Origin of the sequence: Amycolatopsis tucumanensis (genome assembly GCF_021654135.1) — a bacterium.
Lineage (GTDB): Bacteria > Actinomycetota > Actinomycetes > Mycobacteriales > Pseudonocardiaceae > Amycolatopsis_E > Amycolatopsis_E tucumanensis.
Genome location: NZ_JAKGSD010000027.1, coordinates 54,415 through 111,549 on the forward strand (window position 1 = coordinate 54,415; position 57,135 = coordinate 111,549).

The 57,135-nt window shown below is 72.3% G+C and carries 53 protein-coding genes (2 of these 53 cut by a window edge); 30 read left to right on the forward strand and 23 right to left on the reverse strand.

What is annotated here, in order from left to right; translation table 11 throughout:
• The 3 genes from L2C96_RS24950 to L2C96_RS24960 form a co-directional block, all read left to right on the forward strand.
• On the forward strand, positions 1-707 hold the final stretch of the coding sequence (locus tag L2C96_RS24950) for a hydantoinase/oxoprolinase family protein (protein WP_020416136.1). The gene continues 1,414 nt to the left of window position 1, outside the view; the window shows 707 of its 2,121 coding nt (coding positions 1,415-2,121); its start codon lies beyond the left edge, outside the window; its stop codon occupies positions 705-707.
• Entirely contained in the window at positions 704-3,013 is a 2,310-nt protein-coding gene (locus tag L2C96_RS24955; RefSeq protein WP_237338015.1) for a hydantoinase B/oxoprolinase family protein, read from the forward strand. Before L2C96_RS24950 ends, L2C96_RS24955 begins: the two co-directional genes overlap by 4 nt.
• 250 nt (positions 3,014-3,263) lie before the next feature.
• A complete protein-coding gene (locus tag L2C96_RS24960) occupies positions 3,264-3,884 on the forward strand; it encodes a TetR/AcrR family transcriptional regulator (protein ID WP_237338016.1) in 621 nt (206 codons plus the stop codon).
• A gap of 317 nt (positions 3,885-4,201) precedes the next feature.
• On the opposite strand, the gene L2C96_RS24965 is transcribed toward L2C96_RS24960, so the two are convergent.
• Genes L2C96_RS24965 through L2C96_RS24980 form a run of 4 tightly spaced genes read right to left on the reverse strand, consistent with a single transcriptional unit; the run spans position 4,202 to position 7,422 of the window.
• Positions 4,202-4,621 (reverse strand): DUF5709 domain-containing protein, encoded by a 420-nt coding sequence (locus L2C96_RS24965; RefSeq protein WP_020416139.1) that lies wholly within the window; start codon positions 4,619-4,621, stop codon positions 4,202-4,204.
• Between the two features lie 58 nt (positions 4,622-4,679).
• Positions 4,680-5,705 carry an NAD(P)-dependent alcohol dehydrogenase gene (locus L2C96_RS24970; RefSeq protein WP_237338017.1) on the reverse strand — a complete coding sequence of 342 codons (1,026 nt, stop codon included), beginning with the start codon at positions 5,703-5,705 and terminating at the stop codon, positions 4,680-4,682.
• Positions 5,702-6,409: an iron-sulfur cluster assembly protein gene (locus L2C96_RS24975; protein WP_237338018.1), complete on the reverse strand. Its 708-nt coding sequence runs from the start codon at positions 6,407-6,409 to the stop codon at positions 5,702-5,704. The genes L2C96_RS24970 and L2C96_RS24975 overlap by 4 nt, the downstream gene beginning before the upstream one ends.
• Positions 6,409-7,422, reverse strand: coding sequence for an amidohydrolase family protein (locus L2C96_RS24980; RefSeq protein ID WP_237338019.1), 1,014 nt, complete (start codon positions 7,420-7,422; stop codon positions 6,409-6,411). Before L2C96_RS24980 ends, L2C96_RS24975 begins: the two co-directional genes overlap by 1 nt.
• 175 nt (positions 7,423-7,597) lie before the next feature.
• Between L2C96_RS24980 and L2C96_RS24985 the strand changes: the two genes are divergently transcribed.
• From L2C96_RS24985 to L2C96_RS25005, 5 genes are all read left to right on the forward strand, one after another.
• Positions 7,598-9,010, forward strand: a complete 1,413-nt coding sequence (locus L2C96_RS24985; RefSeq protein ID WP_237338020.1) for an AAA-type ATPase lid domain-containing protein — start codon at positions 7,598-7,600, stop codon at positions 9,008-9,010.
• Between the two features lie 15 nt (positions 9,011-9,025).
• The gene (locus L2C96_RS24990) at positions 9,026-9,535 is read left to right on the forward strand and encodes a DinB family protein (protein ID WP_020416144.1); all 510 of its coding nucleotides are present in this window, start codon (positions 9,026-9,028) and stop codon (positions 9,533-9,535) included.
• Positions 9,536-9,572: 37 nt separating this feature from the next.
• On the forward strand, positions 9,573-10,559 hold the full coding sequence (locus L2C96_RS24995) for a PHP domain-containing protein (RefSeq protein WP_237338021.1): 987 nt from the start codon (positions 9,573-9,575) through the stop codon (positions 10,557-10,559).
• Positions 10,560-10,647: 88 nt separating this feature from the next.
• Positions 10,648-11,304 carry a DUF5684 domain-containing protein gene (locus L2C96_RS25000; protein ID WP_237338022.1) on the forward strand — a complete coding sequence of 219 codons (657 nt, stop codon included), beginning with the start codon at positions 10,648-10,650 and terminating at the stop codon, positions 11,302-11,304.
• A gap of 793 nt (positions 11,305-12,097) precedes the next feature.
• Positions 12,098-12,964, forward strand: a complete 867-nt coding sequence (locus tag L2C96_RS25005; protein ID WP_237338023.1) for a DMT family transporter — start codon at positions 12,098-12,100, stop codon at positions 12,962-12,964.
• A 1-nt stretch (position 12,965) separates the two neighbouring features.
• On the opposite strand, the gene L2C96_RS25010 is transcribed toward L2C96_RS25005, so the two are convergent.
• From L2C96_RS25010 to L2C96_RS25020, 3 genes are all read right to left on the reverse strand, one after another.
• Entirely contained in the window at positions 12,966-13,412 is a 447-nt protein-coding gene (locus L2C96_RS25010) for a DoxX family protein (protein ID WP_237338024.1), read from the reverse strand.
• A 91-nt stretch (positions 13,413-13,503) separates the two neighbouring features.
• Positions 13,504-14,082, reverse strand: coding sequence for a hypothetical protein (locus L2C96_RS25015; protein ID WP_237338025.1), 579 nt, complete (start codon positions 14,080-14,082; stop codon positions 13,504-13,506).
• Between the two features lie 86 nt (positions 14,083-14,168).
• On the reverse strand, positions 14,169-14,681 hold the full coding sequence (locus L2C96_RS25020; RefSeq protein WP_237338026.1) for a hypothetical protein: 513 nt from the start codon (positions 14,679-14,681) through the stop codon (positions 14,169-14,171).
• Positions 14,682-14,788: 107 nt separating this feature from the next.
• Between L2C96_RS25020 and L2C96_RS25025 the strand changes: the two genes are divergently transcribed.
• From L2C96_RS25025 to L2C96_RS25050, 6 genes are all read left to right on the forward strand, one after another.
• Positions 14,789-15,580, forward strand: a complete 792-nt coding sequence (locus L2C96_RS25025) for an acyl-CoA thioesterase domain-containing protein (protein ID WP_237338027.1) — start codon at positions 14,789-14,791, stop codon at positions 15,578-15,580.
• 61 nt (positions 15,581-15,641) lie between these two features.
• On the forward strand, positions 15,642-15,830 hold the full coding sequence (locus L2C96_RS25030) for a hypothetical protein (protein WP_020416152.1): 189 nt from the start codon (positions 15,642-15,644) through the stop codon (positions 15,828-15,830).
• Between the two features lie 69 nt (positions 15,831-15,899).
• A complete protein-coding gene (locus L2C96_RS25035) occupies positions 15,900-16,493 on the forward strand; it encodes an isochorismatase family protein (protein ID WP_020416153.1) in 594 nt (197 codons plus the stop codon).
• Positions 16,494-16,500: 7 nt separating this feature from the next.
• Entirely contained in the window at positions 16,501-17,409 is a 909-nt protein-coding gene (locus L2C96_RS45175) for a GlxA family transcriptional regulator (RefSeq protein ID WP_237338028.1), read from the forward strand.
• 94 nt (positions 17,410-17,503) lie between these two features.
• Positions 17,504-18,775 carry a glycosyltransferase 87 family protein gene (locus L2C96_RS25045; RefSeq protein ID WP_237338029.1) on the forward strand — a complete coding sequence of 424 codons (1,272 nt, stop codon included), beginning with the start codon at positions 17,504-17,506 and terminating at the stop codon, positions 18,773-18,775.
• 4 nt (positions 18,776-18,779) lie between these two features.
• Positions 18,780-21,863: an acetyl-CoA carboxylase family protein gene (locus L2C96_RS25050; RefSeq protein ID WP_237338030.1), complete on the forward strand. Its 3,084-nt coding sequence runs from the start codon at positions 18,780-18,782 to the stop codon at positions 21,861-21,863.
• A 371-nt stretch (positions 21,864-22,234) separates the two neighbouring features.
• Here the strand turns inward: L2C96_RS25050 and L2C96_RS25055 are convergent, their stop codons facing one another.
• Positions 22,235-23,212, reverse strand: a complete 978-nt coding sequence (locus L2C96_RS25055; RefSeq protein WP_237338031.1) for an aldo/keto reductase — start codon at positions 23,210-23,212, stop codon at positions 22,235-22,237.
• 100 nt (positions 23,213-23,312) lie between these two features.
• Between L2C96_RS25055 and L2C96_RS25060 the strand changes: the two genes are divergently transcribed.
• From L2C96_RS25060 to L2C96_RS25090, 7 genes are all read left to right on the forward strand, one after another.
• Complete coding sequence (locus L2C96_RS25060) at positions 23,313-23,987, forward strand: DUF998 domain-containing protein (RefSeq protein WP_237338032.1); 675 nt, start codon at positions 23,313-23,315, stop codon at positions 23,985-23,987.
• Positions 23,988-24,061: 74 nt separating this feature from the next.
• Positions 24,062-24,823, forward strand: a complete 762-nt coding sequence (locus L2C96_RS25065) for a beta-ketoacyl-ACP reductase (protein ID WP_123685990.1) — start codon at positions 24,062-24,064, stop codon at positions 24,821-24,823.
• Between the two features lie 2 nt (positions 24,824-24,825).
• The gene (locus L2C96_RS25070; RefSeq protein WP_017982953.1) at positions 24,826-25,278 is read left to right on the forward strand and encodes a MaoC family dehydratase; all 453 of its coding nucleotides are present in this window, start codon (positions 24,826-24,828) and stop codon (positions 25,276-25,278) included.
• Positions 25,279-25,362: 84 nt separating this feature from the next.
• Positions 25,363-26,382 carry a phosphotransferase family protein gene (locus L2C96_RS25075; protein WP_237338033.1) on the forward strand — a complete coding sequence of 340 codons (1,020 nt, stop codon included), beginning with the start codon at positions 25,363-25,365 and terminating at the stop codon, positions 26,380-26,382.
• Positions 26,383-26,384: 2 nt separating this feature from the next.
• A complete protein-coding gene (locus tag L2C96_RS25080; protein ID WP_017982955.1) occupies positions 26,385-27,605 on the forward strand; it encodes an acyl-CoA dehydrogenase family protein in 1,221 nt (406 codons plus the stop codon).
• A complete protein-coding gene (locus tag L2C96_RS25085; RefSeq protein WP_237338034.1) occupies positions 27,602-28,789 on the forward strand; it encodes an acyl-CoA dehydrogenase family protein in 1,188 nt (395 codons plus the stop codon). Before L2C96_RS25080 ends, L2C96_RS25085 begins: the two co-directional genes overlap by 4 nt.
• A complete protein-coding gene (locus tag L2C96_RS25090; RefSeq protein ID WP_237338035.1) occupies positions 28,786-29,886 on the forward strand; it encodes an acyl-CoA dehydrogenase family protein in 1,101 nt (366 codons plus the stop codon). Before L2C96_RS25085 ends, L2C96_RS25090 begins: the two co-directional genes overlap by 4 nt.
• A 259-nt stretch (positions 29,887-30,145) precedes the next feature.
• On the opposite strand, the gene L2C96_RS25095 is transcribed toward L2C96_RS25090, so the two are convergent.
• The 3 genes from L2C96_RS25095 to L2C96_RS25105 form a co-directional block, all read right to left on the reverse strand.
• A complete protein-coding gene (locus tag L2C96_RS25095; protein WP_237338036.1) occupies positions 30,146-30,721 on the reverse strand; it encodes a TetR/AcrR family transcriptional regulator in 576 nt (191 codons plus the stop codon).
• A gap of 84 nt (positions 30,722-30,805) precedes the next feature.
• Positions 30,806-31,591, reverse strand: coding sequence for an SDR family NAD(P)-dependent oxidoreductase (locus L2C96_RS25100; protein ID WP_020416164.1), 786 nt, complete (start codon positions 31,589-31,591; stop codon positions 30,806-30,808).
• Positions 31,588-32,343 (reverse strand): SDR family oxidoreductase, encoded by a 756-nt coding sequence (locus L2C96_RS25105; protein WP_237338037.1) that lies wholly within the window; start codon positions 32,341-32,343, stop codon positions 31,588-31,590. Before L2C96_RS25105 ends, L2C96_RS25100 begins: the two co-directional genes overlap by 4 nt.
• Positions 32,344-32,453: 110 nt before the next feature.
• Here L2C96_RS25105 and L2C96_RS25110 point away from each other — a divergent pair, with 110 nt between their 5' ends.
• The 5 genes from L2C96_RS25110 to L2C96_RS25130 all read left to right on the forward strand — a co-directional run bounded on the left by L2C96_RS25110 (position 32,454) and on the right by L2C96_RS25130 (position 37,287).
• Positions 32,454-33,065 (forward strand): TetR/AcrR family transcriptional regulator, encoded by a 612-nt coding sequence (locus tag L2C96_RS25110; RefSeq protein ID WP_237338038.1) that lies wholly within the window; start codon positions 32,454-32,456, stop codon positions 33,063-33,065.
• An 87-nt stretch (positions 33,066-33,152) separates the two neighbouring features.
• Positions 33,153-34,262, forward strand: coding sequence for an epoxide hydrolase family protein (locus L2C96_RS25115; protein ID WP_237338039.1), 1,110 nt, complete (start codon positions 33,153-33,155; stop codon positions 34,260-34,262).
• 9 nt (positions 34,263-34,271) lie between these two features.
• Entirely contained in the window at positions 34,272-34,730 is a 459-nt protein-coding gene (locus L2C96_RS25120) for a nucleoside deaminase (RefSeq protein ID WP_017982963.1), read from the forward strand.
• Positions 34,731-34,739: 9 nt separating this feature from the next.
• Positions 34,740-35,699, forward strand: coding sequence for an isopenicillin N synthase family dioxygenase (locus L2C96_RS25125; protein ID WP_237338040.1), 960 nt, complete (start codon positions 34,740-34,742; stop codon positions 35,697-35,699).
• Between the two features lie 217 nt (positions 35,700-35,916).
• Positions 35,917-37,287: a purine-cytosine permease family protein gene (locus L2C96_RS25130; RefSeq protein WP_237338041.1), complete on the forward strand. Its 1,371-nt coding sequence runs from the start codon at positions 35,917-35,919 to the stop codon at positions 37,285-37,287.
• A gap of 1 nt (position 37,288) precedes the next feature.
• Here L2C96_RS25130 and L2C96_RS25135 read toward each other — a convergent pair whose 3' ends face one another.
• The 9 genes from L2C96_RS25135 to L2C96_RS25175 all read right to left on the reverse strand — a co-directional run bounded on the left by L2C96_RS25135 (position 37,289) and on the right by L2C96_RS25175 (position 47,260).
• Positions 37,289-37,777 carry a hypothetical protein gene (locus L2C96_RS25135; protein WP_237338042.1) on the reverse strand — a complete coding sequence of 163 codons (489 nt, stop codon included), beginning with the start codon at positions 37,775-37,777 and terminating at the stop codon, positions 37,289-37,291.
• 12 nt (positions 37,778-37,789) lie between these two features.
• Positions 37,790-38,014: a hypothetical protein gene (locus L2C96_RS25140; protein WP_017982967.1), complete on the reverse strand. Its 225-nt coding sequence runs from the start codon at positions 38,012-38,014 to the stop codon at positions 37,790-37,792.
• A gap of 127 nt (positions 38,015-38,141) precedes the next feature.
• Positions 38,142-38,756 (reverse strand): TetR/AcrR family transcriptional regulator, encoded by a 615-nt coding sequence (locus L2C96_RS25145; protein WP_020416171.1) that lies wholly within the window; start codon positions 38,754-38,756, stop codon positions 38,142-38,144.
• Between the two features lie 184 nt (positions 38,757-38,940).
• Positions 38,941-40,098 (reverse strand): acyl-CoA dehydrogenase family protein, encoded by a 1,158-nt coding sequence (locus L2C96_RS25150; RefSeq protein ID WP_020416172.1) that lies wholly within the window; start codon positions 40,096-40,098, stop codon positions 38,941-38,943.
• Positions 40,095-42,041 carry an acetyl/propionyl/methylcrotonyl-CoA carboxylase subunit alpha gene (locus L2C96_RS25155; RefSeq protein WP_237338043.1) on the reverse strand — a complete coding sequence of 649 codons (1,947 nt, stop codon included), beginning with the start codon at positions 42,039-42,041 and terminating at the stop codon, positions 40,095-40,097. The genes L2C96_RS25150 and L2C96_RS25155 overlap by 4 nt, the downstream gene beginning before the upstream one ends.
• Positions 42,042-42,046: 5 nt before the next feature.
• Entirely contained in the window at positions 42,047-43,645 is a 1,599-nt protein-coding gene (locus L2C96_RS25160; protein ID WP_208722438.1) for an acyl-CoA carboxylase subunit beta, read from the reverse strand.
• Entirely contained in the window at positions 43,642-44,790 is a 1,149-nt protein-coding gene (locus L2C96_RS25165; RefSeq protein WP_237338044.1) for an acyl-CoA dehydrogenase family protein, read from the reverse strand. The genes L2C96_RS25160 and L2C96_RS25165 overlap by 4 nt, the downstream gene beginning before the upstream one ends.
• The gene (locus L2C96_RS25170; protein WP_237338045.1) at positions 44,787-46,481 is read right to left on the reverse strand and encodes an acyclic terpene utilization AtuA family protein; all 1,695 of its coding nucleotides are present in this window, start codon (positions 46,479-46,481) and stop codon (positions 44,787-44,789) included. Before L2C96_RS25170 ends, L2C96_RS25165 begins: the two co-directional genes overlap by 4 nt.
• Complete coding sequence (locus L2C96_RS25175) at positions 46,478-47,260, reverse strand: TIGR03084 family metal-binding protein (RefSeq protein ID WP_020416177.1); 783 nt, start codon at positions 47,258-47,260, stop codon at positions 46,478-46,480. The genes L2C96_RS25170 and L2C96_RS25175 overlap by 4 nt, the downstream gene beginning before the upstream one ends.
• A gap of 277 nt (positions 47,261-47,537) precedes the next feature.
• Here L2C96_RS25175 and L2C96_RS25180 point away from each other — a divergent pair, with 277 nt between their 5' ends.
• From L2C96_RS25180 to L2C96_RS25190, 3 genes are all read left to right on the forward strand, one after another.
• Positions 47,538-50,336 carry a ribonucleoside-diphosphate reductase subunit alpha gene (locus L2C96_RS25180; RefSeq protein ID WP_237338046.1) on the forward strand — a complete coding sequence of 933 codons (2,799 nt, stop codon included), beginning with the start codon at positions 47,538-47,540 and terminating at the stop codon, positions 50,334-50,336.
• Positions 50,333-51,403, forward strand: coding sequence for a ribonucleotide-diphosphate reductase subunit beta (locus L2C96_RS25185; protein WP_237338047.1), 1,071 nt, complete (start codon positions 50,333-50,335; stop codon positions 51,401-51,403). Before L2C96_RS25180 ends, L2C96_RS25185 begins: the two co-directional genes overlap by 4 nt.
• An 85-nt stretch (positions 51,404-51,488) precedes the next feature.
• Complete coding sequence (locus L2C96_RS25190; RefSeq protein ID WP_237338048.1) at positions 51,489-52,934, forward strand: cytochrome P450; 1,446 nt, start codon at positions 51,489-51,491, stop codon at positions 52,932-52,934.
• A gap of 476 nt (positions 52,935-53,410) precedes the next feature.
• Here the strand turns inward: L2C96_RS25190 and L2C96_RS25195 are convergent, their stop codons facing one another.
• From L2C96_RS25195 to L2C96_RS25205, 3 genes are all read right to left on the reverse strand, one after another.
• Entirely contained in the window at positions 53,411-53,866 is a 456-nt protein-coding gene (locus L2C96_RS25195; RefSeq protein ID WP_237338049.1) for a peroxiredoxin, read from the reverse strand.
• Positions 53,863-55,689, reverse strand: a complete 1,827-nt coding sequence (locus L2C96_RS25200) for an EAL domain-containing protein (protein ID WP_237338050.1) — start codon at positions 55,687-55,689, stop codon at positions 53,863-53,865. The genes L2C96_RS25195 and L2C96_RS25200 overlap by 4 nt, the downstream gene beginning before the upstream one ends.
• Positions 55,690-56,416: 727 nt before the next feature.
• Positions 56,417-57,007 (reverse strand): GNAT family N-acetyltransferase, encoded by a 591-nt coding sequence (locus L2C96_RS25205; protein WP_237338051.1) that lies wholly within the window; start codon positions 57,005-57,007, stop codon positions 56,417-56,419.
• A gap of 60 nt (positions 57,008-57,067) precedes the next feature.
• Between L2C96_RS25205 and L2C96_RS25210 the strand changes: the two genes are divergently transcribed.
• Positions 57,068-57,135 carry the 5' end (the start) of a hypothetical protein gene (locus L2C96_RS25210; protein ID WP_237338052.1) on the forward strand. It continues 682 nt past the right edge of the window, so 68 of the gene's 750 nt are visible here — the first part of the coding sequence; its start codon is at positions 57,068-57,070; its stop codon lies off the right edge, out of view.

A 57,135-nucleotide genomic window follows, 5' to 3' on the forward strand; every position in this document is an offset into this window, starting at 1 on the left:
CCGAGGTCGGGGTCGACGAAGTGGTGGTCCCGCTGGGCCCGGTCGCCTCCGCGTTCTCCGCCTACGGCCTCGCGTCCTCGGACATCGCGCTCGCCGCCGAGCTGTCCGATCCCGCCGTCGTGCCGTTCGACCCGGAGCGGGCCGAACAGAACTTCCGGGACCTGGAAAAGCAGGTTCGCGAAGGGCTGGACCGCCAGGGGGTGCGGTTCGACACCGTCGAGGTCCACCGCGAGATCGACATGCGCTACTCCATGCAGCTCGCGGAGGTCACCACCCCGGTCGCGGCCGGACCGCTGGACATGGCCGCGATCGAGGAAGCCGCGGCGGCGTTCGAGGAGCGCTACGCCGCGCTCTACGGCAAGGACGCCGGGTTCCGGGAGGCCGGCATCCAGGCCATCACCTTCCGGGTCCGGGGAATCGGCGTGCTGCCGTTCTCGCCGGAGCTGCCCGCGATCCCCGCCGCCGCCTCACCGGACCCGGCCGGGGCGCGGGTGGGGCACCGCCCGGTCTGCCTTGACGCCGCCACCGGCTACGTGGACACGCCCGTCTACGACTACCGCGAACTGCGTGCCGGGCACCAGCTCGCCGGCCCCGCCATCGTCGAGGTCCCGACCACCACCGTCGTCGTGCCGGACGGCACCACCGGCACGGTGGACTCGCTCGGCAACCTGATCATCCGCCGCACCTCCGCCAGGAGCGCCTCATGAGCATGCCCATCCCCGGTTCCGAGGTCTTCGCGAGCCGCCCGGCCGACCCCGCCGAACTGCAGCGGTCGCTGCCCACCACCCTGCCCACGCACACCGTCACCCAGGAGCAGATCGACGCGCTCGACCCGCTCACCTACGAGGTCGTGCGCCACCGGCTCTGGTCGGTCACCGACGAGATGGGCGAGGCGCTCAAGCGCATGTCCGGCTCGCCGATCGTGACCGACGCCAACGACTTCGACTTCGCCATCTCCGACGAACTCGGCCAGGAAGTCCAGGTCGGCCTGTACAACACGATGCTCGTCGGCGCGGTCGACCTGGCCATCTACTGGACGCTGCGCAACCGCGCCACCAACCCCGGCATCGCCGAGGGCGACATGTTCCTCACCAACGACCCGTGGGTCGGCGGCGGGCTGCACCAGAACGACGTGATGGTGTACCAGCCCGTTTTCCACGACGGCAAGCTGTTCGCCTGGACCAGCGCGATCTGCCACGAACCGGACCTGGGCGGCGTCGGGCTCGGCTCCTTCTCCCCCGCCGCGCAGGACGTGTTCTCCGAATCCCTGCCCACCCCGCCGGTCAAGGTGGTGCGCGACTTCCAGTTGCAACGCGACGTCGCCGACCTGTGGGTCCGGCGCTCCCGGGTGCCCATGCTCGTCGCACTCGACCTGCGCGCCAAGGTCGGCGCCAACAACGTCGGCCGGGAACGGCTGCACGCGCTGATCGAGCAGTACGGCGCCGACACGGTCAAGGCCGTCATGAAGCGGATGATGGCCGACGCCGAGTCCCGGCTGCGCGGCAAGCTCGCCGCCCTGCCCGACGGCAGCTGGACCGCGACGGGCTACCAGGACCAGTCCCACGAGGGCGACCGCGGCCTGCACAAGATCACCGTGACCACCACCAAGACCGGCGATCACCTCACGTTCGACTTCACCGGCACCGACCCGCAGTCGGGCGTCGTGAACTGCACCTACGCCGGGATGCGCGGCGGCGTCATGCTCGCCCTCCTCCCCGTGCTGGCCGGCGACATCCCGTGGTCGGCAGGCGGGCTCATGCGCTGCTTCGACCTGATCACCGAGGAAGGCACGCTCAACAACGCGACCTACCCCGCCGCCGTCGGACGGGGCCCCATCGGCCCGGCCTGGCTCACCGGCAACCTCGTCGCCGAATGCCTGGCGCAGATGCTCGACCGCGACCTCGAACTCGGCAAGAACGTCCAGGCGACCTGTTGCGGCACCTGGGACACCGCGGTCATCGCGGGACTCGACGAGCGCGGCGAGCAACCCGCGCCGTTCCTCAACATCATCATGGAGCCGATGTCCGGCGGGTACGGCGCGCGGCCGCACGCCGACGGCATCGACACCGGCGGGCTCTTCTGCATCCCGATGGGCCGCATCCCCGACGTGGAGATGACCGAGTTCCTCTACCCGGTGCTGGCCCTGTGGCGGCGTGAGGTCCCGGACTCGGGCGGACCGGGGCGGCACCGCGGCGGGGTCGGGGCGTCGATCGCCATCACCCCGCACGGAACCAGCATCCCCATGGGACTCGTCCTCGCCTCCAACGGCAAGGCGGTGTCCCAGAACGGCGGTCTCGCCGGCGGGCACCCCGGCAACACCGGGCTCGACGTGCTGGCCCGGCACAGCCGCGTCACCGATCTCCTCGCCGCCGGGCGGATGCCCAGCGAGCTGTCCGAGATCAGCGAGCACCTCGAACCGGCGCAGAACTACGCGTCCAGCCACCTCGCGCCGGGTGAGGTGTTCGTGATGACCTGGCAGGGCGGCGGAGGCTACGGCGACCCGCTGAACCGGGATCCCGAGGCGGTCGCCCGCGATCTCCGGGAACAGAAGATCACCGCCGGCGCCGCCCGGTCCGTCTACGGCGTCGTCGTCGAGAACGGCACCGTGGACGAGGCGGCGACCGCGGCTGAACGCGACCGCCTGCGGGCGGCGCGACGGCAACGCTCGCGGGTCCTTCGCGTGCCCAGCGGCCGCAAGACCGGCGCGACCTCGGTGAAGCGCCTCGACGACAACCTCGTCGAGGTGACCGACGGGGCGCGGGCCGCGGTGGCGTGCCGCCACTGCCAGGAGATCCTCGGCGAGGGCGACGACCTCGCCCTCGCGGTCTACGAAGGGCCGGCCACCGACGCCGGGCCGCAGATCATCGCGAACGCCGCGGACTACGTGGACGCTCCGGTGGTCTTCCGGCAGTACTGCTGCCCGTCCTGCTGGACGGCGCTGTACTCGGCGGTCGTGCCCGCAGGCCACGCCACGCCGCCGCTCGCCGGGCTGATCGCGACCCCGGCAGCGTGAGGCGCGCGCGGCCGGGTGGAGGTCGACCGTCCATCCGGCCGCGCACGATCAGTTGAACAGCCCGATAGCCCAGCGCCCCACACGATCAGGGCCGCCGGTATCCCGGAGGCGCTCGCAGAGCACGGGCCATCCCGCTCGCCGCGGTTGTGGCCACGATGATCCCTCCACACCGCGCGGCCGGAATGTGGGCACCTGGCGAGACCGAACGTTCTCCCCGTACACTCGGGGTGATCGGAAGGCAGGTGACAGGGTGTCGGAAGCACGTTCCCGGCTGCTCGGGACGGCCAGCCGGCTCTTCTACGCGGAGGGGCTGCACTCGGTCGGCATCGACCGGATCGTCGCCGAGGCCAAGGTGACCCGCGCGACGCTGTACCGGCACTTCCCCAGCAAGGACGATCTGGTCGTCGCCTACCTCACCGCCGCGGACGAGCTGATCCGCGCCCAGATCGAATCGGTGCGCCAGGCCGGGCACTCCCCCGCCGACACCGTGCGCGCGGTCGCCGGGACCATCGCCGACAGCATCCGTTCGGATGGGTTTCGCGGGTGCGCCTTCCTCAACGCCGCCGCCGAGTACCCCGCGCCCGACCACCCGGTCCACCGCGCCGTCCTGACCCACCGGCAGTGGTTCCTCGACACGATCACCGAGCTGATGGCCGCCACCGGCGAATCCGAACCCGAGCCGCACGCCAGGCACTTCGTCATGCTGCGCGACGGCGCCATGGCCGCCGGCTGCCTCGCCGACCCGGAAGCGGTCTGCGAAACCTTCCTCCTCGGCGTCGAAGGAATCCTCAAGTACCGCGACGCCTCCGTGGTGGACCAGGCTACGGTCACGACCCGCCGACGCCGCCGCCCGGCGCGGGCGTCAACCTGAGGACTGCCCGCCCGGACCGGCCTGCCGGAGGTCCCGCGTGCCCGCCGCCGGCTTCGGCAGCCAAAGGCTGAGCGAAACTCCCCGGACGTACCCGCCAGCCCTCACACGGAACCCGACCTCGGCAGCCAAACGCCGAGCGGAACTCCCCGAACGCGCCCGCCAAACCCCCACACGGAACCCCGCCTCGGCAGCCGAAAGGCTGAGCAGAACCTCCCGGACGCGTCCGCCAGACCTTCACACGGAAACCCGGCCTCGGCAGCCAAACGCTGAGCGAAACGCCCCGAACGCGCCCGCCAGACTCCCAGGCGAAGCGTCGCTCAGCGCTCGTCGATCCGGATCGTGTGCATCGCGGCCTCCTCGGCCGACGCGCCGGCTCCGTCGACGCCGATGTCGCGCGCGTAGAGGTCCACCTCCGCCTCACCGTCGGCCAGCGCGATCAACCGGCCGGTCCGCGCGTCGCCGACCTCGTCGTCCAGCAGTTCGCCGTCCGTGTCGTACGTGTCGCCGAGGCCGTCACCCTCATCGGATTCGGACTCGGCCACCTCGCGCGCCAGCCGCTCGGACAGCCCCTCGCCCGTCGCCTCCTCGCGCGCCGTCGTGCCCCAGCCCTGCGAGGCCCACGGCCGTTCCGCCGCCGAGTAGCCCTCGTCCAGCGGGTCGTCCGGCCCCCTGGTGTCCAATGTGTCCGACGCGTCCAGTTGCTCGTAGACGTCGTCGTCGATCTCGTCGCGGTCCATGGTGCGCTCCCGTTCGTGCAAGCCTGCGCACAGCATCGCACGAACGGGAGCGCGGGCATCAGGGCGTCAGGATCGCGCGGCCCCGGATGCGACCCGCGTCGAGGTCGTCGATCGCGTCCTGGAACCGCTCCAGCGGGTACTTCGTGGTGTGCAGCCGCACCTTCCCCTGCGCCGCGAGCACCATCAGCTCGCACAGGTCGGTGTAGGAACCGACCAGGTTGCCGATGAAGTTGATCTCCGTGGAGATGATGTCGATCGTCGGCACGTCGATGTTCTCGCCGTACCCGACCACGTGGTAGTCGCCCGCCCGGCGCAGCATCCCGACCCCGTCGCGCGTCGCGCCGCCCTCGCCGACGAAGTCCAGCACCACCTCGGCCCCCGCGCCGCCGGTCAGGTCCAGCACCTCCTCCACCTGCCGCCCCTCGGCGACGACCCCGTGGTCCGCGCCGATCGACACGGCCAGCTTCACCGCGTCCGGGTTGCGGTCGACCACGATCAGCTCGGCCGCGGTGAGCGCCTTGAGCACCTGGATGCCGATGTGCCCGAGCCCGCCCGCGCCGATCACCACGCACCGGTTCCCCGGCCGCAACCGCCGCGCCGCCTTGGCCGCCGCGTGGTAGGCGGTGAGCCCGGCGTCGGCCAGCGCGGCGACGTCGGCCGGCTCCAGCGAGTCGTCGATGCGCACCACGCTGCGCGCCGAGGTCTTCAGGTACTCGGCGTACCCGCCGTGCGTGTCGATGCCCGGGAACGCGCTCGCCGAGCAGTGCACGTCGTCCCCGGACCGGCACGCGGCGCACAGCCCGCAGGTGATCAGCGGGTGCACGATGACCTTGTCGCCCTCCGCGACGTTGGTGACCGCGCTGCCGACGGCGTGCACCCAGCCGGCGTTCTCGTGGCCGATCGTGTAGGGCAGGGTGACGCCGGACTTCTCCGCCCACTGCCCTTCCAGGATGTGGATGTCGGTGCGGCACACCCCGGCGCCGCCGATCTTCACGACGACGTCCCAGGGCCCGGTGACCTCCGGCTCCGGCACCTCGGTCATCCGCAGGTTCTCGTGGTAGCCCACGACCTGTACTGCCTTCACGACACCTTCTCCTTCACGGGTGACTGGTCCGCCGCCGACTCCGGGTAACGCGTCCGGAGCAGGCCGCGGCAGAAATGGGCGTTGCCGTCGATCGAAATGCGGATGGACCGCGCGAACTGCAGCCGCAGCGGCACTTCCTCGCGCGGGTAGCGGTTGCCGTCGTCGTCGACGAGCGCGAACGCCGACGGCTCGGTGCTCAGGCCGAGCGCCTCGCGGCGGCGCAGCAGCGCGGTCGTCGCCGGGCCGGGCGGCAGATCGCCGAGGACGACGTCGTGCAGCTCGTCCTCGGGCAGGCCCGCCCGCAACATCGCGGTGAGCACGCGTTCCATCGCCGCGGTGTGCGCCTTGCGGCGGAACGTGGCGCGCAGCTCCGCCAGGCTCTCCTCGGCCTCGTGCCCGAAGGTGCCGCGGTAGCCGGCGTCCGCGGCGAGCCCGCGGTTGATCAGGTCCGAGTCGTGGTGGTCGTCGAGGAACACCGCGACCTCGCCGATGCCCGGAAGCGCGGACAACGCGTCCTTGGCGTCGGAGGCCATCAGGTAGGCGAAGTTCGGCGAGCAGAACGACGTCGGCAGCCGCAGGTGCACGGTCACGGCGGATCCGGACACCTCCAGGGACCGCACGAACCCGAGGTCGGTGATGGGTTCGTCCAGCTCGGGGTCGATCACGGTGTCCAGCGCGCGGCGGGCCTGTGCTTCGGTGACCATCACGCCACCGCCACGGCCTGCGGCTCCTCACGCGGGAGCTGCAGCTCGGCGGGGACCGGGATGTCGTACATCGCGGCCGCGTTGAGCCCGAGGATCTTCTTCTTCTGCGCGGTGGTCAGCGGTGCGTACTCGGTCATGTCCTCCGGGATCTGGAAGTCGACGAACCGCTCGACCAGCCACCGCGGCGTCCAGAGCGCGTAGTCGCTGGAGAACTGGATGCGGTTCTCGTCCAGCCAGTACAGCAGTTCGCCGATGATCTGCGCGAAGTACCGCGGCCGGGTGTGGATGAACGGGATCGCGACGGCGAGTCCGGCGTGGACGTTGGGCTCCTGCGTGGCGATCCAGCAGAAGTCCTCCAGCCGCGGCAGGCCGCAGTGCTCGACGACGAAGTTCAGGTCGGGGAAGTCGGTGGCGACCTTGTCGATGTCGGCGACGTCGAAGGCGTCCCGGTCCAGCGGCCGGATCGTCGGTCCCTTGTGGACGTGGATGTTGCGGATGCCCAGTTCCTGCGCGGCTTCCAGGTACTTGTAGGACCAGGGATCGTCCAGTTTGTATCCGCGGGAATCGCCCTGCCATTCGGCGGTGTAGAGCTTGACGCCCTTGAGGCCGAACCGTTCCGTGTCGCGGCGCAGCTGGTCCAGCCCGGCCTGCTCGAAGCGCGGGTCCCAGAAGTGGTTGTAGGTCAGCTTGTCCGGGTGGGCCTGGGCGAGCGCGAAGGCCTCCTCGGTCTGGCCGAAGCCGCGCTCGTAGAAGGCGCCCAGGTGGGCGGGCTGGAAGATGGCGTGGTCGACGTAGCCGTCTTCGAACAGGTCCTTCATCAGCCGCGCGCCGCCCTGGTAGAGGTAGTCCTCGTAGGGCCACACCTCGGACTCCGGGCTGAGGTTGCGGTGGTAGTCGTAGAAGCAGTCGATGAACTGCTTGCCGTGGATGTTGCGCTGGTTCTCCGGGCGGGCGTCCCACAGCGCGATGTGGGCGTCGACGATGAAGTAGTTCTCGCCGTCCTTGGTGTACATCAGTCCGGGTCCTTCCGACGTGGCGACCGTGGCACGTGCACCGGTGACGGTAGGTAGCCGGGCGCCGCGGCGGGCCCGCGTGGCGTCTCAATATGAGACAGTCGGACGACCTGCCTGTCCGGCGCGGCGCGGTAGCCTCGCCGGAAGACGCAACGATGCGGACGGGAGGTCGCCGATGGTGGATCAGCGGGCGGTCCTGCCGCCCCGGCTGGCCGCGTCCTGGCAGCGCAGCAGGCAGTACGGGGTGTCACCGGAGACGGTGCGGCCGGCGTTCACCGGCACCGTCGACCACGATTCGCTGTTCTTCGAGTGCGGCCAGGAGGTGCTCTCCGGCCTGCACACCACCCTGGCCAACGAACCGGTCAGCCTGATGCTCACCGACAGTGACGGCCTGGTGCTGAGCCGGCTGTGCGACGACAGCACCATCCTCCGTTCGCTGGACCGCGTCCACCTGGCGCCGGGCTTCTCCTACGCGGAGCGCGACGCCGGCACCAACGGGCTCGGCCTCGCGCTGGCCGACCGCGCCCCGTCGCTGGTGTCCGCCGAGGAGCACTACTGCACGGGCCTGTGGGGCTACACGTGCGCCGCCGCGCCGGTGCTGGAGCCGGGCACGAACCGGCTCATCGGCAGCGTCAACCTGACCACGTGGTCGAAGTCGTCGAAGGAGCTGCTGCTCGCGCTGGCCCAGGCCGCGGCTGGCAACACGGCGGCGCTGATGCTCGCCCGGTCGCACGGCCACCTCGCGCCGCCGGGCCCGCGTGGCGAGGTGTTCCGCGTCTACTCCGACCGGCTGCCCGACGTCGCGGCGAACCTGTCGACCGTATGGTCCGACGCGCTCGCCGAGGCCCGCGCGGCAATGGAGCACGGCCGCGTGGTGTGCGTGACCGGCGAGCCGGGCAGCGGGAAGGCCGCGCTGGCGTCGATGGCCCGCCGGTCGGTGCGCCCGCGGGAACGCGTCCTCAACGCCCGGCCGCCCGCGCCGCAGGACGCGGCGTCGTGGCTGGCGCTGTGGACGCCGGAGGTGGGCAAGGCCGACACGTGCGTGATCCTCTCCGGCGCCGACGCGCTGCCCGCCTACGCGGCGGAGGAGCTGGCCGCGCTGTTCGCCGGGGCGCGCGGCGGGTTCGTGATGACGGCCGCGGACCACGCGGGCGTGCCGGACGCGCTGCGGGCCCTGGTCGACGCGGTGGTCGAGGTGCCGGCGCTGCGGTACCGGCCGGACGACGTCCTCCCGCTGGCCGGGCACTTCGCGCGGGAGAGCCGCGGCCGCCCGGTCACCTTCACCCCGGCCGCGTCGCGGGCGCTGACCGCCTACCCGTGGCCGGGCAACGTCCGGCAGCTGCGGCAGGTGGTGCGCGAGGCGGTGGCGCGGGCCGACGTCGTGGACACCCGGCACCTGCCGCCGGAGGTGTTCACCAGCCCCGGCCGCCGCCTGACGCGGATGGAGGCCGTGGAGCGCGACGAAATCGTGCGCTGCCTGACCAAACCGGGCACGACGGCCGCGCAGGTGGCGTCGATGCTGGGCATGAGCCGCGCCACGGTGTACCGCAAGATCGCCCAGTACGGGATCAAGGTGCCGCGCCGGTAGGTACGCTCCCGCGTCATGCCCACCGAACGTCCCGAGATCCCGACCGTCGGCGGTGAACGCGAACTGCTGCGCGCCCACCTCGAATACCACCGCGCCACGCTGGCCTGGAAGTGCGACGGACTGTCCGATGCGGACCTGCGCAAGCAGTCGATGCCGCCGTCGACGCTGTCGCTGCTCGGGCTGGTGCGGCACATGGCCGAGGTCGAGCGCGCGTGGTTCCGGCGGACGATCAACGGGGAGACCGAGCTGCCGCTGGTGTGGTCGGACGAGGGCGACTTCCAGGTGGCCTACGACGCGCGGGAGTCGACGCGGTCGGAGGCGTTCGCGGCGTGGCAGGCCGAGGTCGAGCACGCGCGGCGCATCGAGGCGGCGGCCGGGTCGCTCGACCTGGTCGTGCACTCGCCGCGCTGGGGCGCCGACGTGTCGCTGCGCGCGGTGATGCTGCACATGATCCACGAGTACGCCCGGCACAACGGGCACGCGGACTTCCTGCGCGAGGGCGTCGACGGGGTCACCGGCGCCTGACGTGCGAACCGCGCCGCGGCGCGGTAGGTGTGGTGTCGTGGACCCGGCACAGGCATTGCGGCAGATCGCGTTCGAGCTGGAGCGCGCGGGCGCGCCGACCTACCGGGTGCGGGCGTTCCGGCGCGCGGCGGCCGTGGTGGCTGGGTTGCCGCCGGACGAGCTGGCCGAGCGGGTCCGGCTCGGCACGTTGAAGGCGCTGCCGGGCATCGGTCCGGCGACGGCGCAGGTGGTGGAGCAGGCGTGCGCCGGTGAGCAGCCGGACTACCTGGCGAAACTGCTCGCGGAGGCCCCGGAGCCGGACCGGTCGGGGTTGCGGGGCGCGTTGAAGGGCGACTGCCACACCCATTCGGACTGGTCGGACGGTGGCAGCCCGATCGAGGAGATGGCCGAGGCGGCGCGCGCGCTGGGGCACGAGTGGATCGCGCTGACGGATCATTCCCCGCGGCTGACGGTGGCGAACGGGTTGTCGGCCGAGCGGTTGCTGCGGCAGCTCGACGTGGTCGCGGAGCTGAACGAGAAGCTCGCGCCGTTCCGGATCCTGACCGGCATCGAGGTCGACATCCTCGAGGACGGTTCGCTCGACCAGCGGGACGACCTGCTGGAGCGGCTGGACGTGGTGGTGGCGAGTGTCCATTCGAAGCTGCGGATGCCGTCGGAGCCGATGACCGAGCGGATGCTGGCGGCGGTGCGGAACCCGCTGGTGGATGTGCTGGGGCACTGCACGGGGCGGATGGTGATGGGCCGCGGGCGCCCCCAGTCGGAGTTCGACGCCGAGCGGGTGTTCGAGGCGTGTCGCGAGAACGGGACCGCGGTGGAGATCAACTGCCGCCCGGAGCGCATGGACCCGCCCGACGACCTGCTCGCGATGGCCGCCGGGATCGGGTGCGTGTTCACCATCGACACGGACGCGCACGCCCCCGGGCAGCTGGACTGGCTGGGGAACGGGACGGTGCGCGCGGAGGCCGTGGGCATCGGGCCGGAGCGCGTGCTGAACACGCTGAGCGCCGCGCAACTGGGCGGCTGACGGACGCTGGTCGCGTCCGGCGTTTTCACGCCTGTTCGGTGATCGGAACCGCTACCCTGAGCGCGGATTCGATGGGGAGGAACCTGACGTGAACAGCTACGACACGGGCGGACTCAGCATCGGCGCCGCGATCGGGGTCTCGCTGGGCAGCCTGGCGTTCGCGGTGCTGATGGTCGCCGCCATCTGGCGCGTGTTCAGCAAGGCGGGCCAGCCCGGCTGGGCGGCGATCGTCCCGATCTACAACACGATCGTGCTGCTGCGCGTCGCCGGGCGGCCGTGGTGGTGGATCCTGCTGATGCTGATCCCGCTGGTCAACGTCGTGCTGCTATTCATCGTCTACATCGACCTGGCGCGCTCGTTCGGCCGCGGCACCGGGTTCGGGGTGCTGATGGTGTTCTTCCCATTCATCTTCCTGCCCATCCTGGGGTTCGGCAGCGCGCGCTACCTCGGCCCGGCGGGCGGGCAGCCGCATCCCGGGGGTCCGCAGCCGGGCGGTCCGCGCGGGCCACAGGCGTATCCCGGCCAGCCTTACCCGGGCCAGCAGAGTCCCGGGCAGCAGTACCCCGGAGCGGCGGGGCCGTACCCGGGACAGCAGCAGTACCCGGGACAGCCGCACCCCGGGCAGCAGTACTCCGGCCCGCAGCATCCCGGGCAGCAGCATTCCGGCCAGCAGTACCCGGGTCAGCAGCATCCCGGGCAGCCGTACCCAGGCCCGCAGTACCCGGGGCAGCAGCCGCCGCGGTAGCCCGGCCCCACAGCCTCGCGGACGTCGCCCCCCTTGCGGCGTCGTCCCATCCGCCCGCGCACACCCACGGTCTCCGGTGCCATCCCATCCACCAGCGCGCACCACACGCTCCTCCGGCGCCACCCCATCCGCCCGCGCACACCACACGCCCCTTCCGGCCCCTCGCCTCCGCCCCTTCGGCCCGCCGCGCTCGCGCGGCTCGCCGCACCCTCACGCTCCCCTGCACCCCCTCCGCGGCCCGCCGCCTCCGGCGGCCTCCGCGGCACCGCCCCATCACCCCACCCCCGCTCACCATCAGCGCCTGGCCCCTCCGCGCCCTCGCCACCCAGCCCCTCGGCCCACCGCGCTCGCGCAATCCACCGCGCCCCCTCGGCCCTGCGCCCTCCCAACCCTCCGCAACCTCGACCCGCCGCACCTCGGTCCAACGCTCCCCCAACCCAGCACCGCCCCCACGACCCGCCGCGTGGTCGCGGCCCGCCGCGTCTCTCACCCGACTGCACCCCTCGGCCGCCGCCCCATGCCCTCCGCGCCCCCCCCGGCCCGCCGCCCCCGGCGGCGGCCCCCCGGCCCACCGCCCCCGGCCGGCCTCCGCGGCACCGCCCCTTGCCCCTCCGCCCTCCCCGCCTCCACAGCACCACCCATCCCAACCCACCACCCCTCGCCCCTCCGCGCTCCCCCGGCCCGCCGCCTGCGGCGGCCTCCCCCGCCCAAGCCATCCCCGGCCCCTCTGCGCAGCTCACCCGCCCGCACCCGCTGCCGTGCGCGTCATCCGCGCGCGTGTCACCGTGATGATGTGCTGACCGTGCTGCTGGCCGTGCTCGCCGCCGTCGCGAACGCCGCGGGTGCCGTTCTCCAGCGGGCCGGGGCGCGGAAGCAGCAGGGCAGCGACCTGGACGTCGGCGCGCTCAAGGGGCTCGTCCGGACCCCGGTGTGGGTCGCGGGGGTCGTCGTCATGCTCACCGGGCTCGTGTTGCAGGCGGCGGCGCTCGCGACCGGGCCGATCGTCCTCATCCAGCCGATCATGGTGTCCGAGCTGGCGGTCACGCTCGTCCTAGCGGGGCTGGTCTTCCGCACCCGCCTCGGCATCCGGGACTGGGTCGCCGCGGTCGGGATGGCCGTCTCGGTCGGGCTGCTGCTGTTCGCGCTCGCCCCGGGCGGTGGGGACACCCGCGGCGTCTCGGCGCTGGAGTGGCTGCTCGGCTGCGCCGTGACGATCACCTGTGTGGCCGTGCTGTTCGTGGCGGGCAAGCGGGACGAGACCACCCACAGCGCGGCCTTCCTCGGCGCGGCGGCGGGGTTGTGGTTCGGGTTCACCGCGGTCCTCATGGCCGGGGTGACCGCGGCGCTCACGGCGGGCGGCGTGCCGGGGTTGTTCAAAGCCTGGCAGACCTACGCGATGCTCGTCGCCGGGCCGGCCGGGTTCTTCCTGCTGCAGACAGCACTCCGGGCCGGGCGGCTCGTCGCCGCCCAGCCCGGGCTCGTCCTGGCCAACCCGCTCGTCGCGCTGGGCTGGGGCCTGCTGGTGTTCGGGGAGCACGTCCGCGGCGGGCCGTGGATCGCGCTGGAACTGGTGGCCGCCGGCGGCCTGGCCGGGTGCACCGTGCTGCTGGCCGGATCGCCGCTGCTGCGCGACGAGGACCCGGCCCCGCAGCCCGCCTGACTCACACCCCGGCCGGGACGCGCTCCACCCGCTCGGCGGCGCGGCGCCGCAGCAGGCCGCTCAGCGCGAACCGGCCCGGGCCGGCCACCGCGATCAGCAGGAACACCCACGCGTACAGCGCCGCGGTCTCGCCCATGTTCTGCAGCGGCAGCAGGGCCAGCGGCTGGTGCACGGTGAAGTAGGCGTAGGCCATCGCGCCGGAGCAGATCAGCGCCGCGCCCCGGGTGCCGAGGCCGAGCATCACCAGCACCCCGCCGCCCAGCTCGATGACGCTCGCCCACCAGGCCGGCCACGCCCCGAGCGGCGCGCCGGCGCCCTGTCCGTCCATCCCGCCGAACGCGCCGAACCCCTGCAGGCCATGAAAGGCGAACAACAGTCCGACCACTATGCGGACGACGCCCAGGACGACGGGGGTGAGCTGGGTCTGCGAAACCGGAATGCGAGCCATGATCGATCCTTCCTCCGAAGTTGCTGTCATCAACACGTCGAAGGAACCCGGGCCGGATCGACAACTCGCCCCGATTATTTTTCCGGCGAGGTCACCACTGCTGCGGCGGCGGGCCGTAACCCGGCGGCGGCGCCTGGTAGGGGCCGGGCTGCTGCGGCGGGCGCTTGCCCCACTCGCACCAGCGCGCGGTGAGCGGCACCAGGGCGAGGACCAGCGTGGCGATCGCGGGCGACAACACGGCCAGCAGACCGCCGACGCCGCCACCGATCGCCGCCGCGCTGTCGAATTCGCTGCTGAACCGGTCGTCCGAGGACAGCACGATCAACGCGACGAGGCCCTGCACGATGTGCAGCGCGCTGCCCGCGGCGACGAGCCAACGGCCCGCGGACTTGCGCAGGAACAGCAGGATCGCGCCGGGCAGCAGGGTGGCGAACTCGATCAGGTACACCGTGCCCTGGAAGATCACGAGCCACTTGAGGTCCTCGACCACGTCGTCGAGGACGCCGAAGTTGGCGATCCCGATGGCGACGCCCCACAGGGCGCCGAGGACGGCGAGCACCCCGGCGGTGATCGCGGTGCCACCGCTGGGCGGCTGCTGGACGGAGTACTGCTCGCCCGGGTAGGGCGGGGGCGCGGCCGGGTACTGGCCCGGCTGGGGCGGGTACGTCATGGGAACCTTCCGATCGGACTTGACCGGCGTGATCCAAACAGACGAGCCGCCCGCGCGTGGCGGAAGTGACCGATTCGCGACCCGGATCACCACTGCGAGTGAGGCGCCCAGGTGTACGGGCCGGGCCGCGGCGCGCACCACCGCGCGGTCGCCGGGACCAGCGCCATCACCAGCGTCACGACGGCGGGCAGGATCTGCAGGAACACGATCGCGAAGTCGCCGTGGACGTAGGACGGCCCGGCCTTGTCGACGTAGACCAGGTCGGCCAGCTCGTACCCGACGCCGGCGACGAGGGTCTGGACGACGTGCAGCGCGCTGCCGCCCACCAGCAGCCACCGCCCGGCGGCCTTCCGGGAGAACAGCAGCACCGCCCCGGTCAGCAACAGCACGAACTCGACCAGGTAGCCCATGCCGCGCATGCCGAGGACCCACTGCACGCCGGTGGCGGTCTCGTCGATCGCGGCGAGGTTCGTGACCGCGGCCGCGATCGCCCACAGGGCGCCAAGGCACCCCAGGACGCCGGCGGTGATGGCCGTGCCGCCGCGCGGCTGCCGCGGGCGCTGGAACGGACCGGACGGGGGCGGAGGCGGAAACGTCATGTGCCGACCCATCTCGCGGGGGACCGCTCCGATCACAGCAGGAGTTCCCGCCCGGTGTGGCGGAAGTGACCGATCCGGGACCTGAGTTCGACGCCTAAGATCACCCGGTGGCCCAGACCGAGCAGCAGCAGGCGTTCTTCACCGCCGACGGCGACGAGCTGGCCCCGGCTCCGGTGGCGCGCAGCTGGTGGAACCCGGAGATGATCCACGGCCGCCTGCTGGGCGGGCTCGCCGCGCGGGCGCTGGAACGCGAACAAGCCGCGCCGGGCCTGCACTTCAGCAGGCTGACCGTGGACCTGTTCCGCAACGCGCCGCTCGCCCCGGTGCGCGTCGAGACCGCGCTCGTGCGCCACGGGCGCCGCATCCGGGTCGCGGATGCCCTGGTGCACGGCGCGACGGGGCTCGTCGCCCGCGCGACGGCGGTGTTGCTGCGCAGCGGTGAGCAGCCCGCCGCGCCCGTCCCGGCCACCCCGGCCTGGGACGCGCCGCCGCCCGAGGAACTGTGGGAGCCGCGGGAACAGGGCTGGGCGATCTGGCGGTTCGACGAGCACAACCAGCCGCTGCGCACGGGCCGCGGAACCGGGCGGCGGCGGGCGTGGCTGCGTGAGTCGCGGGAACTGGTCGAGGGCGAGGCGCTGTCGCCGTTCGTGCGGGCCGCGCTGGCCGCCGACACCGCGAGCCCGCTCGCCCACGCCAGCGCCGGGAGCCTGGACTTCATCAACGCCGACTACACGTTGTCGCTGAGCCGCTTGCCGCTGTCGGACGCCATCGGACTGGAGTCCTCGGGTCACCTCAGCGAGGACGGGATCGCCGTCGGGCACTGCACCCTGCACGACACCGCCGGGCCGATCGGGTTCTGCCTCACCACGGCGGTCGCGAACCCGGGCCGCAAGGGCTGACAGTCCCGTTTGGGCGGCCGACCGTCGGGAATCCCGACCGGATCACCGATGGGAGGCTCCCATGAACGGCAACGCGAACAACCAGCCGGAGTCGGCGCCGGGGATCCCGGAGTCCGATCCGCCGCAGGGCGGCCCGAACGCCGACAACGACACGCCCAACCCGGCCGACCTCGCACCCGGCTTCGGCGGCACGTCCCGCACCCGGCCGCTGAGCACCGAGGAGGAGGACCAGACCGGCAACGGCTCGTGACCGGATCGGTCCGGACTCCGGCCTGATCCAGCCTGCCGTCGCCGGCGCCGGAACCGCAGACTCGACGGCATGAACGAAGCACTCGTCGTCGTGGACATTCAGGAGTCGTTCCGGCAGCGGCCGGGCTGGCGGCTCACCGCGAACCCCGCGGTGGCGGAACGGGCGGCCCTGCTCGCCGAGCACACGCGCGCACGCGGCGGGCTCGTGTGCTGGGTCCTGCACAGCGAACCCGGCAGCGGCACGGTGTTCGACCCCGCGCTCGGCCACGTCCGGCTGATGGACGGGCTGACGCCTGCCGAGGGCGAGCCGCTGCTCACCAAGACCGCGCACAACGCCTTCACCACCACGAACCTGCAGCAGATCCTGGTGTCGCGTGGAATCCGGCGGCTCACCGTCTGCGGCATCCGCACCGAGCAGTGCTGCGAGACGACCGCCCGGCTGGCGTCCGATCTGGGCTACGACGTCACCTTCGTGACCGACGCGACGACCACCGACCCGATCCCGCACCGGGACGCCCCTGCCGGGCGCACGCCGGAGGAGATCCTCGCCGATCCGCGCACCCTCGGCACGGACGAGATCATCGCCCGCACCGAGTACGCGCTGGCCGGACGGTTCGCCGCGATCCGCGGCGTCGCCGAGCTGACCGGAGTGGGCGTAGGCTGACCGGATCGTGACCCGTGTGGCCTTCGTGCTCCTCCCCCGCCTGCACTTGCTGGACCTCGCCGGGCCCGCGCAGGTGTTCTCGACAGCCCGCGACCTGGGGCTGGACTACGTGCTGGCCTACCTCGGTGAGCGCGCGACGGTGGAGACGGCGCAGGGCGTGCCGGTGACGGCGGAGCGGGACTGGCCGGACCTGTCCGCAGGCGATCTGGTGGTCGTCCCGGGGTGGCGGTCGCCGCGGCTGACGGCGGCGCCGCTCAGCGCGGCGGGGCTGGCGTGGGTGCGGGCGCACCACGAGCGGGGCGGCACGGTGGCGAGCGTGTGCTCGGGCGCCGACGCGCTGGGCCGGGCGGGCCTGCTGGACGGCCGCCGCTGCACGACGCACCACGAGCTGCAGGACGAACTCGCGGAGCGCTACCCGGCGGCGACGGTGGTGCGGGACGTGTTGTTCGTGGTCGACGACCGGGTGGTGACGTCGGCCGGGATCGCGAGCGGCATCGACCTGGCCCTGCACCTCGTTGCTGCGCGGCACGGCCCGGCGGTGGCGGCGCGGGTGGCCAGATCGATGGTGGTGTACGCGCGCCGCAACGGCGACGAGCAGCAGGCCAGCGCGATGCTGCGGCACCGGTCGCACGTCAACGACACCGTCCACCGCCTCCAGGACCTCATCGACGCGCGGTTCGCCGGCCCGCTGAAACTGGCCGAACTGGCGGCCGCGGTGGGCTGCAGCGAGCGCACGGTGACGCGCCTGTTCACCCGCGCGACCGGGCTGACCCCGTTGCGGTACCAGCAGATGCTGCGGCTGGAACGCGCCGAGCACCTGATCGGCCACGGCTCGACGGTGGAAGCCGCCGCGCGGGCCGTGGGTTTCGAGGACGCCCGCATGCTGCGCCGGCTCCGCGCGCGCACCGGTCGCTGAACCGGGGGACCTCCGGCTCCGCGGCGGCGTGCCGGTGCCAAGATGGCGATCTTGGGGGACGTGGCAGGGGGCCGCGTCGTGACTGGGGGACACGATGACGGCGCTCGGCCACGCACGACTCACCCACGCCCGCCTGCGCTGGATCACCCGTGCCGCCGCCGCGGTCCTCCTCCTCACCACGGTCGGCTGGGTTCTGCTGTTCCAGGGCTTCCTCGACCTGCACGTCTACCGCACCGGCGGCTTCGCCTGGCGCACCGGCACCGCGCTGTACGAGCCGGGCTTCGCGGCTCTCGTGCCGGGCATGCCGCTGCCCTTCACCTACCCGCCGTTCGCCGCGATCCTCTTCGCGCCCGTCGAGCTCCTGCCGTGGCACGTGGCCAAGTTCGCGATCAGCCTCGCGTCCGCGGCCGCCCTCGCGGTCACCACCACGATCACCGCCCGGCGCGTGATCGCCGACCGCGCCGCCGCGGACGCCCTCGGCATGTCGGTGGCCGTCCTGTGGGCCCTGTTCGAGCCGGCCCGGCAGACCATCGGGTTCGGGCAGATCAACCTGATCCTGATGGCTCTGGTCGCCGCCGACTGCCTGCTCCCCCGCACCCGCTGGCCCCGCGGTCTCCTGGTCGGCGTGGCCGCGGCGATCAAGCTCACCCCGGCCGTCTTCGTGCTGCTGTTCCTCCTCCGCGGCCGCTACCGGGCCGCCGCCACCGCCGTCGCGTCCTTCGCCACGTGCGGGCTCGCCGCCCTGCTGCTCGCGCCCCGCGACTCGGCGCAGTACTGGCTGCACACCCTCTTCGACCCGGAACGCATCGGCGGCCTCGCCTACGCCTTCAACCAGAACATCCAGGCCGTCCTGGTCCGCCTGCTGCCCGCGAGCACCCCGCTGTGGGCCGTGCTCGCCGCCGCGGTGATGGCATTGGCCGCGGCCGCCGCGCGCCGTGCCCGCGACGACGTCACCGCCCTGCTCGCCATCGCCGCCGGCGGGCTCCTCGCGTCGCCAGTGAGCTGGTCGCACCACTGGGTCTGGGTCCTGCCCGCCGCCGTGGCCGTGCTCGTCCGCGCCCCGCGCTGGACCCCGGTCCTGCTGGTCTTCGCCGTCGGGCCGCACTCGTGGCTGCCGCAGACCCACGACCTCGAGATGCACTGGACGTGGTGGCAGCACCTGCTCGGCTCGTCCTACGTGCTGGTGACCATGGTCGCGCTGTATAGGTCGTTATACGCCGGGAATTCCACTCCGGCCGGAATCGTTGAACAAGACGGCCGCCGGTTTCGCCCGTCCCGATCTGGCGACACCGGCGGCCCTGGTACCGGCACCGCGCGCCCGGTAGCGTCCGGGAAGTCCGAGGACGTGATCAACACGGTGAGGTGAGACGGTGCCGTCCCTGCTCGTCGCGAACCGGGGCGAGATCGCCGTCCGGATCATGGGAACCGCCGCCGGACTGGGCTTCCGCACCGTCGCCGTGTACCCCGAGGACGACGCCGAGTGCGCCCACGTCACCCGAGCCGACCACGCGGAACGCCTCGACGGCACCTACCTCGACGCGGCCGCGATCGTGGCCGCCGCGCAGCGCACCGGCTGCGATTTCCTCCACCCCGGCTACGGTTTCCTCGCCGAGAGCCCCGAACTCTCCCGCCGCTGCGCCGAGGCCGGAATCCGCTTCGCCGGACCGTCCCCGGAAGCCCTCGAACTGTTCGGCGACAAGACCCGAGCCCGCGCACGCGCCCGTGAGCTGGGCATTCCCGTCCTCGCGGGCACCGACGGCCCCACCGACCCGGCCACGGCCGAGGCGTTCTTCGCCGAGCACGGCGCCGTGATGGTCAAGGCGCTGGCCGGTGGCGGCGGCCGCGGCATGCGGCCGGTGACCGACGCCGCCGACCTGCCCGCCGCGCTGCGCCGGTGCGCCTCCGAGGCCGCGGCCGCGTTCGGTGACGGCTCGGTCTACCTCGAACGACTCCTCCCCCGCGCCCGCCACATCGAGGTGCAGATCGCCGCCGACGGCGAGACGGTGCTCGCGCTCGGCGACCGGGACTGCAGTCTCCAGCGACGACGCCAGAAGCTCGTCGAGATCGCGCCCGCGGCGCTTGACTGGGACCTGCGAAAGCGTTTGCACCAGGCGGCCACCGCGCTCATCGGGTCCACTGTGTACCGCGGCCTGGCCACTGTGGAGTTCCTGGTCGACGGCGGTGAATTCGTGTTCCTGGAGGTGAACCCGCGGCTCCAGGTCGAGCACACCGTCACCGAGGAGGTCACCGGGCTCGACCTGGTCGAGATCAGCCTTCGCCTCGCCGCGGGCGAGTCGCTGGACCGCACTGTCCCCGAGCCGCGCGGGGTGGCGCTCCAGGCCCGCGTCAACACCGAAACGGTGCGGCCGGACGGCACCGTGTTGCCCGGCGGCGGCGCGCTCACCGCGTTCCAGCCGCCCACCGGGCGCGGCATTCGTGTGGACACCCACGGCTACCCGGGCTACGCGGGCAACCCGCGCTACGACTCGTTGCTGGCCAAGGTGATCGTGACCGGACCCGACCTCGCCGCGGCCGCCGCACGGGCCCGCCGCGCGCTCGGCGAGTTCGCCGTCGCCGGACCGCCGACGAACCTCGCCCTGCTCCGGGCGCTGCTGGCCGAACCGCTCGACGCGGTCGACACCACGTTCGTGGACCGCCGCCTGCCGGACCTGGTGGACAAGATCACCGGACCGGCCGCCGCGCCGGGCACGGTCACCGCGCCGCAGCAGGGTGTCGTGGTGCAGGTGTGCGTGGCCGAGGGCGAGACCGTCACGGCCGGTGCGGAACTCGTCGTGCTCGAAGCCATGAAGATGGAGCACGTGATCACCGCCGAGCGGGGCGGCGTCGTGCTCGGCGTCGCGGTCAAACCGGGCGACACCGTGACCGCCGGGGCGGTGCTGGTGACCCTGCGGGAGAACGGCGACACGACCACGGCCGGCGAGGTGACCGAGGCCGACCTGGACCACGTGCGGCCGGACCTCGCGGAAACCCTGGCGCGGCACGAGATCGGCTTGGACGCCGCCCGCCCGGACACGGTGCGCAAGCGCCACTCCGCCGGGCGGCGGACCGCGCGCGAGAACGTCGCAGACCTGTGCGACCCCGGCAGCTTCACCGAGTACGGCGCACTCGCGATCGCCGCGCAGCGCCGCCGCCGGGACCTCGGCGACCTGATCCGCCGCACCCCCGCCGACGGCATGATCACCGGCACCGCGACCGTCGGCGGCCGTCCGGTCGTGGTGCTGGCCTACGACTACACCGTGCTCGCCGGCACGCAGGGCGTGCACAACCACCGCAAGACCGACCGGATGCTGCGGATCGCGCGCGACCGGAAGCTGCCGGTCGTGCTGTTCGCCGAGGGCGGCGGTGGCCGGCCGGGTGACACCGACACCTCCGCGGTGGCCCAGCTGGACGTGCCGACGTTCCGGATGGCCGCCCAGCTGGCCGGCGAGGTGCCGACGGTCGCGATCGTCTCCGGCTACTGCTTCGCCGGGAACGCGGCGCTCGCCGGGGTGTGCGACGTGGTGATCGCGACCGAGGGCAGCTCGCTGGGCATGGGCGGCCCGGCGATGATCGAAGGCGGCGGGCTCGGTGTCGTCGCGCCCGGCGACGTCGGGCCGATGCCGGTGCAGTACGCCAACGGCGTCGTCGACGTGCTGGTCGCCGACGAGGCCGAAGCGGTGGACGTCGCGCGGCGTTACCTGTCCTATTTCACCGGCCCGGCCGAGGCGGGCGAGCCGCACGACCAGCGCCGGTTGCGGCACCTGGTCCCGGAGAACCGGGTCCGCGTCTACGACGTGCGGCCGGTTCTGTCCACAGTGGCCGATCCGGGCAGCCTGCTCGAACTGCGGTCCGGGTTCGGCGCGGGGGTGATCACCGCGCTGGCCCGGATCGGCGGGATCCCGGTGGGTGTGCTGGCGAACAACCCGGGCCACCTGGGCGGCGCGATCGACGGCGACGCCGCCGACAAGGCCACCCGGTTCGTGAACCTGTGCCGCGCCCATTCCCTGCCGGTGGTGTCCTTCGTGGACACTCCCGGGTTCATGGTGGGCCCGGAGGCCGAGAAGACCGCGACCGTGCGGCGGTTCGGGGACCTGTTCGTCGCCGGGGCGCGGCTGGCCGCGCCGCTGGTCGCGGTCGTGCTGCGCAAGGCCTACGGCCTGGGCGCGATGGCGATGACCGGCGGCTCCCTGCACGCGCCCGCGCTGACCGTGGCGTGGCCGACGGGCGAGTTCGGCGGCATGGGCCTGGAGGGCGCGGTGCGGCTGGGTTTCCGCAAGGAGCTGGAGTCGATCACCGACCCGGTGGCCCGCCACGCCCGCTACACCGAGCTGGTGGCCGAGTACTACGAGCGCGGCAAAGCCCTGAGCACGGCGACGGTGTTCGAAATCGACGACGTGATCGACCCGGCGGACACCAGGGAACGGATCGTCCGCACCCTCACCGCCACCGCCTGAGCCCGGAACTGGCAACCGCGCACGGCGCCGCGAACGTGGAACTCACGCCCGCGAACGTGGGCCTCGCGCCCGCCACGTGTGGAACCCGCACCCGCAAACGCCAGCCTCGCGCCCGCCACGTGTGGGACCCGCACCCGCCAACACCAGCCCCGCACCCGCCAAGTGCGCAACCCGCACCCGCCAACACCAGCCCCGCACCCGCCAAGTGCGCAACCCGCGCCGGCGGGCGCAGAACCCGCGTCGCCGCGAGTTCTGCGCTCAGCGCCGCGAGTTCGACACTCGCGGCCGCCCACTCCACGGACAAACTCTCCGCGAGGTTGCGCGGCCGGTCCAGCACCCGCGCGAACCGGTAGGCCGGCCGAGCCGACGGCTCACCAGCGGTCGTGCACCTGCGCGCGGATCCGCCGGTCGTACAGCTCCCGCACCGCCTCCAGCGTCGGCTGCGGCAGCGGCTCCAGCCCGGCCGCCGCGGCGTTGGCGCGCGCCTGCTCCGGGGACCGGGCGCCCGGGATGACCGACGTCACCCCCGGCTGCTGGATGATCCACCGCAGCGCCGTCTGGGCCGGCGTCGCGCCGGCGGGGGCCAGCGACGAGAACTCCGCGGCCGCCTCGACGCCCGTCGCGTAGTCCACCCCGCTGAACGTCTCGCCCTGGTCGAACGCCTCGCCGTGGCGGTTGAACGTGCGGTGGTCGTTCGCGGCGAACACCGTCTCCTTCGTGTACCGGCCGGACAGCAGGCCGGACGCCAGCGGCACCCGCGCGATGATCCCGACCCCCGCCTCGGCCGCGGCGGGCAGCACCCGCTCCAGCGGCTTGAGCCGGAACGGGTTGAGGATGATCTGCACGCTCGCGGTGCCCGGCCGGGCGATCGCGGTCAGCGCCTCGTCGCAGGTCTCCACGCTCACCCCGTACGCGGCGATGCGCTTCTCCGCCACCAGCGCGTCCAGCGCGTCGTACACCGCGTCCCGCGAGTACACCGGCGTCGGCGGGCAGTGCAGCTGCACCAGGTCGAGCGTGTCCACCCCGAGGTTGGCCCGCGACCGGTCGGTCCAGGCCCGGAAGTTGTCCAGCGTGTACTCGTCCGGGTCGAGCGGCGCGCGCCGGCCCATCTTGGTCGCCACGAACACGTCCGGGTGGTCCCGCAGGAACCGCCCGATGATCTGCTCGCTGCGCCCGTCGCCGTAGACGTCCGCGGTGTCGAAGAAGGTGACACCGGCCTCGGCCGCGGCCGACAGCACCGCGAGCGCCTGCTCCTCGCCGACCTCGCCCCAGTCCGCGCCCAGCTGCCACGTGCCGAGCCCGACCACTGACACCGCCCGGCCGGTCCGGCCGAGTACCCGTTGCTCCATGCCGCCGATACTATGCGCACCCACCGACAGTCCCGCGACGGCGCGGAAACCGCCCGTGAGATCACAAAACCCCCACACCCGCGCACTTAAACTGGACCGGGTGACCACCACCCCGGCCCTCGCCCGTGCCCCGCGGATCCTCGCCCTGGCCTGCCTCGCCGCGATCGCCGGGGGCGCCGCGCTCGTGCTGCTGCTGCAGTTCCTCCCGCCCACCGACCAGATCAGCCCGGTGCGCCGCACGATCAGCGAGTACGCGCTGAGCGCCAACAAGTGGATCTTCGACGTCGCGGTCCTGCTGATCGCGGTCGGCTCCGCGGTGCTGTTCGCCGCGCACGTGCTGATGCGGGCGCTGCCGGTGCGCTCGGCCGCGGTCGTGCTGGGTGCACTGTGGACGGTGAGCCTGCTGGTGGTCGTCGCGTTCCCCAAGACCGACTGGTCCGTCGGGCCGAGCCTGGGCGGCGTCGTGCACCGCTACGCCAGCGTCGTCGGGTTCGTGTGCCTGCCGGTCGGGCTGCTGTTCGCCGCGCGCCGCATCTTCCCGGACTCGCCGGGCTGGCGCTGGGCGGCGCGGGTGCTGGCGATCGTCTCGCTGGCGTGGTTCGGGCTCATCCTCGGCGCGGTCGGCTACATGCTGGCCGGCGGCGGCCCGTGGTGGCGCACGATCCCGCTGGGCCTGGTGGAACGCCTGCTCGCGGCCACCGAACTGCTCGCGCTCGCCACGCTGGCCGTCCCGTTACTACGATCGAACCGAGCCGAGGTGACCCAGGTCACTTAGGCGCTCCGGGCCGGAGGCGAGTAGCTTTCTAAGCGCTCGCTTACCGACGCGCTCAACGACGAGGAGGAGTTCCCGTGACCGAGTCCCACTCCCGGGTCGCCATCGTGACCGGCGCCGGCCGAGGCATCGGCGCCGCGGTCGCGCGCAAGCTGGCCTCGGACGGTTTCGCTGTCGCACTGCTGGACCTCAACGAAGAGTCCGTGAAGCAGGGCGCGGAGGACATCGTCGCGGCCGGCGGCAAGGCCATCGGGGTCGCGCTCGACGTCAGCAACACCGAGCAGGTCGAGGCCGCCGTCGCCCGCGTCGCCGAGGAGCTGGGCGCGCCGACCGTGCTGGTCAACAACGCCGGCATCACCCGGGACAACCTGATCTTCAAGATGACCGACGAGGACTGGGACTCGGTCATGAACGTGCACCTCAAGGGCTCGTTCCTGATGACCCGCGCGGTCCAGAAGCACATGACCGAGCAGCGCTGGGGCCGGATCGTGAACCTGTCCAGCACCTCGGCGCTGGGCAACCGCGGCCAGGTCAACTACTCCGCGGCCAAGGCCGGCATGCAGGGCTTCACCAAGACGCTGGCCATCGAGCTGGGCAAGTTCGGCGTCACCGCCAACGCGATCGCCCCGGGGTTCATCGAGACCGACATGACCGCGGCGACCGCCGAGCGGCTGGGCGTGCCGTTCGAGGACTTCAAGGCCTTCGCCGCCAAGGAGATCCCGGTGCAGCGCGTCGGCAAGCCCGAGGACATCGCCAACACCGTGTCGTTCCTGGTCAGCGAGGGTGCGGGCTTCGTGTCCGGCCAGGTCATCTACGTCGCCGGCGGACCGAAGGACTGAGCATGCGCGTCTTCAACGGGCTGGACGAGTTCACCGCCGCGGTCGGCGAGCAGCTCGGCGCCAGCGACTGGCACACCGTCACGCAGGAGCAGGTCAACACGTTCGCCGACGCCACCGGCGACCACCAGTGGATCCACGTCGACGTCGAGAAGGCCAAGCAGGGCCCGTTCGGCGCGCCCATCGCGCACGGGTTCCTGACGCTGTCGGTCCTGCCGCTGCTCTCGGCAGCCACCTACCGCGTCGACGGGCTGAAGATGGGGATCAACTACGGCCTGAACAAGGTCCGGTTCCCGCAGCCGGTCAAGGTCGGCTCGAAGATCCGCGGGGTCGCCGAGCTGGCCGAGGTCACCGACGTGCCCGGCGGCAAGCAGGTCGTGACTCGGTGGACCATCGAGATCGACGGCGAGGCCAAGCCGGCGTGCGTGGCCGAGTGGGTCACGCGCCTGATCGCCTGACGCGCGAGCCCGCCTCCGGGCGGGCTTCCGCTACGGTGAGGACATACCGACTGGTCGGTATAGCTATCTGGACAAGGAGGCCCAGTGACCCAGCAGGACCTGCCCGGACTCGACCTCGCACGGCTGCGGGACTACCTGGACGAGCACTCCCCCGGGCTGGTCGGCGGCCCGCTGACCGGTGAGGTGGTGCAGGGCGGCCGCTCGAACCTGACCTACATCGTGGGCGACGGCACGAGCCGCTGGGTGGTCCGCAGGCCGCCGCTGGGGCACGTCCTGCCAACCGCGCACGACATGGCCCGCGAGCACCGCGTGATCAGCGCGCTCGCGGACACGCCCGTGCCGGTGCCGCGGACGATCACGCTGTGCCAGGACACCGAGGTGCTCGGCGCGCCGTTCTACGTGATGGAGTTCGTGCCGGGCACGCCCTACCGCGCCGCGAGCGAGCTGGAGGCGCTCGGGGCGCAGCGCACGAAGGCGATCGCCGAGTCGCTCATGGACACCCTGGTGGACCTGCACGCGGTCGACCCGTCCGCGGTGGGGCTGGGCGACTTCGGCCGTCCGGAGGGGTTCCTGGAGCGGCAGGTGCGCCGCTGGAAGAAGCAGCTGGACGCCTCGCGCAGCCGGGACCTGCCGGGCGTCGACGACCTGCACGACCAGCTGGCCCGCGCCATCCCGGCGTCCGGACCGGCGGCCGTCGTGCACGGCGACTACCGGCTGGACAACGTGCTGGTCGACGAGACCGACCGCATCACCGCGGTGCTGGACTGGGAGATGTCCACGCTCGGCGACCCGCTGACCGACCTGGCCCTGCTGGTGGCCTACGCCGAGCGCGGCAAGGTCAACCTGGAGATCGTCTCCAACGTCAGCACCGCCCCCGGCTACCCGGGCACGGACGAGATGATCGCCCGCTACGCGGCCCGGTCCGGGCGGGACGTCTCGGCGCTGGACTGGTACGTCGGGTTCGCGTTCTTCAAGCTCGCGGTGATCCTGGAAGGCATCTACTACCGGTTCAGCCAGGGCAAGACCGTCGGCGCCGGCTTCGACCAGATCGGCGCCGCGGTGGTCCCGCTCGTCACCCTCGGCCTCGACACCCTCAAGGACTGATCATGGATTTCACGTTCGACGCCAAGACCGAGGAGCTGCGGATGAGGCTTCTCGAGTTCATGGACTCCCACATCTACCCCGCCGAGCCGGTCTACGAGGAGCAGCTGGCCGAGCGCGAGAACGAGTGGACCTTCCCGCCGGTCGTGGAGGACCTCAAGGCCGAGGCGCGCAAGCGGGGCCTGTGGAACTTCTTCCTGCCGGGCGAGCACGGCGCGGGGCTCACGAACCTGCAGTACGCGCCGCTGGCGGAGATCACCGGCCGCAGCCCGCACCTGGCGCCGGTCGCGCTGAACTGCTCGGCGCCGGACACCGGGAACATGGAAGTGCTCGCGATGTTCGGCACCGAGCAGCAGCGCAAGCAGTGGCTGCAGCCGTTGCTGGACGGTGAGATCCGCTCGGCGTTCGCGATGACCGAGCCGGACGTGGCGTCCTCGGACGCGCGCAACATCGGCACCAGCATCCGCCGCGACGGCGACTCCTACGTGATCACCGGGCGCAAGTTCTACATCACCGGCGCGATGAACCCGAACTGCAAGATCTTCATCGTGATGGGCAAGACCGACCCGGACGCCGAGCCGCACCGCCAGCAGAGCCAGATCCTGGTGCCGCGGGACACGCCGGGCGTGCACGTCAAGCGCGGCATGAACGTGTTCGGCTACACCGACGGCTCGCACGGCGGGCACGCCGAGGTGGTCTTCGACGAGGCGCGGGTGCCCGCGGACAACCTGATCGGCGAGGAGGGCGACGGGTTCGCCATCGCGCAGGCCCGGCTCGGGCCCGGCCGGATCCACCACTGCATGCGCTCGATCGGCATCGCCGAGCGGGCCATCGAGATGATGTGCCGCCGCACGCTGGGCCGGTCCACGTTCGGCAAGCCGATCGCCGAGCAGGGCGTGGTGCAGGACTGGATCGCCGAGTCCCGCGTGAAGGTCGAGCAGCTGCGGCTGCTGGTGCTCAAGACCGCGTGGCTGATGGACACCGTCGGCAACCGCGGCGCGCACACCGAGATCCAGGCGATCAAGATCGCCACCCCGAAGACCGTGGAGTGGATCCTGGACAAGGCGATCCAGGCGCACGGCGCTGGCGGGCTGTCCCAGGACTACCCGCTCGCCGAGATGTGGGCGGGGATCCGCACGCTCCGCTTCGCCGACGGACCGGACGAGGTCCACAAGCGCTCGCTCGCCCACCGCGAGCTGAAGAAGTACCGATCGGAGGCCCGATGAGCACGCTGACCGCCGACGACCTGCGCGCGCGGGTGGGCGAGTTGCTCGCCGCCCACCCGCCGGCGAGCACGGACCGGCTGGAGTTCCTGCGGGCGCGGTTCGACGCCGGGCTGGCCTGGGTGCACTACCCGGCCGGCCTCGGCGGCCTGGACGCGCCGCGTGAGCTGCAGAACGTCGTCGAAGCCGAGCTGGCGAAGGCCGGCGCGCCGGACAACAACCCGCGCCGCATCGGCATCGGGCTGGGCATGGCTGCGCCGACCATCCTGCGGTTCGGCACGGAGGAGCAGAAGAAGCGCTACCTGCGTCCACTGTGGACCGGCGAGGAGGTGTGGTGCCAGCTGTTCAGCGAGCCGGGCGCCGGATCGGACCTCGCCGCGCTGGGCACCCGCGCCGTCCAGGACGGGGACGAGTGGGTGGTCAACGGGCAGAAGGTGTGGACCTCGGTCGCGCACATCGCCCGGTTCGCGATCCTGGTCACCCGCACGAATCCGGACGTGCCCAAGCACCAGGGCATGACGTACTTCATCTGCGACATGACCGATCCCGGTGTCGAGGTGCGGCCGCTGCGGCAGCTCACCGGTGAGGCCGAGTTCAACGAGGTGTTCCTGTCCGCGGTGCGGATCCCGGACGCGAACCGGCTCGGCGCGGTCGGCGAGGGCTGGAAGGTCGCGCAGACGACGCTGATGAACGAGCGCGTGGCGATCGGCGGCAACGCGATCCCGCGCGAGGGCGGCCTGATCGGGATGGTGTCGCAGACCTGGCGGGACCGTCCGGAGCTGCGCACGCCGGAGCTGCACGACCGGTTGCTGAAGTTGTGGGTGCAGGCCGAGGCGGCGCGGCTGGCCGGGACGCGGTTGCGCCAGCAGCTGGCCGTGGGCGCGCCGGGGCCGGAGGGCTCGGCGATGAAGCTGGCGTTCGCGAACCTGCAGCAGGCGCTGACCGGGCTGGAAATCGAACTGTCCGGTGAGGACGGTCTGCGGTACGACGACTGGACGTTGCGCAGGCCGGAGAAGGTCGACATGCTCGGCCGCGGGCCCGGGTACCGCTACCTGCGGGCGAAGGGGAACTCGATCGAGGGCGGCACCTCCGAGGTGCTGCGCAACATCATCTCCGAACGTGTGCTCGGGCTGCCGTCCGAGCCGCGGGTGGACAAGGACGTCGCGTGGAAGGACCTGCCGCGGTGAGCGATCTGCTGTACTCCGAGGTCGAGGAGGACCTCCGGGCGAGTGTCCGTGACCTGCTGACCGATCGGGCCGGGTTCGCGTCCGTGCTGGCACGCACGGAAAGCGCCGAGCCGTACGACCTGAAGCTGTGGCGCACGCTGGCCGCGGACCTCGGGCTGGCCGGGCTGGCGGTGCCGGAGGAGCTGGGCGGGCAGGGCGCGTCGTACCGCGAGGTGGCGGTCGTGCTGGAGGAGCTCGGGCGGTCGGTGGCGCCGGTGCCGTTCCTGGGCAGCGCGGTGCTGGCGACGGCGGCGCTGCTGGCGGCCGGTGACACCGAGCTGTTGCCGCGGCTGGCGGGCGGTGAGCTGATCGGCGCGCTGGCGGTGCCGCTGACGACGGCACCGGACGCGGGTTTCCCTGGTGGCGTGTCGGCCAACACGGAGGGCGCGCTGAGCGGTTCGGTCCGGACGGTGGCGGACGCGTCGGTGGCGGACGTGCTGATCGTGCCCGCGGTGGGCCCGGACGGCCCGGGGCTGTACGCGGTGGAGAAGGCCGGCGCGACGGTGACCGAGGTGGTGTCGCTGGACCTGACGCGGCGGCTGGCGGACGTGTCGTTCGACAACGCGTCGTCGCGGTTGCTGGCGTCGGGGCCTGGCGCGGAGGCGGCGCTGCGGCAGGCGTTGCTGGTGGGCGCCGGGTTGCTGGCGTCGGAGCAGGTCGGGGTCGCGCAGTGGTGTCTGGATGAGACGGTCGCGTACCTGAAGCAGCGCTACCAGTTCGGCCGGCCGGTGGGTTCGTTCCAGGCGCTGAAGCACCGGTTGGCGGACCTGTACCTGGAGATCGTGTCCGCCCGCGCGACGGCGCGCTATGCCGCGGACACGCTGGCTACGGGTGATGCCGATGTGCCGGTCGCGGTGGCGGTGGCGCAGTCGACGTGCTCGGCGGTCGCGCTGCACGCCGCCGAGGAGTCGGTGCAGCTGCACGGTGGTATCGGGATGACTTGGGAGCACCCGGCGCACCTGTACCTCAAGCGCGCCAAGAGCAGCGAGCTGGCGCTCGGCACGCCCGGGCGGCACCGGGCTGCGTTGGCGGGGTTGGTGAATCTGCCGCCGGCGTGAGTTGCCTGGGTTTGCAGGCTTGCGGGGATTGCGGGTTTGCGGGGGCCGGTGCCGGGTGGCACCGGCCCCCCTTTTTTGCTGGCCTGGTGGCCGTTCGCGATGGTTGGTCCAATGATGGCCAACCGCGCCCACACCAGTGGGCACCTCGCGTCGCACTAAGGGGCTCCTCGTGGCACCACGAGCGCGTCTCGCGCCCACGATCCGCGAGCCGGGACGACGCCTCAACGGCGTACAGCATCACCTCGCCCACGAACCCCGATCAGGGCCGCAGGGAATCGACCAGCAGGTCGGCGTAGTGGGCGCCGACCTCCTGCGCACTCAGCCGCCCGTCGCTGCGGTACCAGACCGCCAGGTGGTGCACCGAGCCGAAGAAGAAGTCCACCACGATGTCCGCCGGTTTGTCCGTCCGGAACACGCCCTCGCGCTGGCCCTCTTCGATCAGCGACCGGAACAGCACGTGGTAGCGCCTCCGGTCGGCGCGCACCGCTTTGCGCTTGTCGGGGCTGAGCTGGTGCATGGACTGGAAGAAGATCGTCGTGTCGTCGAGGTTTTCGATGCTGCTCACGACCACGTCCGAAGCAGCCGCGTGCAGGCGTGCGCTCACCGGCTCACCGCTGGCCACGACCTTCTCCAGCTGCTCGGTCTGCAACCGCAGGACGCGGCCGTAGATCTCGTGCAGCAGGTCGTCCTTCGAGCCGAAGTAGTGGTACATCGCGCCCTTGGTGACGCCGGCCGCGGCCACGATCTCCTGCACCGACGTGCGGTCGAACCCCCGCTCGGCGAACAACCGCGTCGCCGCCGACAGCAGCCTCGCCGGCACCGGCTCCTCGGTCATCCGCACGTCCTTCCTCGACCGGCACACAGCATATCCGCGGCCCCGGTCGCACATCCCCGGGCGATGTGCGACCGGCGCCGGCGGTCACTCCCCCAGCGCGGACTCCACCTTGCGCTGCAGCTTGTTCATCCCGCCCAGCCACCGGTCCGTCTGCGTCGCGCGGGTGGCGTAGTACTCGGCGACCTCGGGGTGCGGCAGGATCAGGAACCGGTCGTCCGCGAAGGCCTCCATCACCGTGTCGGCCACCTGGTCCGGCTCGATCGCCGAGGCGCCCATGATCAGCTGCCCGCCGACACCCGTCGCGGCGAGCATGTTCGTCCGCACCCCCTGCGGGCAGATCGCCTGGACCGTGACGCCGCGGTGCCGGTACGTCGCCGACAGCCACTCGGCGAACGCCAGCGCGCCGTGCTTGGTGACCGAGTACGGCGCGGACCCCAGGCTGGTCAGCAGCCCGGCCGCGGACACCGTCGCGAGGAACCGGCCCCGCCCGCGCTCCAGCCACCCGGGCAACAGCAGGTGAGCCGCCCGGACGTGGGCCATCACGTTGACGTCCCACGCCCGCGCCCACACCTCCTCGGGCACCTCGGGCCCGCCGTGCGGGGCGATCCCGGCGTTGGCGCAGAACAGGTCGATCGCGCCCAGCTCGTCGGACGCCCGCTCGATCAGCGCCGCCACCCCGTCGACCCCGGCCGCGTCGCCGGCGACCGCTATCCCGCCGACCTCCGCGGCCACCGCCTCGGCGGCCGGGCCGTCCAGGTCCGCCACCACGATCCGCGCGCCCGCCGCGGCGAACCGGCGCGCCAGCGCCGCCCCGATCCCGCCGCCACCGCCGGTGATGACGACCCCGGCGCCCGCCAGTTCGAAGCTCACAGCCCGCCTCCCAGGGTCACGCCGCCGTCGAGGACCACGGTCTGCCCGGTGATCCACCCGGCCTCGTCGGACAGCAGGAAGGCCACCGCGCCCGCGATGTCCTCCGGCACGCCCAGCCGCTTCATCGGGTACGCCGCGGACACCTCCTCCTCGCGGCCTTCGTACAGCGCGGTGGCGAACTTCGTCTTCACCACGGCCGGGGCGACCGCGTTGACCCGGATCTTCGGCCCCAGCTCCACCGCCAGTTCCTGGGTCAGCCGGATCACGGCCGCCTTGCTCACGCCGTACATGCCGATCCCGGGCGAGGCACGCAGCCCGGCGATGGAGGCGACGTTGACGACCGAACCGCCGTGCTCGCCCATCCACGCGTCGCGCGCGTGCCGCAGCCAGGCCAGCGGCGCGAGCACGTTGACGGCGAGGATCTTCGCGGCGGCCGTGGGGTCGATGTCGAGCACCGGGCCGTAGACCGGGTTGATGCCGGTGTTGTTGACCAGCATGTCCAGCCGCCCGAAGGTCTCGACCGTCTTCGCGACCGCCTCCTCCTGGTGCGCCGCGTCGTCGGCCTTGCCGGGCACCGCGATCGCCACGCCCGGCCCGCCCAGCTCGTTCACCGCGTCGGCGAGCGGTTCGGGCTTGCGGGCGGTGATGCACACCCGCGCGCCGCGCTGCACCAGCTCGCGGGCGATGCCGAGGCCGATGCCCCGGCTCGCCCCGGTGACGATCGCGACGCGGTCCTTGAACGAGTTCACCATCGGGCTCCTGTCTCCTGTCCACCTTGACTAAGCGCTCGCTTACAATGGGAACGGCCGGACCGCCGTGTCAAGTCTCCCGCCAGGCGGTTCCCTACTGGGAGGATTCCGCCATGACGATCTCGCTGTCCGCCGAACTCTGGCCGGAGGTGCAGCCGGACGCGGCACGGCGGCTGATGCTGGCCGGTGTCGAGTCCTTCGCCCGCCGCGGCTACCACGCGACCACGACACGCGACATCGCCAGCGCGGCCGGCATGAGCCCCGCGGCGCTGTACGTGCACTTCCCGTCGAAGGCCGCGCTGCTGTTCGCCATCAGCAAGAGCGGCCACCAGCAGACGCTCGACCTCGTCGAGGACGTCGCCAAGCGCACCGACGAGCCGAGGGAGCGGATGCGCCGCATCGTCGCCGACTTCGTGGCCTGGCACGCGCGGCGGCACACCGTGGCGCGCGTCGTGCAGTACGAGCTGCAGGCGCTGCCCGAGCAGGAGTACCAGGTGGTGGCCGACCTGCGGCGCCGCATCGAGCACCTGGTGCGGGGCGTCATCGAGGACGGCGTCGCGCAGGGGCAGTTCGTGGTCGCCGACGTCAAGACCGCCGCGCGAGCGGTCCTGTCGCTCGGCGTCGACGTGGCGCGCTGGTACAGCGAGCGCACCGGCAAGACGCCCAAGGCGCTCGGCCGCGAGTACGCGGATCTCACCCTGCGCATGCTCGGCGCTCAGCCCTGACAGCGACGGTGCCACGACGGCCACGGTACCTCACATACTAAGCGGTCGGTAACCTCGTTCCCGCGTGATCGGCGCTACCGTCACGACATGAGCGAAATCCGGCCGTTCCACCTCGACGTCCCGCAGTCCCAGCTCGACGACCTGCACGCGCGCATCGACCTGACCCGCTGGCCGGACGAGCTGCCGGGCGTGGGCTGGAGTTACGGCATCCCGCTCGGCTACGTCCAGGAGCTGACCCGGTACTGGCGCACGAGCTACGACTGGCGCGCGCACGAGAAGCGGCTCAACGAGCTCGGCCAGTTCACCACCGAGATCGACGGCCAGCGCATCTACTTCCTGCACGTCCGCGCGGCCGACGACGACGCGCTGCCGCTGATCCTCACGCACGGCTGGCCCGGCTCGGTGGTGGAGTTCCTGCCGGTGATCGAGGCGCTGTCGGCGCGGCACCACCTGGTCATCCCGGCCATCCCCGGCTACGGCTTCTCCGGCCCGACCACCGACACCGGCTGGGACGTGCCGCGGATCGCCCGCGCCTTCGCCGAGCTGATGCGCCGCCTCGGCTACGACCGCTACGGCGCGCAGGGCGGCGACTGGGGCTCGGCGATCTCGCGCCAGCTGGGGATCGACGACGCCGCCCACGTCGCCGGGGTGCACGTCAACATGCTCGGCACCGCCCCCTCCGGCAACCCCGCCGAGCTGGACGAGCTGTCCCTGGCCGACAAGGAGCGGCTGGGACGGCTCGAGCGCTACCAGCGCGAGCTGTCCGGCTACATGAAACTGCAGTCGACGCGCCCGCAGACCCTGGCCTACGCGTTGCACGACTCCCCCGTCGGCCAGCTCGCCTGGATCGTCGAGCGGTTCCAGGAGTGGACCGATTCGGACGGCACCCCGGAGGACGCCGTCGACCGGGACCTGATGCTGACCAACGTGATGATCTACTGGCTGACCGGCACGGCCGGGTCGTCGGCGCGCCTGTACCGCGAATCGGCCCGCAGCTGGGGCAAGCAGCCCGGGGTGGACGTGCCGATGGGCGTGGCGGTGTTCCCGCACGACATCGTGCTCCCCGTGCGCCGCCTCGCCGAGCGCGACCACAACATCGTGCGCTGGACGGAGTTCGACCGCGGCGGGCACTTCGCGGCGATGGAGGAACCCGACCTGTTCGCCGAAGACGTCCTGGCGTTCTTCGCTTCGCTCTAGAGTGGGCGCATGCTGAAACCCGATCCCGGCCGGCTGCTCGCCGTCGCCCGCGAAGAGGCCCTGCTCGGCAAGTCCGAGGGCGGCGTGCCGATCGGCGCGGCGTTGTTCACTGTGGACGGTGAGCTGCTCGGCCGGGGCCACAACCGGCGGGTCCAGGACGACGACCCGTCGATGCACGCCGAGACCGCGGCCTTCCGCAACGCGGGCAGGCGCCCGCACTACCGCGACACCGTGATGGTCACCACACTCTCCCCCTGCTGGTATTGCAGCGGCCTGGTGCGGCAGTTCAGCATCTCCCACGTGGTGATCGGCGAAGCCCGCACCTTCTCCGGTGGCCACGACTGGCTGGCCGGGCTGGGTGTCGGCATCACGATCCTCGACGACCCCGCGTGCGTCACGCTGATGACGGAGTTCATCGAAGAGCGCCCGGATCTGTGGTTCGAGGACATCGGGGTCGAAACCTCCTGAGGAGCTGCCATGTCACCGTCCGTTCCGCTGATCGACCTGACGTCCTGGTTCGACGGCACCGGCCGCGAACGGGTGGCCGCCGAGGTGGACCGCGCCCTGCGGGAGTCCGGCTTCCTGCTGATCACCGGGCACGGCGTGCCGGACGAGCTGCGCGCGCGGGTGCGGTCGCGGGCGCGGGAGTTCTTCGCGCTGCCCGCCGAGGTGAAGCGGCGGTACGCGGTGACGGTCGGCGGGCGCGGCTGGCTGCCGCCCGGCGTGGAGGCCAACGGCTACGCCGAGGGCACCGAGACCCCGCCGGACCTCAAGGAGTCCTACTCGGTCGGCGCGGACGCCGCGGTCGGGGTGCCGGAGGTCGACGAGTTCTGGTTCCAGCCCAACGTGTGGCCGTCGGAGGTCCCGGAGTTCGCGGCCGCGTCACGCGAGTACATGGCGCGGATGCGGCAGCTGTCGGACGAGCTGCTGACGGTGTTCGCGGCGGCGCTCGGCCTGCCCGCGGACCACTTCACCCGGCACACCGGGCACCCGACGTACACGTTCAACATCAACTGGTACCCGGCGCTGAACCGGGTCGGCGCGCCGGAGCCGGGGCAGTTCCGGATCGGGCCGCACACCGATTTCGGCACGGTGACGGTGCTGGACCGCCAGGCCGGGGTCGGCGGGCTGCAGGTCTGCACCAGTGACGGCGAGTGGGTGGACGCGCCGTTCGACCCGGCGGCGTTCACGGTGAACATCGGGGACCTGATGGCCCGCTGGACGGGCGACCGGTGGCGCTCGACGCGGCACCGGGTGCTGCCGCCGTCGGCGGACGCGCCGGACGAGGACCTCGTGTCGCTCATCTTCTTCTACGAGACCGACCACGACGCGCGGATCACCTCGCTCGCGCCGCCGCTGGGGCGCACGGCGTACCCGGAGGTCGTGGCGTCGGAGTACCTGCGCGGCAAGCTCGACGCGATCACCGTGGCCCCCTGACCCGGGCGGGCCAGGGGGCGCCACGACGTCAGTTGCGGCCGTACTCCCCGCCGCAGTCACAGCAGTTGCCGCAGTTGCAGTTACCCGGCGTCTCCATGGTGGTGTCCCTTCCGTTCGGAGGTGGTTCGCCGTCCTGGTCGCCGGGCGGTCCGGGATAGTTCCGCCGTTCACCCGATGGTGCAACACGGACGCAACATCGACTGCCTACGGTGCTGCCATGGCGACCACGACAGGGCGAAAAACGGGCGAATACGGCGAAAAAGTCGTCGCGGTCGAACCGGGCGGTGTCGAGCCGGTGCCCGCGGCGGAGCGGCACGGCAGGCCGCGGCAGCTGTTCTGGACCTGGGCCTCGCCCAACCTGGAGTTCGCCACGATCTTCGTCGGTGTGCTGGCGGTGTCGGCGTTCGGGCTGAGCTTCGCGCAGGCGGTGATCGCGGTGGCGATCGGCAACGGGGTGGGCGCGGTGTCGCACGGCGTGCTGTCGGCGCGCGGGCCGCGGTTCGGGGTGCCGCAGATGGTGTTGAGTCGCCTGGCGTTCGGCTACCGCGGCAACGCGGTGCCTGCCGCGTTGATGTCGGTGACGGCGGGGATCGGCTGGTTCGCGGTCAACAGCGTCAGCGGGGCGTTCGCGCTGAACACGCTGACCGGGATGCCGGTGCTGCTGTGCCTGGTGATCGTGGTGGTGCTGCAGATCGGGATCGCGTTCTTCGGGCACAACCTGGTGCAGGCCTACGAGCGCTGGATCTTCGGGGTGCTGGCGGTGGTGTTCGCGATCGGGGCGGTGGTCACGTTCGCGCAGGCGTCGCCGGGCGCGGTCGGCGGGACCGGCGGGCTGGGCGGGTTCCTGCTGACGGTCGGGGCGGCGTTCGGGTACACCGCGGGCTGGAACCCCTACGCGGCGGACTACACGCGGTACCTGCCGGAGTCGGTGAGCGGCCGGGCGGTCGGCTGGGCCGCGGGCGGCGGCCTGTTCGTGTCGACGACAGTGCTGATGGCGACGGGTGCGGCGTCGGCCACGCTGGGCGGCGGGGACGGCAGCCCGACGGCGGCGTTCACCGGGCACATGCCGGGGTGGTTGTCCGCGCTGACGTTGCTGGCGATCGCGCTCGGAGCGGTGGCCGCGAACGCGCTGAACGTCTACTCCGGAGCGCTCGCGTTCCTCACGCTGGGCGTGGAGCTGCCGCTCGCGTGGCGGCGGGCGGTGGTGGCGGTCGCGTTCGGGGTCGTCGGGTTCGTGCTGGCGTGGCTCGGGCTCGCCGACGCGGGGACGGCCTACGAGCACTTCCTGCTGGTGATCGCGTACTGGGTGAGCCCGTGGCTGGGCGTGGTGTTCGCCGACCAGCTGATGCGGCGCGGGCAGGGCGGGCTGGCGGGCCTGCTGCCGGACACCGGGCGGTGGGGCTGGCAGGGGCTGGTGTCGTTCCTGGTGGCGGCGGTGGCGTCGATCGGCTTGTTCGCGAACCAGACGCTGTACGCCGGCCCGGTGCCGCGGGCCCTGCCGGAGGTGGGCGACGTGACGTGCTTCGTCGGGTTCGCGCTGGCGGCCGCGTTGTACGCGGTGGTGGGGCGCCGCTGGGCGCGGAGCTGAGTCAGGGCTGATAGCGATCGCAGTCCGGCTGGTGGCCGGTTTCGCGGCCCGCGCCGGGCCCCTCGTCGATCACCCGGGACAGGCAGCTCTCGCACGTCCACGACACCGTGACCGGCCCGGCCGGCTCCCGCGGTGGACCGGCCACCACCGTGAACGCGGCCGCGGCCGGGTCACCCATGCCCTGCGCCACACCCAGCGGCTCGGCGAGGTCACTCCAAGTCGCGCCCTCGCCCCGGGCCTTCTTCGCGAAATCGATCATGGCCGCGCCGGCGAGATCCCTGATCAGCGCGGCAGCCCGGATGCCTCGCCGGTAGTCGTCGGGCGCGCCGACCATCTCCGGCCGGCCGGGTTCGGCCGGCCGAAGGACGACGCCGACGCAGCCGTAAGTGGTCAGCAGCAACCGCCGGACCAGCTCGTCGATTCCGGCGGCAGCGACGTCGTGACGCTGCTGCGCCCGGCGCGACTCGAACTCCGCCCCGGCGGCGCTCACTGGTGGCTCGGGTCAGGCGACGTGGCCGACGGCGGGCGCCAGCACGGCCCGGCCGGCCTCGGTGAGCACCGCGGGCACCAGGCGCTCCCCGTCGCCGTCCGGGCGGATGTAGCCGCCGTGGGCGAGGGCGTGCGCGGCCATCTGGTCGCAGCAGGCGACTCCGTCGATGAAAAGGTCCGGTTCGACGCTCGACGACATCACGGCGCGGCCCTGGGCCACCGCTCGCAGCATCGCCATCGCCCGATGGGACAACTCTTCACCTGTACCGGACACCGGGATCTACCCCCTTGCGTCGTCACCTGCTGTTGCCTCTGTTATCGCACACTGGTCCATTAGTGTTAACGACCGGTCCCGCGACACGCCGTCAACCACCCACCGCGGTGACTTCCGGCTCGGGCAGGGCCGGGCCGAGGACCCGGGCCCATTGGCGGATGATCCGGCGCCGCCGGGAGGTGTCGTCGGCGAGGAGGTTCGCCAGGCCCAGCCCGCGTGCCAGGTCCAGGGTCGACTGCACCAGCTCCCGCACGCCGGGCTGTGCCTCGTCGACCCCGAGCAGGTCGACCGCGAGCCGGTGCGCCTCCCGGCCGACCTTGGCCTGCAGCGGCACCAGCACCGTCCGCAACGACTCGTCACTGGAGGCCGCCACCCACAGGTGCAGCGCGGCGCGGAACATGGGGCCGGTGTAGAGGTTGAGCAGCATGTCGACGACCGGTTCGATGCGGGACCGCCCGGACGGCAGCCCCTCGGCGCCGCGCCGCATCTCGGCGATCTGCACCTCGCCGACGTACTCGACCGCGGCCGTGACGAGGTCCTCGCGGGTCGGGAAGTGGTGCTGGGCGGCCCCGCGCGAGACCCCGGCGCGCTGCGCGATGAGCGCGACGGTGGTGCCGGCCCACCCGACCTCGCCGATGCAGTCCACGGCTGCCTCGATGAGTTTGCGACGAGTGGTCCGGCTGCGCTCCTGGCGGGGCTCCGGCACAGCGGGTTCCTTTCGAGGGTTCTTGCAGGCAGGCAGCTGGCACCGCCGCGGGTTCTCAGCTGTCCTCTCGCGAGGACAGCGCCGACGTGGTGAATTGGACATTCATGAGTCGGCGATCCCACAGCGAGGGGGCAGCTGAGGTTCCGCCACCCGCACCGCTACGCACGCTGTTCTCTTCCATCTTTCAGTACGACTTCGGGAGGCCCAGGGAGTGCTGGGCGACGAAGTTGAGGACCATCTCGCGGCTGACCGGGGCGATCCGGCCGACGCGGACGGCCCCGAGCAGCGTACCCAGCCCGTATTCGGACGCCATGCCGTTGCCGCCGTGGGTCTGGATCGCCTGGTCGACCGCCTTGATCGCGACCTCGGCGCCGGCGTACTTGGCCATGTTCGCGGCCTCGCCCGCCCCGAAGTCGTCGCCCGAGTCGTACAGCGCGGCGGCCTTCTGGGTCATCAGCTTGGCCAGCTCGAGCTCGATCTTGACCTGCGCCAGCGGGTGCGCGATGCCCTGGTGGGTGCCGATCGGCGCGCCCCACACGCTGCGCTCCTTCGCGTACGCCACACCCTTGTCCAGCGCGTACCGGGCGATGCCGATGGAGAACGACGCGCCCATGATCCGCTCCGGGTTGAGCCCGGCGAACAGCTGCGCCAGCGCCGCGTCCTCGGACCCGACGAGCGCCTCGGCGGGCAGCCGGACGTCGTCGAGGAACAGGCCGAACTGCTTGTCGGCCGAGACGAGGTCCATGTCGATCTGCTTGTACTCGAACCCGGGCGTGCCGGTGGGCACGATGAACAGGGCGGGCTTGAGCTTGCCGGTCTTGGCGTCCTCGGTGCGGCCGACGACGAGCACCGCGTCGGCCTCGTCGACGCCGGAGATGAACACCTTGCGCCCGTTGAGGATCCAGTCGGCGCCGTCCCGCCGGGCCGTCGTCTTGAGACGGTGCGAATTGGACCCCGCGTCGGGTTCGGTGATGGCGAAGGACATCCGCACCTCGCCGGTGGCGAACCGGGGCAGCCAGGAGCGCTTCTGCTCGTCAGTGCCGTACCGGGCGATCACAGTGGCGCAGATCGCCGGGGACACCACCATCAGCAGCATCGGCGTGCCCGCGGCGCAGAACTCCTCGCACACCGCGGCGAGGTCGCCGATCCCGGCGCCACCGCCGCCGTACTCCTCGGGCACCGACACGCCGAGGTAGCCCAGTCGCCCGGCCTCGTTCCACAGGTCGCTGGTGTGGCCGCCGCTGCGGGCGACCTTCACGTAGTACTCGTGCCCGTAGGCGCGGGCCAGGTCGCCGACCGCCTTGCGCAGCGCGATCCGCTCTTCGGACTCGACGAAACTCATGCTTGCTCCTTCGGCGTGACGACGGCGAGAACGGTCCCCGGTTCGACCTGCTGCCCCACCGACACGGGCAGGTCGGTGACTTCGCCGTCGGCCGGCGCGGTGATCCGGTGTTCCATCTTCATGGCTTCCAGCCACATCAGGGGGTCGCCGGCGGCGACGGTGTCCCCGACCGCGGCGGCGATCCGCAGCACGGTGCCCGGCATCGGCGCGACCAGCGACCCCGCGGCCAGCGCGGCGTCCGGGTCGGTGAACCGCGGCACCGGGACGAGGTCGACGGCCCCGAGCGCGGAGTCGACGCACACCAGGCCGGGGTACCGGCCGACGCGGAACACGCGCCGGACGCCGTCGGCGTCGAGCACCACCCGGTCCGTGGTGGCCTCGACGACCTCCGCGTCGTCCAGCCGCAGCCCGGGGCGGTAGGCGACCTCGACCTCGGTGTCCCCGGCGAGGTAGCGCTTGCGCAGCGGGGCGGAGGCGACGTTGCGCCACCCGGCGGGCAGCCTGCCGAGGGTCCGCGCCGACGCCCGGTTGGCCGCGGCCTCGGCCAGCGCCGCCGCGGTCGCCGACCACCGCACACCCGCGGCGTCCGCGACGGGCCGGGACAGGACGTCCAGCCCGTGCCGGTCCAGGAACGCGGTGTCCGTCTTGCCGGCCAGGAACTCCTTGTGCCGCAGTACGTTGACCAGCAGGTCGCGGTTGGTGCGCAACCCGTGGATCCGGGCACCGGACAGTGCCCGCGCCAGCCGCCGGGCCGCCTCGGCGCGCGTGGGCGCCCACGCGATCACCTTGGCGAGCATCGGGTCGTAGTGCACGCCCACCACCGAGCCGTCCACCACGCCCGCGTCCAGCCGCAGCCCGGCCTCGCCGCCGAGGGCGAACTCGGTGTCCACGCCCGGGATCTCGAACCGGTGCAGCGTGCCGCTCTGCGGCTGCCACCCGGCGGCCGGATCTTCGGCGTACAGCCGCACCTCGATCGCGTGCCCCCGCAACGCGGGCGGCTCGGCGGGCAGCCGCTCGCCCTCGGCGATCCGGATCTGCAGCGCCACCAGGTCCAGGCCGGTGACGCATTCGGTGACCGGGTGCTCGACCTGCAGGCGGGTGTTCATCTCCAGGAAGTAGAACCGCCCGTCTTCTGTGGCGAGGAACTCGACGGTGCCCGCGCCGACGTAGTCGATCGCCTTCGCGGCTTTGCGCGCGGCGTCGAACAGCTCGGCCCGCATGGCGTCGTCGACCAGCGGGGAAGGCGCCTCCTCGACGACCTTCTGGTGCCGCCGCTGGATCGAGCACTCCCGCTCCCCCAGCGCCCACACCGTGCCGTGGGTGTCGGCGAGCACCTGCACCTCGATGTGCCGCCCGGTCTCCAGGTACCGCTCGCAGAACACCGTCGGGTCGCCGAACGCCGACGCGGCTTCCGCGCTCGCGCTCGCCACCGCCTCGGCCAGCTCACCCAGCGTCCGCACCACGCGCATGCCGCGGCCGCCGCCACCGGCGGATGCCTTGACCAGCACGGGAAGATCGTCCTCGGTGACCGCGGACGGGTCCAGTTCGGACAGCACCGGGACCCCGGCGACGTCCATCAGGCGTTTGGACTCCACTTTGGAGCCCATGGTCTCGATCGCGGACGGCGGCGGGCCGATCCAGGTCAGCCCGGCGTCGATCACCGCCCGCGCGAACCCGGCGTTTTCGGACAGGAACCCGTAGCCGGGGTGGACGGCGTCCGCGCCCGCCGAGCGCGCGGCCTCGACCAGCAGGTCCGCGCGCAGGTAGGTCTCCGAAGGTGTGTTGCCGGGCAGCCGGACCGCCGCGTCAGCCTCGGCGACGTGCGGTGAGGCGGCGTCGGCGTCGGAGAACACGGCCGTCCGGGCGATCCCCAGCGCCGAGCAGGTGCGGAACACGCGGCGGGCGATCTCCCCGCGGTTGGCGACCAGAACGTTGTCGATCACGTCACTCACATCCGGAAGACGCCGAAGCCCTCGGCGCCCCTGATCGGTCCATTGTGGATGGCGGACAGGCACAGCCCGAGCACGGTGCGGGTGTCCCGCGGGTCGATGATGCCGTCGTCGTAGAGCATGCCGGACAGGAACATCGGCAGCGACTCGGCCTCGATCTGCTGCTCGACCATCGCGCGCATCGCGGCGTCGGCGTCCTCGTCGTAGGGCTGGCCGCGTCCGGCCGCGGCCTGGCGGGCCACGATCGACAGCACCCCGGCCAGCTGCGCCGGCCCCATCACCGCGGACTTCGCGCTGGGCCAGGCGAACAGGAACCGCGGCCCGTACGCCCGCCCGCACATGCCGTAGTGCCCGGCGCCGTAGGACGCGCCCATCAGCACGGACAAGTGCGGGACCTTCGAGTTGGACACCGCGTTGATCATCATCGCGCCGTGCTTGATGATGCCGCCCTGCTCGTACTCCTTGCCGACCATGTAGCCGGTGGTGTTGTGCAGGAACAGCAGCGGCGTGTCGGTCTGGTTGGCGAGCTGGATGAACTGCGTCGCCTTCTGCGACTCCTCGCTGAACAGCACGCCCTGCGCGTTGGCGAGGATGCCGACCGGGTAGCCGTGCAGGCTCGCCCAGCCGGTGACGAGGCTGGTGCCGTAGAGCGGTTTGAACTCGTCGAAGTCGGAGCCGTCGACGACACGGGCGATCACCTCGCGCGGGTCGAACGGGACCTTCAGGTCGGCGGGCACGATGCCGAGCAGGTCCTCGGCGTCCAGCAGCGGCTCGTCGTAGTCCGGTTTCGGGGACGGCCCCTGCTTGTGCCAGTTGAGCCGCTTGACGATGCTGCGGCCGATGCGGATCGCGTCCTGCTCGTCGTGCGCGAGGTAGTCGGCCAGTCCCGAGGTGCGCGCGTGCATCTCCGCGCCGCCCAGGGACTCGTCGTCGGACTCCTCCCCCGTCGCCATCTTGACCAGCGGCGGGCCGCCGAGGAACACCTTCGCGCGTTCCTTGACCATCACCACGTAGTCGGACATGCCGGGCAGGTAGGCGCCGCCCGCGGTGGAGTTGCCGAACACCAGCGCGATCGTCGGGATGCGCTCGGCCGAGGAGTTCGTCAGGTTGCGGAAGGTGCGGCCGCCCGGGATGAAGATCTCCTTCTGGGTGGGCAGGTCCGCGCCGCCGGACTCGACCAGGTTGATCGTCGGCAGCCGGTTCTCCGCCGCGATCTCGGCCGCCCGCAGGCTCTTCTTCAGCGTGGCGGGGTTGCTCGCGCCGCCCTTCACGGTCGGGTCGTTGGCGACGATCATGCACTCGACGCCCTCCACGACGCCGATGCCGCTGACCACGCTGCCGCCGACGGTGTAGTCGGTGCCCCAGGCGGCCAGCGGTGACAGTTCGAGGAACGGGGAGTCCTCGTCGATCAGCAGCTCGATCCGCTCGCGCGCGAGCAGCTTGCCGCGCTTGCGGTGGCGCGCCACGTACTTCTCGCCGCCACCCGCGATCGCCTTCGCGTGCTCGGCCTCGAGTTCGGCGAGCTTGGCCGCCATCGCCTCCCGGTTGGCCGCGAACTCCGCGCTTCCTGTGTCCACTCCGGACCGGATCACGCTCAAGCCGTGTACCCCAATCGTTTCGCCGCGAGACCCGCCAGGATCTCGTTGGTGCCGCCGCCGATGCCGAGGATGCGGACATCGCGGTAGTGCCGTTCCACTTCGGATTCCCGCAGGTAGCCGAGGCCGCCGTGCAGCTGGACCGCCTCGTTGACCACCCACTCGGCCGTCTCGACCGCGGTGTTCTTCGCGAAGCAGGCCTCCGCGATGACCTCTTCCCCGGCGACGAACCGCTGCGCGACGTGCCGCGTGTAGACGCGGGCGAGGTCGATCCGCCGGGCCATGTCCACGAGCTTGTGCTGCACCAGCTGCCGGGAGATCAGCGGACGTCCGAACGTCTCCCGCAGCCGGCACCACTCCAGCGTGAGGTCGAGTGCGCGCTGGGCGGTCGCGTAGCCCTGCACCGCGAGCGAGAGCCGCTCGGTGACGAAGTGGGTCGCGATCTGGATGAACCCGGTGTTCTCCTCGCCGACCAGGTTCTTCGCGGGCACCCGGGCGTCCGCGAACGACAACTCCGCGGTGTCCGAGCAGTGCCAGCCCATCTTCTCCAGCTTGCGGCTGACCGTGAACCCCGGCGTGTCCCGCTCGATCACCAGCAGCGACACGCCGTGGGCGCCCGGGCCGCCGGTGCGCACCGCGGTGGTCACGAAGTCGGCGCGGGTGCCGGAGGTGATGTAGGTCTTGGCGCCGTTCACGACGTAGTGGTCGCCGTCGCGCCGGGCGGTGGTACGGATGCCGGCGACGTCGGACCCGCCGTCGGGCTCGGTGATCGCCAGCGACCCGATGAGACGGCCCTCGATGGTCGGCCGCACCCAGCGCTCGATCTGCGCGGGATCGCCCGCGGTGACGATGTGCGGGAGCGCGATGCCGTTGGTGAACAGCGACGCGATCAGCCCGCCCGAGCCGCCCGCGTACAGGATCTCCTCGGTGACGGTCATAGCGTCCAGGAAGTCGCCGCCACCGCCGCCCGCGCTCTCCGGGAACGACACCCCGAGCAGGCCGATCTCGCCTGCCTTGCGGTGCAGGTCGCGCGGCAGCTCGCCGGCGCGCTCCCACTCGTCCAGGTGCGGCAGCACCTCGGCCTCCACGAACCGGCGCACGGTCTTGCGCAGCGCGGTCCGCTCGGGCGTGGCGAACGGGTCGGTCACAGCAGCACCTCCGGGATGTCGGCGTGCCGGGCACGCAGCCACTCGCCGAGCGCCTTGGCCTGCGGGTCGAACCGGGCCTGCGCCGCGACGCCCTGGCCGAGCAGTCCTTCGACGACGAAGTTGAGCGCACGCAGGTTGGGCAGCGCGTACCGGCGGACGGTGAGGTCCGCGGTCTCCGGCAGCAGCCGCTGGAACTCCTCGACGGTCAGGTGGTGCGCGAGCCAGCGCCACGCGTCGTCCGAGCGCGCCCACACGCCGAGGTTGGCGTCGCCGCCCTTGTCGCCGCTGCGGGCGCCGAGGATCGTGCCCAGCGGCACGCGCCGGGTCGGCCCGTCGGGCAATGGTTCGGGCAGCTCCGGTTTGTCCACTTCGGACAGCGGCAGGGTGTCGGTGGCGGGTGCGATGTCCACCCGGGATCCGTCCGGCAGCACGGCCACGTGCGGCACCTCGGCGGCGGCCACGAAGGCCGCGGTGTAGACGCCGTAGGGCGAGGCGTCCGAGGGCGGCGCGGTGACGTGGAAGCCGGGGTAGCTGGCCAGGGCCAGTTCGATCGCCGCGCCGCTGAACGCGCGCCCGGCCACCTTCGGGTCGGCGTCCTTGACCGCGCAGTGCAGCAACGCGCTGGCGCGCTGCTCGGTGTCGGCGTCCTCGTGGTCGGTGCGGGCCAGCGTCCAGCGGATCTCGGCGGGCGGCCGGTCCTTCAGCGCGCCTTCGAGCTGGTCGCGCACCAGCGCCGCCTTGGCCTCGATGTCCAGTCCGGTCAGCACGAACGTGGTCTCGTTGCGGAAGCCGCCGAGGGTGTTCAGGCAGACCTTGAGCGTCGGCGGCGGCGCCTCGCCGCGGGTGCCGGAGATGCGCACCCGGTCCGGGCCGTCCTCGGTCAGGGTCAGCGTGTCGAACCGCGCGGTGACGTCCGGCCCGGCGTAGCGGGCGCCGGCGATCTCGTACAGCAGCTGGGCGGTGACGGTGCCCGCGGTCACCGCGCCCCCGGTGCCCGGGTGCTTGGTGATCACGCTGGAGCCGTCGGCGGCGATCTCGGCGATCGGGAAGCCGGGGGTGCCGGTGTCGTGTTCGGTGAAGAACGCGTAGTTGCCGCCGGTGGCCTGGGCGCCGCACTCGATGACGTGCCCGGCGGCGACCGCGCCGGCGAGGGCGTCGTAGTCGTCGCGGGCCCACCCGAAGTGCGCGGCGGCCGGGCCGACGACCAGCGAGGCGTCGGTGACGCGGCCGGTGACGACGACGTCCGCCCCGCGCTCCAGGCACGCGGCGATGCCCCACGCGCCGAGGTAGGCGTTGGCGGTCAGCGGTTTGCCGAGCCCCAGCTCGTCTACTCTGGACAGCAGGTCGTCGCCCTCGACGTGGGCCACGGCGATGTCCAGGCCCAGCTCCGCGGCCAGTTCGCGGATCGCACCGGCCAGTCCGGCCGGGTTGAGGCCGCCCGCGTTGGTGACGATCTTGACGCCGTTCTCCTTGGCCAGCGCGAGGTTCTCCGCCATCTGGCGCAGGAAGGTCTTGGCGTAGCCGCGGCCGGGGTCCTTGAGCCGGTCGCGGCCGAGGATCAGCATGGTCAGCTCGGCGAGGTAGTCCCCGGTCAGCACGTCCAGCGGGCCGCCGGTGAGCATCTCGCGCACGGCGGAGAACCGGTCGCCGTAGAACCCGGAGGCGTTGCCGATGCGCAGCACGTCGCTCATGCGAACTGCCCTGCCTTCCGGCCCGCGCCGGGCGGCCCGGCGAAGGCCTGCGCGATCTCCAGCCACTTCTCGGCGTCCGGACCGATGGCGACGACGTCGGTGTCGGCCGGGTGCCGCCGCTGCGTGACGACGAGGCAGAACCCGAGCGCGGACCCGGTGACGCGCTGCGCCGCGTCCGCCGGGCCGAACGTCCACTCTTCACCGTCCACACCGGACAGCTCGACGCGGAACTCCTCGGCGGGCGGCGCGAGTCCGTGCACCGAGAACGCGAAGTTGCGGGTGCGCACGCCGAATCGCGCGATCTGCCACAGCCGCCGTGTGGGCTCGCGGCGCAGGCCGATCGCGTCGTACACGTCCTGCGCGTGCGCCCAGGTCTCCATCAGCCGCGCGGTCGCCATGGACGCGGCGCTCATCGGCGGCCCGTACCACGGCAGCTTCTGCCCGTCCGGCACGCGCGCCAGTTCGCGGGCCAGTTCTTCGCGCCCGGACCGCCACATCGCCAGCAGTTCGTCACGTGGTTTCGCGGCCAGTTCCCGCGCGCCCTGGTCGACGAAGTCGTCGCCCGCGGCCAGCGCCCGCTGCACTTCGGCCGGGAACTCGTCCGGCGTGCGCACCGCGATCAGCGACTTGGCGTCGGTCCACGCCAGGTGCGCGATCTGGTGCGCGATCGTCCAGCCCTTCGCCGGGGTCGGGGTCGACCACCTCGCCTCGCTCACCAGGTCGTCGAGCTCCCGGCTCTCGTCGGCCAGGTCCCGCAGGATCGGTCCGGGGTCCGCCACGCCATCCGCCTCCTCGCGCACGTCTCGCGCCGAGCCTGGCACCACCCCGCGGAAAAATCAAGCGCGCTTGATTGTTTTGGCTAGCACGCCACGCCGACACGCCCGCATCTTGGGGTGGCTGGACAGAGCGACCCCAAGATGTAGTCTTCGATCACCGGCAGGGTCCGACGGCTGGGGAAGCGAGCGCGGGCCCGTCCGGTACGAGTCGTGCCCACCCCCAGCACGCCGGCACCCAGGCCGGTGTGCCGATGAAACGCGCCCGAAAACGGAGTGATGCATGTCTGTGGAAACCTCCCCGGCGCCGGCAGCCACGCTGCGGGTGATCCGCCGGGACGGCGAGGCGTCGCCGTTCGACGCGAGCCGGATCTCCGTCGCGCTGACCAAGGCCTTCCTCGCGGCCGAGGGCGACGGGGCCGCCGCGTCGTCGCGGATCCACCACGTCGTGGCCGAGCTGACCGCGCAGGTCGAGGCCTCGCTGCGCCGCCACGCCACCGGTGACGCCGTGCACCTGGAGCAGATCCAGGACCTGGTGGAGCTGGCGCTGATGCGCGGTGGCCACCACAAGGTCGCCCGCGCCTACGTGCTCTACCGCGAGGAGCACGCCAAGGCCCGCGAAACCACGCCGCCACCAGCGGCGATCCGGGTCACGCACCCGGACGGCGAGCTGCGCCCGCTGGACCGCGAGCGCATCGCCCGCGTCGTCGGCGAGGCCGTCGCCGGGATCGCGGACGTCGCGGCCGAGCCGGTGCTGGCCGAGGCCGAGCGCAACCTCTACGACGGGATCGGCGCCGATGAGCTGGCCCTGGCGCTGATCATGGCCGCCCGCACGCTGGTCGAGCGGGAGCCGAACTACTCCGCCGTCACCGCCCGCCTGCTGCTGGACAAGCTGCGCGGCGAGGCGCTGAGCCACCTCGCGGGCGAGCCGCGCCAGGCGTCGCAGGCCGAGCTGGACTACCCCGCCTACTTCCGCGACTACCTGCGCCACGCGATCGAGCTGGAGCTGGTGGACCCGGAACTGGCCCGTTTCGACCTGGACAAGGTCACCGCCGCGATCCGCCCGGAGCGCGACCTGGACTTCGGCTTCCTCGGCCTGCAGACCCTCTACGACCGGTACTTCCTGCATGAGCAGGGCACCCGGTTCGAGCTGCCGCAGGCGTTCTTCCTGCGGGTGGCGATGGGCCTGGCCCTGCGCGAGGACGACCGCGAGGCCCGCGCCGTGGAGTTCTACGACCTGCTGTCCAGCTTCGACTTCATGGCCTCCACGCCGACGCTGTTCAACTCCGGCACCACCCGGGCGCAGCTGTCGTCGTGCTTCCTGACCACGGTCGAGGACAGCCTGGACGCGATCTTCCAGTCCTACAAGAACAACGCGCTGCTGGCGAAGTACTCCGGCGGGCTGGGCAACGACTGGACGCCGGTGCGCGGCCTGGGCGCCCACATCAAGGGCACCAACGGCACGTCCCAGGGCGTGGTGCCGTTCCTGAAGATCGCCAACGACACGGCGGTCGCGGTCAACCAGGGCGGCAAGCGCAAGGGCGCGGCGTGCGCGTACCTGGAGACCTGGCACATCGACGTCGAGGAGTTCCTCGACCTGCGCAAGAACACCGGCGACGACCGGCGCCGCACCCACGACATGAACACCGCCAACTGGGTGCCCGACGAGTTCCTGCGCCGCGTCGAGGCCGACGCGCAGTGGACGCTGTTCTCCCCCGACGAGACCCCGGACCTGCACGACCTCTACGGCAACGCGTTCGCCCAGCGCTACCGCGAGTACGAGGCCGCGGCCGACCGCGGCGAGATCCGCGTGTTCCGCCGGGTGCGGGCGGTCGAGCTGTGGCGGCGGATGCTGACCATGCTGTTCGAGACCGGGCACCCGTGGATCACCTTCAAGGACCCGTGCAACCTGCGCTCGCCACAGCAGCACGCGGGCGTGGTGCACTCGTCCAACCTGTGCACCGAGATCACGCTGAACACCAGCGCCGACGAGGTGGCGGTGTGCAACCTCGGCTCGGTCAACCTGGCCCGCCACGTCACCGACGGCGGCCTGGACACCGCGAAGCTGGAGCGCACGGTGCGCACCGCGGTGCGGATGCTGGACAACGTCGTGGACATCAACTTCTACACGATCCCGGAGGCGCGCCGGTCCAACCTGCGGCACCGCCCGGTCGGGCTGGGGCTGATGGGCTACCAGGACGCGTTGTTCACGCTCGGCCTGCCGGTGGACAGCCCGGAGGCGGTGGAGTTCGCCGACCGCAGCATGGAGCACCTGAGCTACCACGCGATTGCGGCGTCAGCGCAGCTCGCCCGGGAGCGGGGCGCCTACGAGACGTTCGAGGGCTCGCTGTGGAGCCAGGGCGTGCTGCCGCTGGACTCGCTGCGGCTGCTGGCCGAGGCGCGCCAGGGTGACGCGCTGGACGTCGACTCGTCGTCCACTCTGGACTGGGACGCGCTGCGCGAGGTGGTGCGCGGCGGGATGCGCAACTCCAACGTGATGGCGATCGCGCCGACCGCGACGATCTCCAACATCTGCGGGGTGGGGCAGTCGATCGAGCCGCTGTTCCAGAACCTCTACGTCAAGTCGAACATGTCCGGCGACTTCACCGTGGTCAACCCGCACCTGGTCGCGGCGCTGAAGGAGCGCGGGCTGTGGGACGAGGCGATGGTGGCCGACCTGAAGTACTTCGACGGCAGCCTGGCGCAGATCGACCGGGTGCCCGCGGACCTGAAGCGGCTCTACGCGACCGCGTTCGAGATCGACAGCCGCTGGCTGGTGGACGCGGCGTCGCGCCGGCAGAAGTGGATCGACCAGGCCCAGTCGCTCAACCTCTACATCGCCGCGCCGAGCGGCCGCAAGCTCGACGAGCTGTACCGGTACGCGTGGCACAAGGGCCTGAAGACGACCTACTACCTGCGCGCCAAGGCCGCCACGAGCGTGGAGAAGAGCACCCTGCGCGGCACGGACGGCAAGCTCAACGCGGTGCCCGCCGCGGTCCCGGCTGCCGTGCCTGCTGCCGTGCCGGAGCCCGAGTTCGCCGCGTGCCGGATCGACGACCCCGACTGCGAGGCCTGCCAGTGAACACCACCGAAACCGGCCAGACCGGGCTGGGCGCGATCAGCCGCGGCGCGGACCGGGTCAGCGTCGACGACAAAGCGATGATCAACGCCCGCGCCGACGTCAACCAGCTGCTGCCGCTGAAGTACCACTGGGCGTGGGAGAAGTACCTGGCCGGCTGCACGAACCACTGGATGCCGACCGAAGTGGCGATGCAGGCCGACATCGCGCTGTGGAAGTCGCCGGACGGGCTGACCGAGGACGAGCGGCGCATGGTCAAGCGCAACCTCGGGTTCTTCGCCACGGCCGAGTCGCTGGTGGCGAACAACCTGGTCCTGGCGGTGTACCGGCAGATCACCAACCCGGAGTGCCGCCAGTACCTGCTGCGCCAGGCGTTCGAGGAGGCCGTGCACACGCACACCTTCCAGTACATCTGCGAAAGCCTGGGCCTGGACGAGGGCGAGCTGTTCAACGCCTACCGCGAGGTCCCGTCGATCACCGACAAGGACGCGTGGGCGCTGAAGTACACGCGGAACCTGGAGAACCCGGACTTCGCCACCGGCACCGCGGCCGCCGACCAGGACTTCCTGCGTGACCTGGTGGCGTTCTACGTGGTGTTCGAGGGCATGTGGTTCTACACCGGGTTCGCGCAGATCCTGTCGCTGGGGCGGCGCAACAAGATGGTGGGGATCGCCGAGCAGTTCCAGTACATCCTGCGCGACGAGTCGATCCACCTGAACTTCGGCATCGACTGCATCAACCAGATCAAGATCGAGAACCCGCACCTGTGGTCGCCGGAGTTCCAGGCCGAGGTGCGGCAGATGCTCACCGAGGCGTGCGAGCTGGAGGTCGCCTACGCGCGGGACACGATGCCGCGCGGGATGCTCGGGCTGTCGGCGGCGCTGTGCGAGCAGTACCTGCGCTTCATCACCGACCGGCGCGCCCAGCAGCTCGGGCTGGCCCCGATCTTCGGCGAGAACGAGAACCCGTTCCCGTGGATGTCGGAGGCGATGGACCTGCGCAAGGAGAAGAACTTCTTCGAGACGCGGGTGACCGAGTACCAGACGGGCGGGTCGCTCGCCTGGGACTGAGCGCTCGCTAAATTTCACCCTTGCCGGGAGAGGGGGTGGTGCGGGACGGTGGTGATCAGCCACGTTTTCGCAAGGAGGCGCGATCGTGACCAGTGCCGTCGTCAGGGCGTTCCGGGAACGTGTTCCACCCCTGACCGCCATCCCCCTCCCCCGGGCCGTCGACCGCCGCCTGATGGACCAGCGGTGGCCGGTGCGGGAGCTCGCCACGCCACCCGCGGGCAGCGGGCTGTCCCCGATCGTGGGTGACGCGGGGGCGCCGATCGTCGGGCACGCCATCGAGTCGATGCGGTTCGGGCTGGACTTCGCGCTGCACCGCTTCGAGAAGTACGGGCCGGTGTCGTGGATGGGGGCGTTCGGGCAGCGGATCGTCGTGCTGGCCGGCCCGGACGCCACCCAGACCGCGCTGGTGAACAAGGACAAGGCGTTCTCGCAGGAGGGCTGGCAGTTCTTCATCGAGCGGTTCTTCCACCGCGGGCTGATGCTGCTGGACTTCGAGGAGCACCACCTGCACCGGCGGATCATGCAGGAGGCGTTCACGCGGGACAAGCTCGCCGGCTACATGCGGCAGGCGGCGCCGGTCCTGCGCTCCGGTGTGGCGGCGTGGGCTGGCGCCGACCGGCCACGGCTGTACTGGCTGCTGAAGCGGCTCACGCTGGATGTGGCGTCGCGGGTGTTCATGGACATGCCCCCGGGCACCGACGCCGACGCGATCAACCGGGCGTTCGTGGGCACGGTCCGGGCGGCGACGGCGCTGGTGCGGGTGCCGGTGCCGGGCGGCCGGTGGGCGGCGGGCCTGCACGGGCGGCGCGTGCTGGAGCGGTACTTCGCGGAGAAGCTGCCGTCGAAGCGGCGCAGCGAGGGCGCGGACCTGTTCTCGGCGCTGTGTCACGCGCGCGGCGACGACGGGGCCGAGTTCACCGACGACGACGTGGTGAACCACATGATCTTCCTGATGATGGCGGCCCACGACACGGCCACGATCACCAGTTCCGCGGTCGCCTACCACCTGGCGAAGCACCCTTCGTGGCAGGAACGGGCGCGCGAGGAGTCGCTGGCGCTGGGTGACGAGCTGCCGGACCTCGCGGCGCTGGAGAAGCTGACCACGCTGGACCTGGTGATCAAGGAGGCGCTGCGCCTGACGGCGCCGGTGCCGTCGCTGCCGCGCAAGACGGTGAAGGACACGGAGGTGCTGGGCCACTACATCCCGGCCGGCACGATGTGCAGCGTCTCGCCGAACACCAACCACTACTCGCCGGACCACTGGACGAACCCGCGGGCGTTCGACCCCGAGCGGTTCGCGGAGGGCAGGCGGGAGGACAAGTCGCACCGGTTCGCGTGGATGCCCTTCGGCGGCGGGGCGCACAAGTGCATCGGGATGCACTTCGGGAACAACGAGGTGAAGCTCCTGATGCACGAAATGCTGCGCACGTACCGCTGGTCGGTGCCCGAGGGATACCGCATCAAGTGGGACTACGTGTCGCTGCCCGTGCCGGTGGACGGGTTGACGGTCCGGCTGCAGCGCCTGCGGTGAGCGCGGGGCGCGCGGGCCGCTAGCGGCTGCGGTGAGCGCGGGGCGCGCGGCCGCTAGCGGCTGCGCGCCCTTGCGGCGGCCGCCGACCGGCTGTCGCGCTGGCGCGGCGCCCCGAAACAACTGCGCGGGACCGCGGTCAGCGGTCACAAAGATTGCTCCGGCAGCCTGCCGCGCCACCGGCACCGCGCCGCCCTCGTCGGCTGCCCCACGGTCCGCCCGGGGCCACCGCCGCAATCGCGGCGCGGCCGCCCTCCCGGTACAGCCGCGCACCCTTGCCACGGCCGCCAACCGGCCATCGCGCCGACGCGGCACCCCCGGAACAACCGCGCGGGACCGCGGTCCGCGCCCGCACCGGCGGCCTGCCAGTCCACCGCCGCTGCCCTTGGCGGCCGCCCCGCGACCTGCCGGACCACCGCCGCAGTCGCACGCGCGCACCGCCGCGCCGTCCTCGGCGGCCGCCCTGCGGCCCGCCGCCGCTAGCGGCTGCGCGCCCGCAGCACTTCCAGCGCCTTGTCGGCGTGCACGGCCATCCTCAGTTCGCTCTTGACGACTTCCAGCAGCCGCCGGTCGGTGTCGATGACGAACGTGTGCCGCTTCGTCAGCAGCGGGCCGAACGAGCGCCGCACGCCGAACCGCGTCGCGACCTCGCCCTCGGCGTCCGACAGGAGCGGGTAGTCGAAGCCGTGCCGCGCGCTGAACTCCTGCTGCCGCGCCACCGGGTCCGGGCTGATCCCCACCCGCTGCGCGCCGACCTCGGCGAACTCCTTCGCCAGGTCCCGGAAGTGGCAGCTCTCCGCGGTGCAGCCCGGCGTCATCGCCGCCGGGTAGAAGAACAGCACCACCGGCCCCGACTCCAGGAAACCGCTCAGCGACCGCGGCTCGCCGCGCTCGTCCGGCAGCGTGAAGTCCGGGACGACGTCCCCCGGTTTCACCCGCTCACCGCCGCGTCGGTGTGCTGCTCGATGAGCTGGTCGACCTCGTCGCCGGTCGCGGTGTCGGCCACGAACGGACCGCGGGCCGCGATCACGCCGTGCCGCCGCAGCCGCTCGGCCTGCTCGTGGCTGCGCACGCCCTCCGCGCCGATCCGCAGCTTCAGCTCACGCGCCCGCGTCACCAGCTGGTCCAGGTGCCGCGCCGCGACCTCCGGCTCACCGTCGGCGAGCGCGTCGACGACCGGCCCGGACAGGATCACGTGCTGCACCGACAGCTGGTGCTGCGGGATCAGCTCCAGATCGGCCGAGCCCTGCACGGTCAGCACCAGCTTCGCGCCGAGGTCGGCCAGCACGGTGAGCGAGTCGAGCACCTCGCCGCGCGGGTCCAGGATCGACGAGCTGTCGGTGCACAACCGCAGTGCCCTGGCCGGCAGCTCGTTGCGGTCCAGCTGTTCCTTGACCAGTGCCACCAGGTCCGGCTCGATCGCCAGCCGGTTCGGCAGGCGGATGCACACGTCCGGCGCGGCCTCGCCGTAGCGTTCGCGCCAGCGCGCGGTCGCCCGCAGCGACTCGGTCAGCAGCCACTTGCCGAGCGGGATCGTCATGCCGGTCGTCTCGGCCAGCGGGAAGAACTCCTCGGCGGGCAGCTCACCCAGCTCCGGGTGGTGCCAGCGCAACCCGGCGTTGACCGCGGCGATCTCGTCGGGCTTGGCCAGCTTCACAGTGGGCTGGTAGATCAGCTCGAACTGCCCGTTCTCCAGCGCGCCGGCGATCTCCGCGCCCAGCCGGTAGCGGGCGCGGTCGCGCGCGTCGAGCTCCGGGTCGAACAGCATCCACTGCGCCTTGCCGGCCTCCTTGGCGCGGTGCAACGCGATCTCCGCCGCGCGCTCGATGTCCTCGACACCGCCGTCGCGCACGTCGCGCACCACGATCCCGGCGCTCGCGCTCACCCCGACGCCGTGCTCGCCGATGTAGATCGGCTCGGCGAGGTCCTCCAGCGCGGTCTCGACGAGGCTGATCACTCCCGACGTGGTCAGCTCGCCGCGCAGCAGCACCGCGAACCCGTCCCCGGACAGCCGCGCCACCAGCGCGTCTTCGCCTGCGAAGGCTTCGTTCAGCTTGGTGGCCACGCCGCGAAGCACCGCGTCGCCGACACCAGCGCCGAGCCCGTCGTTGACCACCTTGAACCCGTCGAGGTCCAGGTAGATCAACGCGACCTGACCGCGTGCGGACGGGCTGAGCGCGGACTCCAGCAGCGTGCGGAAGCGGGAGGCGTTGGACAGGCCGGTGAGCGAGTCGTGGATGCTCTGGTGCCGCAGCGTTTCCTGCAGCGTGTGGACCTCGTTGGCGTCGGAGGCCATCAGCACCGGGAAGAGGGTGCCGGGCCGGTCGCCGGGCAGGCGGGTCAGGACGATGTCGGCCCACACGCCCGCGTCGTCGGCGTGGGCGAGGCGGACGCGGTCGGTGAACTCGTCCAGGTCGGTCTCGGCGAGCTCGGCCAGGCCGGTGGCCAGCTTCTCGCAGTCGCGGTTGTCGAAGCCCAGCTCGGCGAGGCGGCGGCCGCGCAGGCGGTCCGGCTTGTGCCCGAGGAACTTGCCGAGCTCCTTGTTGACCTCGACGATCACGCCCTCCGGGTCGGCCATCGCGATGCCGACGGGAGCGCTGCTGTAGAGCGTGGTGAAGCGGCGCATGGCGGCGTCGCGGGCCGCTTCGGCCTCGGCGACCGCGGTGCGCGCGAAGTCGTGCAGGAGCTGCTCGAGCTCTTCCGGGGGAAGCGATACTCCGTCCGTGTCAGCCAACCGCGCGGCCCAGCGCCGGGCCACGTCCGCCAACCCTGGTGCGGCACCAGGTTCCGACACGCTCCACCTCTTCCGGAGAACGACAAGGGCCTGGTCAGGCCCGGTCCGGGCGCCGACAAGCCCACTCCGGGCCGGATCCGCCCCGAAGTCATGCCACGCCATCACGCCCGGACAGACTTGTCTACCGGCCGAACGTGTGATGATCAGTGTAGATGTCGTCACTGCTCGTGGTTTTTCGGCTACCGCGTCCCGCCGCGGCCTCCGGTTCTGCTCCACCGTCCGCGACGCCCGGCCGCACGCAAAGCAACTCCCCGTGGCGATTAGCGACCCGGCGCCGCGCGGGTGCCGCCCAGCGACGATCCCCCGGGCGCAGCCCGCCGCCACACCGCAACCCAGCCGGTGGCGGTCAACCCCGCGCGCTGCCGCCACCCAGCGACACCCCCAGCCACGACCTTCCGCACCCCGCGGCAGTCCCGCATCCACCCCGGCGCCGCGCGGCCGCCGCCCAGCGACAATCCCCCAGCGCAACCCGCCGCCACACCGCAAACCGCTCCGCGGCGGTCGGCCCCGCGCGGCCTTCCGCACCCCGCGGCAGGCGGCCCCGCATCCACCCCGCCCCGCGCGGCCGCCGCCCAGCGACGCCCCCCGGGCGCAGCCTTCCGCCACACCGCAACCCACCAGCCACCGGGCATCGCGCGCGACACCACCTCCGGACGCAGCTTCCGCCACAGGGCAACCCACCCCGCGGCGATCAACCCCACACCCACCCGGCCCCACGCGAAGCACCGCCCAGCGACGATCCCCCGGGCGCGGTCTTCCGCCACACCGCGACCCGCCCGGTGGCGGCCGTTCCGCCGGGGAGCCGGGTGGGGCGCTCGTCGAGCCGGGTGAAGCCGAGCCGGGCGGGGACGGCGCCGCTGCGGTGGTTGGCGACGTCGTGCACGATCTCCACGCGGTTGGCGCCCACCCGGAACGCCTCGTCGGTCAGCAGGCGCGCCGCGCGGGTGGCCCAGCCCCGGCCGGTGTAGACCTTGGCCAGCCAGTAGCCCACTTCGAGCCCGCCGCGGCCGATGCGCGCCATCAGCCCGCAGCTGCCGGCGACCGCCCCGTCCGGCGCGACGATCGCGTAGTCGAAGGTCTCCGCGGCGAGCCAGCTTTCCCGGGTCAGCGTCAGGAACTCCCGCGCGTCGCGCTCGGTGTAGCCGTCCACCGCCCACGGCATCCACGGCGCGAGGTGGTCCAGGGACTCGTTGACCAGGCGGTGCAGGAGCTCGGCGTCGCCGGCCCACCACCGGCGCAGCAGGATCACCCCGTCCGAGAGGGTCTCCGCAGGGATCTGCATCCCCCGATCATCCCCGCCGCGGCCGTGGCCCGCACGGGACTTTTCCGGTATGCACGACGCATGCTGGAGTTCTTCCGGGCGATCCTGGACGCCGTCCTCGCGATCACGCCCAAGGCGCTGACCGCCCG

What these genes read in the sequence shown, in the direction of transcription:
- L2C96_RS24955 (WP_237338015.1), top strand. Translation starts at nt 704, where the DNA reads ATGAGCATGCCCATCCCCGGTTCCGAGGTCTTCGCGAGCCGCCCGGCC.
- L2C96_RS24965 (WP_020416139.1), bottom strand. Translation starts at nt 4,621, where the DNA reads ATGGACCGCGACGAGATCGACGACGACGTCTACGAGCAACTGGACGCG.
- L2C96_RS24975 (WP_237338018.1), bottom strand. Translation starts at nt 6,409, where the DNA reads ATGGTCACCGAAGCACAGGCCCGCCGCGCGCTGGACACCGTGATCGAC.
- L2C96_RS24980 (WP_237338019.1), bottom strand. Translation starts at nt 7,422, where the DNA reads ATGTACACCAAGGACGGCGAGAACTACTTCATCGTCGACGCCCACATC.
- L2C96_RS24985 (WP_237338020.1), top strand. Translation starts at nt 7,598, where the DNA reads ATGGTGGATCAGCGGGCGGTCCTGCCGCCCCGGCTGGCCGCGTCCTGG.
- L2C96_RS24990 (WP_020416144.1), top strand. Translation starts at nt 9,026, where the DNA reads ATGCCCACCGAACGTCCCGAGATCCCGACCGTCGGCGGTGAACGCGAA.
- L2C96_RS25010 (WP_237338024.1), bottom strand. Translation starts at nt 13,412, where the DNA reads ATGGCTCGCATTCCGGTTTCGCAGACCCAGCTCACCCCCGTCGTCCTG.
- L2C96_RS25015 (WP_237338025.1), bottom strand. Translation starts at nt 14,082, where the DNA reads ATGACGTACCCGCCCCAGCCGGGCCAGTACCCGGCCGCGCCCCCGCCC.
- L2C96_RS25020 (WP_237338026.1), bottom strand. Translation starts at nt 14,681, where the DNA reads ATGACGTTTCCGCCTCCGCCCCCGTCCGGTCCGTTCCAGCGCCCGCGG.
- L2C96_RS25030 (WP_020416152.1), top strand. Translation starts at nt 15,642, where the DNA reads ATGAACGGCAACGCGAACAACCAGCCGGAGTCGGCGCCGGGGATCCCG.
- L2C96_RS25035 (WP_020416153.1), top strand. Translation starts at nt 15,900, where the DNA reads ATGAACGAAGCACTCGTCGTCGTGGACATTCAGGAGTCGTTCCGGCAG.
- L2C96_RS25045 (WP_237338029.1), top strand. Translation starts at nt 17,504, where the DNA reads ATGACGGCGCTCGGCCACGCACGACTCACCCACGCCCGCCTGCGCTGG.
- L2C96_RS25055 (WP_237338031.1), bottom strand. Translation starts at nt 23,212, where the DNA reads ATGGAGCAACGGGTACTCGGCCGGACCGGCCGGGCGGTGTCAGTGGTC.
- L2C96_RS25070 (WP_017982953.1), top strand. Translation starts at nt 24,826, where the DNA reads ATGCGCGTCTTCAACGGGCTGGACGAGTTCACCGCCGCGGTCGGCGAG.
- L2C96_RS25080 (WP_017982955.1), top strand. Translation starts at nt 26,385, where the DNA reads ATGGATTTCACGTTCGACGCCAAGACCGAGGAGCTGCGGATGAGGCTT.
- L2C96_RS25085 (WP_237338034.1), top strand. Translation starts at nt 27,602, where the DNA reads ATGAGCACGCTGACCGCCGACGACCTGCGCGCGCGGGTGGGCGAGTTG.
- L2C96_RS25095 (WP_237338036.1), bottom strand. Translation starts at nt 30,721, where the DNA reads ATGACCGAGGAGCCGGTGCCGGCGAGGCTGCTGTCGGCGGCGACGCGG.
- L2C96_RS25105 (WP_237338037.1), bottom strand. Translation starts at nt 32,343, where the DNA reads ATGGTGAACTCGTTCAAGGACCGCGTCGCGATCGTCACCGGGGCGAGC.
- L2C96_RS25110 (WP_237338038.1), top strand. Translation starts at nt 32,454, where the DNA reads ATGACGATCTCGCTGTCCGCCGAACTCTGGCCGGAGGTGCAGCCGGAC.
- L2C96_RS25115 (WP_237338039.1), top strand. Translation starts at nt 33,153, where the DNA reads ATGAGCGAAATCCGGCCGTTCCACCTCGACGTCCCGCAGTCCCAGCTC.
- L2C96_RS25120 (WP_017982963.1), top strand. Translation starts at nt 34,272, where the DNA reads ATGCTGAAACCCGATCCCGGCCGGCTGCTCGCCGTCGCCCGCGAAGAG.
- L2C96_RS25125 (WP_237338040.1), top strand. Translation starts at nt 34,740, where the DNA reads ATGTCACCGTCCGTTCCGCTGATCGACCTGACGTCCTGGTTCGACGGC.
- L2C96_RS25130 (WP_237338041.1), top strand. Translation starts at nt 35,917, where the DNA reads ATGGCGACCACGACAGGGCGAAAAACGGGCGAATACGGCGAAAAAGTC.
- L2C96_RS25140 (WP_017982967.1), bottom strand. Translation starts at nt 38,014, where the DNA reads ATGGCGATGCTGCGAGCGGTGGCCCAGGGCCGCGCCGTGATGTCGTCG.
- L2C96_RS25150 (WP_020416172.1), bottom strand. Translation starts at nt 40,098, where the DNA reads ATGAGTTTCGTCGAGTCCGAAGAGCGGATCGCGCTGCGCAAGGCGGTC.
- L2C96_RS25170 (WP_237338045.1), bottom strand. Translation starts at nt 46,481, where the DNA reads ATGAGCGACGTGCTGCGCATCGGCAACGCCTCCGGGTTCTACGGCGAC.
- L2C96_RS25180 (WP_237338046.1), top strand. Translation starts at nt 47,538, where the DNA reads ATGTCTGTGGAAACCTCCCCGGCGCCGGCAGCCACGCTGCGGGTGATC.
- L2C96_RS25205 (WP_237338051.1), bottom strand. Translation starts at nt 57,007, where the DNA reads ATGCAGATCCCTGCGGAGACCCTCTCGGACGGGGTGATCCTGCTGCGC.